Annotated in this window: 54 protein-coding genes; 1 reads left to right on the top strand and 53 read right to left on the bottom strand. The window is 61.3% G+C overall.

Annotated features, from left to right (window positions below; all coding sequences use genetic code 11):
- Positions 1-144: 144 nt before the first annotated feature.
- From DBY63_RS22015 to DBY63_RS24825, 33 genes are all read right to left on the bottom strand, one after another.
- Positions 145-777, bottom strand: a complete 633-nt coding sequence (locus DBY63_RS22015) for an SOS response-associated peptidase family protein (RefSeq protein ID WP_108576362.1) — start codon at positions 775-777, stop codon at positions 145-147.
- Positions 778-1,077: 300 nt separating this feature from the next.
- Complete coding sequence (locus DBY63_RS22010; protein ID WP_108576361.1) at positions 1,078-1,494, bottom strand: hypothetical protein; 417 nt, start codon at positions 1,492-1,494, stop codon at positions 1,078-1,080.
- A 7-nt stretch (positions 1,495-1,501) separates the two neighbouring features.
- Complete coding sequence (locus tag DBY63_RS22005; RefSeq protein ID WP_108582835.1) at positions 1,502-2,230, bottom strand: hypothetical protein; 729 nt, start codon at positions 2,228-2,230, stop codon at positions 1,502-1,504.
- Between the two features lie 112 nt (positions 2,231-2,342).
- Positions 2,343-2,585, bottom strand: coding sequence for a DUF1654 domain-containing protein (locus DBY63_RS22000; protein ID WP_256594488.1), 243 nt, complete (start codon positions 2,583-2,585; stop codon positions 2,343-2,345).
- Between the two features lie 382 nt (positions 2,586-2,967).
- Positions 2,968-4,785: an ATP-dependent helicase gene (locus DBY63_RS21995; protein ID WP_108576327.1), complete on the bottom strand. Its 1,818-nt coding sequence runs from the start codon at positions 4,783-4,785 to the stop codon at positions 2,968-2,970.
- Positions 4,772-6,562: an AAA family ATPase gene (locus DBY63_RS21990; RefSeq protein WP_256594486.1), complete on the bottom strand. Its 1,791-nt coding sequence runs from the start codon at positions 6,560-6,562 to the stop codon at positions 4,772-4,774. The genes DBY63_RS21995 and DBY63_RS21990 overlap by 14 nt, the downstream gene beginning before the upstream one ends.
- 365 nt (positions 6,563-6,927) lie before the next feature.
- Positions 6,928-7,218, bottom strand: a complete 291-nt coding sequence (locus DBY63_RS21980) for a hypothetical protein (RefSeq protein ID WP_077171990.1) — start codon at positions 7,216-7,218, stop codon at positions 6,928-6,930.
- Complete coding sequence (locus DBY63_RS21975; RefSeq protein WP_177411490.1) at positions 7,215-8,351, bottom strand: toprim domain-containing protein; 1,137 nt, start codon at positions 8,349-8,351, stop codon at positions 7,215-7,217. The genes DBY63_RS21980 and DBY63_RS21975 overlap by 4 nt, the downstream gene beginning before the upstream one ends.
- Positions 8,352-8,487: 136 nt before the next feature.
- Positions 8,488-9,285 carry a hypothetical protein gene (locus tag DBY63_RS21970; protein ID WP_108576325.1) on the bottom strand — a complete coding sequence of 266 codons (798 nt, stop codon included), beginning with the start codon at positions 9,283-9,285 and terminating at the stop codon, positions 8,488-8,490.
- Positions 9,286-9,699: 414 nt separating this feature from the next.
- On the bottom strand, positions 9,700-9,840 hold the full coding sequence (locus tag DBY63_RS24925) for a hypothetical protein (RefSeq protein WP_156522273.1): 141 nt from the start codon (positions 9,838-9,840) through the stop codon (positions 9,700-9,702).
- 211 nt (positions 9,841-10,051) lie between these two features.
- Positions 10,052-10,345: a hypothetical protein gene (locus DBY63_RS21965; RefSeq protein WP_064307005.1), complete on the bottom strand. Its 294-nt coding sequence runs from the start codon at positions 10,343-10,345 to the stop codon at positions 10,052-10,054.
- Between the two features lie 148 nt (positions 10,346-10,493).
- Complete coding sequence (locus DBY63_RS21960) at positions 10,494-11,141, bottom strand: hypothetical protein (RefSeq protein ID WP_108576324.1); 648 nt, start codon at positions 11,139-11,141, stop codon at positions 10,494-10,496.
- A gap of 62 nt (positions 11,142-11,203) precedes the next feature.
- Entirely contained in the window at positions 11,204-11,500 is a 297-nt protein-coding gene (locus DBY63_RS21955) for a hypothetical protein (protein WP_064307007.1), read from the bottom strand.
- 267 nt (positions 11,501-11,767) lie between these two features.
- Positions 11,768-11,908 carry a hypothetical protein gene (locus DBY63_RS24920; protein WP_156522274.1) on the bottom strand — a complete coding sequence of 47 codons (141 nt, stop codon included), beginning with the start codon at positions 11,906-11,908 and terminating at the stop codon, positions 11,768-11,770.
- A 499-nt stretch (positions 11,909-12,407) separates the two neighbouring features.
- A complete protein-coding gene (locus tag DBY63_RS21945; protein ID WP_108576323.1) occupies positions 12,408-13,292 on the bottom strand; it encodes a DNA adenine modification methylase in 885 nt (294 codons plus the stop codon).
- Between the two features lie 68 nt (positions 13,293-13,360).
- Positions 13,361-13,858 (bottom strand): hypothetical protein, encoded by a 498-nt coding sequence (locus DBY63_RS21940; RefSeq protein ID WP_108576322.1) that lies wholly within the window; start codon positions 13,856-13,858, stop codon positions 13,361-13,363.
- 59 nt (positions 13,859-13,917) lie between these two features.
- Positions 13,918-14,259, bottom strand: coding sequence for a hypothetical protein (locus tag DBY63_RS21935; protein ID WP_093257653.1), 342 nt, complete (start codon positions 14,257-14,259; stop codon positions 13,918-13,920).
- Positions 14,260-14,541: 282 nt separating this feature from the next.
- Positions 14,542-14,805 carry a hypothetical protein gene (locus DBY63_RS21930; RefSeq protein WP_077171999.1) on the bottom strand — a complete coding sequence of 88 codons (264 nt, stop codon included), beginning with the start codon at positions 14,803-14,805 and terminating at the stop codon, positions 14,542-14,544.
- A gap of 199 nt (positions 14,806-15,004) precedes the next feature.
- Entirely contained in the window at positions 15,005-15,460 is a 456-nt protein-coding gene (locus tag DBY63_RS21925) for a hypothetical protein (protein WP_108576321.1), read from the bottom strand.
- A 192-nt stretch (positions 15,461-15,652) separates the two neighbouring features.
- Positions 15,653-16,303, bottom strand: coding sequence for a hypothetical protein (locus DBY63_RS21920; protein ID WP_108576320.1), 651 nt, complete (start codon positions 16,301-16,303; stop codon positions 15,653-15,655).
- Positions 16,304-16,360: 57 nt separating this feature from the next.
- Positions 16,361-16,843: a hypothetical protein gene (locus DBY63_RS21915; protein WP_108576319.1), complete on the bottom strand. Its 483-nt coding sequence runs from the start codon at positions 16,841-16,843 to the stop codon at positions 16,361-16,363.
- Positions 16,844-16,923: 80 nt separating this feature from the next.
- Positions 16,924-17,334, bottom strand: a complete 411-nt coding sequence (locus DBY63_RS21910; protein ID WP_108576318.1) for a hypothetical protein — start codon at positions 17,332-17,334, stop codon at positions 16,924-16,926.
- Between the two features lie 87 nt (positions 17,335-17,421).
- On the bottom strand, positions 17,422-18,177 hold the full coding sequence (locus DBY63_RS21905; protein ID WP_108576317.1) for a hypothetical protein: 756 nt from the start codon (positions 18,175-18,177) through the stop codon (positions 17,422-17,424).
- A gap of 219 nt (positions 18,178-18,396) precedes the next feature.
- Complete coding sequence (locus tag DBY63_RS21900; RefSeq protein ID WP_108576316.1) at positions 18,397-18,819, bottom strand: hypothetical protein; 423 nt, start codon at positions 18,817-18,819, stop codon at positions 18,397-18,399.
- 99 nt (positions 18,820-18,918) lie between these two features.
- The gene (locus tag DBY63_RS21895; RefSeq protein WP_108576315.1) at positions 18,919-20,652 is read right to left on the bottom strand and encodes a VWA domain-containing protein; all 1,734 of its coding nucleotides are present in this window, start codon (positions 20,650-20,652) and stop codon (positions 18,919-18,921) included.
- Between the two features lie 66 nt (positions 20,653-20,718).
- Positions 20,719-21,915 (bottom strand): DUF3150 domain-containing protein, encoded by a 1,197-nt coding sequence (locus DBY63_RS21890; RefSeq protein WP_108582836.1) that lies wholly within the window; start codon positions 21,913-21,915, stop codon positions 20,719-20,721.
- Positions 21,916-22,111: 196 nt separating this feature from the next.
- Complete coding sequence (locus DBY63_RS21885; RefSeq protein ID WP_108576338.1) at positions 22,112-22,438, bottom strand: hypothetical protein; 327 nt, start codon at positions 22,436-22,438, stop codon at positions 22,112-22,114.
- 60 nt (positions 22,439-22,498) lie between these two features.
- Positions 22,499-22,963, bottom strand: coding sequence for a hypothetical protein (locus DBY63_RS21880; RefSeq protein WP_108576339.1), 465 nt, complete (start codon positions 22,961-22,963; stop codon positions 22,499-22,501).
- A complete protein-coding gene (locus DBY63_RS21875) occupies positions 22,960-24,009 on the bottom strand; it encodes an AAA family ATPase (RefSeq protein ID WP_108576340.1) in 1,050 nt (349 codons plus the stop codon). Before DBY63_RS21875 ends, DBY63_RS21880 begins: the two co-directional genes overlap by 4 nt.
- A gap of 210 nt (positions 24,010-24,219) precedes the next feature.
- Complete coding sequence (locus DBY63_RS21870) at positions 24,220-25,233, bottom strand: lambda-exonuclease family protein (RefSeq protein ID WP_108576341.1); 1,014 nt, start codon at positions 25,231-25,233, stop codon at positions 24,220-24,222.
- 68 nt (positions 25,234-25,301) lie between these two features.
- Complete coding sequence (locus DBY63_RS21865; RefSeq protein WP_108576342.1) at positions 25,302-26,429, bottom strand: recombinase RecT; 1,128 nt, start codon at positions 26,427-26,429, stop codon at positions 25,302-25,304.
- 70 nt (positions 26,430-26,499) lie between these two features.
- The gene (ssb, locus tag DBY63_RS21860; RefSeq protein WP_074585413.1) at positions 26,500-27,081 is read right to left on the bottom strand and encodes a single-stranded DNA-binding protein; all 582 of its coding nucleotides are present in this window, start codon (positions 27,079-27,081) and stop codon (positions 26,500-26,502) included.
- Between the two features lie 530 nt (positions 27,082-27,611).
- Positions 27,612-27,923 (bottom strand): hypothetical protein, encoded by a 312-nt coding sequence (locus DBY63_RS24825; protein WP_108576343.1) that lies wholly within the window; start codon positions 27,921-27,923, stop codon positions 27,612-27,614.
- Positions 27,924-28,360: 437 nt separating this feature from the next.
- On the opposite strand from DBY63_RS24825, the gene DBY63_RS21850 reads away from it, so the two are divergent.
- The gene (locus DBY63_RS21850; RefSeq protein ID WP_093256530.1) at positions 28,361-29,014 is read left to right on the top strand and encodes an AcaB family transcriptional regulator; all 654 of its coding nucleotides are present in this window, start codon (positions 28,361-28,363) and stop codon (positions 29,012-29,014) included.
- 45 nt (positions 29,015-29,059) lie between these two features.
- Here the strand turns inward: DBY63_RS21850 and traN are convergent, their stop codons facing one another.
- The 20 genes from traN to DBY63_RS21750 all read right to left on the bottom strand — a co-directional run bounded on the left by traN (position 29,060) and on the right by DBY63_RS21750 (position 55,225).
- Complete coding sequence (gene traN, locus DBY63_RS21845; RefSeq protein WP_108576345.1) at positions 29,060-32,425, bottom strand: conjugal transfer protein TraN; 3,366 nt, start codon at positions 32,423-32,425, stop codon at positions 29,060-29,062.
- A gap of 8 nt (positions 32,426-32,433) precedes the next feature.
- Entirely contained in the window at positions 32,434-33,480 is a 1,047-nt protein-coding gene (locus tag DBY63_RS21840) for a TraU family protein (RefSeq protein WP_093256535.1), read from the bottom strand.
- 18 nt (positions 33,481-33,498) lie between these two features.
- Complete coding sequence (locus DBY63_RS21835) at positions 33,499-34,170, bottom strand: EAL domain-containing protein (RefSeq protein WP_093256538.1); 672 nt, start codon at positions 34,168-34,170, stop codon at positions 33,499-33,501.
- The gene (locus DBY63_RS21830; protein WP_108576346.1) at positions 34,167-35,303 is read right to left on the bottom strand and encodes a TrbC family F-type conjugative pilus assembly protein; all 1,137 of its coding nucleotides are present in this window, start codon (positions 35,301-35,303) and stop codon (positions 34,167-34,169) included. The genes DBY63_RS21835 and DBY63_RS21830 overlap by 4 nt, the downstream gene beginning before the upstream one ends.
- The gene (gene lepB / locus DBY63_RS21825) at positions 35,297-35,788 is read right to left on the bottom strand and encodes a signal peptidase I (protein ID WP_108576347.1); all 492 of its coding nucleotides are present in this window, start codon (positions 35,786-35,788) and stop codon (positions 35,297-35,299) included. The genes DBY63_RS21830 and lepB overlap by 7 nt, the downstream gene beginning before the upstream one ends.
- Positions 35,785-36,105, bottom strand: coding sequence for a hypothetical protein (locus DBY63_RS21820; protein WP_074585408.1), 321 nt, complete (start codon positions 36,103-36,105; stop codon positions 35,785-35,787). The genes lepB and DBY63_RS21820 overlap by 4 nt, the downstream gene beginning before the upstream one ends.
- Entirely contained in the window at positions 36,102-38,504 is a 2,403-nt protein-coding gene (gene traC / locus DBY63_RS21815) for a type IV secretion system protein TraC (protein WP_108582837.1), read from the bottom strand. The genes DBY63_RS21820 and traC overlap by 4 nt, the downstream gene beginning before the upstream one ends.
- On the bottom strand, positions 38,501-39,190 hold the full coding sequence (locus tag DBY63_RS21810) for a DsbC family protein (RefSeq protein ID WP_108576331.1): 690 nt from the start codon (positions 39,188-39,190) through the stop codon (positions 38,501-38,503). Before DBY63_RS21810 ends, traC begins: the two co-directional genes overlap by 4 nt.
- 116 nt (positions 39,191-39,306) lie before the next feature.
- Positions 39,307-46,092, bottom strand: coding sequence for an Ig-like domain-containing protein (locus tag DBY63_RS21805; RefSeq protein ID WP_108582838.1), 6,786 nt, complete (start codon positions 46,090-46,092; stop codon positions 39,307-39,309).
- 80 nt (positions 46,093-46,172) lie between these two features.
- Positions 46,173-46,565, bottom strand: a complete 393-nt coding sequence (gene traA / locus DBY63_RS21800) for a TraA family conjugative transfer protein (protein ID WP_064306971.1) — start codon at positions 46,563-46,565, stop codon at positions 46,173-46,175.
- 29 nt (positions 46,566-46,594) lie between these two features.
- Positions 46,595-47,107 carry a type IV conjugative transfer system lipoprotein TraV gene (gene traV / locus DBY63_RS21795; protein ID WP_064306970.1) on the bottom strand — a complete coding sequence of 171 codons (513 nt, stop codon included), beginning with the start codon at positions 47,105-47,107 and terminating at the stop codon, positions 46,595-46,597.
- A gap of 94 nt (positions 47,108-47,201) precedes the next feature.
- A complete protein-coding gene (locus DBY63_RS21790; protein WP_108576333.1) occupies positions 47,202-48,563 on the bottom strand; it encodes a TraB/VirB10 family protein in 1,362 nt (453 codons plus the stop codon).
- A 10-nt stretch (positions 48,564-48,573) separates the two neighbouring features.
- A complete protein-coding gene (locus DBY63_RS21785) occupies positions 48,574-49,770 on the bottom strand; it encodes a type-F conjugative transfer system secretin TraK (protein WP_108576334.1) in 1,197 nt (398 codons plus the stop codon).
- Positions 49,760-50,398: a TraE/TraK family type IV conjugative transfer system protein gene (locus DBY63_RS21780; RefSeq protein WP_074585281.1), complete on the bottom strand. Its 639-nt coding sequence runs from the start codon at positions 50,396-50,398 to the stop codon at positions 49,760-49,762. The genes DBY63_RS21785 and DBY63_RS21780 overlap by 11 nt, the downstream gene beginning before the upstream one ends.
- A gap of 7 nt (positions 50,399-50,405) precedes the next feature.
- Positions 50,406-50,687 carry a type IV conjugative transfer system protein TraL gene (gene traL / locus DBY63_RS21775; protein ID WP_074585280.1) on the bottom strand — a complete coding sequence of 94 codons (282 nt, stop codon included), beginning with the start codon at positions 50,685-50,687 and terminating at the stop codon, positions 50,406-50,408.
- Positions 50,687-51,490, bottom strand: coding sequence for a thioredoxin domain-containing protein (locus DBY63_RS21770; RefSeq protein ID WP_108576335.1), 804 nt, complete (start codon positions 51,488-51,490; stop codon positions 50,687-50,689). The genes traL and DBY63_RS21770 overlap by 1 nt, the downstream gene beginning before the upstream one ends.
- 138 nt (positions 51,491-51,628) lie before the next feature.
- Positions 51,629-52,270, bottom strand: a complete 642-nt coding sequence (locus tag DBY63_RS21765) for a DUF4400 domain-containing protein (RefSeq protein WP_093256567.1) — start codon at positions 52,268-52,270, stop codon at positions 51,629-51,631.
- Positions 52,263-52,706, bottom strand: a complete 444-nt coding sequence (locus DBY63_RS21760) for a hypothetical protein (RefSeq protein ID WP_074585277.1) — start codon at positions 52,704-52,706, stop codon at positions 52,263-52,265. The genes DBY63_RS21765 and DBY63_RS21760 overlap by 8 nt, the downstream gene beginning before the upstream one ends.
- A gap of 3 nt (positions 52,707-52,709) precedes the next feature.
- Complete coding sequence (traD, locus tag DBY63_RS21755) at positions 52,710-54,575, bottom strand: conjugative transfer system coupling protein TraD (protein ID WP_093256573.1); 1,866 nt, start codon at positions 54,573-54,575, stop codon at positions 52,710-52,712.
- Entirely contained in the window at positions 54,572-55,225 is a 654-nt protein-coding gene (locus DBY63_RS21750) for a hypothetical protein (RefSeq protein WP_146750268.1), read from the bottom strand. Before DBY63_RS21750 ends, traD begins: the two co-directional genes overlap by 4 nt.
- Between the last annotated feature and the right edge of the window lie 1,313 nt (positions 55,226-56,538).

The following is a 56,538-nucleotide window of genomic DNA, read 5'->3' as shown; positions in this document are numbered from 1 at the left end:
CGGGACTCGAGCTCCAAGTTCTCTCTCTCGCTCATGATCAAATCTCGCTGACTCAGCTACCCACTCGAAACAATGCTACCGCTTCTCAGGCCAACCGGCACGGCGTCGTTCGCAGCGCCGGCGGACACGAGAGGCTGGAAGCGCTCAAGCCGCCCGGAGGCGGTCCGGGGGGTACTGGCGCAGGAAGCCAGTCGAGGCTTCAGCTGGCGCCTGCAGCCAGTCCCTGATGGAGCCATTCGGCAGTATCGCCAGCATGCGCTTCTCGTCTTCAGGCCGATGGTAGTTTTTCATGAAGGGGTGATCGTCAGCGTTGACGGTCAGCATGGTGAAGCTGAAGCGCCCCTTGCCATCTGGATCGCTCCATTCCTCCCACAGCCCTGCAATCGCCATCAGGCCGCCGTCGGCACGCTCGATCCGCGTGGGCACAGCCTTCCCGCTGCGCCAGTCGGGCTCATAGATCGCTGCTGCAGGGATGATGCAGTGCTGGGCCCTCTTCCAGGCGGTGCGAAAGGAGTTCTTTGTGGCAGCCGTTTCCGAGCGGCAGTTGTAGGTGCTGCGCCCGAGCTTTCTGTCCTTTGCCCAACCAGGCAGCAAGCCGAACTGGCCTACCGATATGTCGTACTCCGGTGCGCCGTCCTCCTGCGCCTCGGTTGGGTTCAGCCGAACGAAGGGCCCCATGTAGAGGGGCCAGAGCTCGCCTTGGTATTGCTCGTCGACGGAAGCGCCGAATGCGCTTTTCAACCGCGCCGGCGTCGGCGCCTCATAGTGACTGCACATGCCCTGTCGCCTCCGGGAAATCCAACCTGGTGCCGCCGGCTTGTTGGCCGCGCCACCTTGTTTGACCCGTTGGCTACGCTGCGTTCCAGATGGGCTGCTGCCACCTTATCGGTCAAGGAGCCGCAAGCACCCGCGCCTCCCAGCCGCAGGCTCAGCGCCAGGGACAGGTGAGTGGGTCCACCTAGCATGGGATTCGAGCATGATCATAAGCAGATATCTGAGTACCACCGATAGCATCGCGGTCCTCTGAAGCGGGGCAATAGCTAAGCTGCTCCCCAATTCTCCGGGCGAAATGTGGCCCTACTTCACCAGATCCAAGATCTCAGGTCCTGAAATTGGAATGCCAGCAGGGACGCTCACGAAATCGCTGATTCGGCCCAAGAATGCAGCGGCGTCGTCTGTATTCGAGAGGGGGCGGCCGAAGAGCAATACGTTCGCCGGGTAGCCATTCTGATCCCAGTCGATCGAGAGGCGCTCCAGCTGGTACAGCACACCGTTGCGGAGCCGCTGAACAATCCCGTCTTTCTCGTACCCAGCCTGCCCCAGCGCGTGCTCGCAAATAAAGCGCCTGATCGCAGAGCTCTTGAACAACGCGTCAATCTGCGCCTCAGGTGAAGCGTTGCGCACCTGCTCCCAGACTTCCGGCTCCGCCATCATGAACACGCTCATCAGCTCAGTGCGCAGCCGCGCGATGTAGCTTTTCAGCCGGTGGGACATTGGGACCTCAGATCTGTTGTCGCTGGTATACGGTGATCGCTAGCAGACCGGACCGGTCCAGCGCGGGCCTCGTCACGAGCTGCCAGCCCGCCATGCTGCCAAGGTACCGCACGCCGTCTTGGTTACCTGCGTGGCGATGCTGCTTATGCCGAAGTACCTCGGCAGGGAGCGTCACTTCGCGATTCAGGTCACGGACCACCCGCGCCAGCCGCGGGAAGACGTTCTCCGGCTTGCACTCACCCTTCGTCTCGTCCAGGTACTCGACCAGGGTGTGATGGGTCAGATAGATCTTGCCGAAGACTGGGTTCACAACCGACGGTTGCGGAGGCGGCGTTCCGTCCCACTTAACGCAGAAGGCCGGATGCTCCTCGCGGGTCCAGGGCTTGTTCTTCTCGACGCTGATATTGCTCAGGCCGAAGAACTGGGTGCGAAGCGCGTTCGACGTCTCGTAGAGCTCGCCCTTGGAGCTATCCGAGAGCAACAGGCGCTTCACCGCACCGCGCGACACCACAAGCTTCAGGTTGCCGCAGTTACGCTGGTGCCCGGCCAGCTCGAATTGCACCAGGGCGCACCACAGGCCGTAGAGCTCGATGAAGTCGAGCACGTTGTCGCCGAGGTCTCGGCTCAGGTGGACCTCGATCCGGCGGAAAAAGCGGTCGTCACCATTGAACAGGACGCTGTACACGCCTGGCACGTCCGTGGCCGCGGTGCTCACTTTGCAAACTTTATAGGTCATAGTTTTGGATCTCGGCAGGTAACTAGGGCCTAGTCTCCATGCCTTTCGAAAATTGCAAACGCCGATTCTAGCGCGGTTGTGGGTCGAACCTTCCAGCGCGTCATACGATCACTCAGAAGTCGTCGTAGGTAACCTTCCAGAACAGGTCGACGCTACCGTCATCGCGGTGGGCAATGATGACCCCCTCCATCTCGCTGATCGCCTCGAGCAGCTGGTCCCAGTCCTGATCTCTCGCGTCACGCCGTTCAACGTGGACGTGCTTTTCTCGGACGCCAGGCGCGCTCATGACTTGCTTATGAACCCTGGCGGCAAGCTGGTCATAGGGCGTCAATGCCGGCGGTGGGGTGCGGGCCATCTCCACAGGTCCCATGGGGATGTTCTTTTATACAGTATTAAACAGGCCGGCCTGCTGGCAACCGGTGCGTGCCTGACGAGACGACAGGCACCTGAGCTGATCGGTAGACGAAAAAAAGGTCAGCGTGCGCTGACCCTTTCAGCGTTTTGGGTCTGATCGATTGCCACGATCAGTTTCGTGAGGCACGACCTGCGATGTTCCAGAGCCGCGATCAGGAGGTGAACAGTTGCAGGTCGCTTGTGGCCCGGGCCCCATGTCCAACGTCAGCCTGTGCGGCGGCAGGCGGAAATGTGTTCCTACCGTTTCCGCTCCCGGCAAGGAGATCATAGAAAGGTTTTGCCAGGCCCTCGATCGCCTGAGCTTCACGGAATGACATCATGGGCTACTCGTCCTCCGCCTCCTCCATACGAGCTTCGAGCTCGTTGAGGAACGGAGAGCGCCCCCAATGCATCCTCCCGCGGCCGGTATCAATGTAGCCGGAATAAAGCATATGGATCTCGTCGCGAGCGCGCGTGAGGCCGACGTAGAAGAGCCTTCGGCTCTCGCGGCGAGCAGCAGGCCGTTCATTGCGCCATGGCAGACCACCAAGGTCGAGACCGACCATAATCACGACGTCATATTCGCACCCCTTCGCCGAGTGAAGCGTCAGGAGGTTGAGGTGCAATGGCGAGCCATCCCGCCCGCCAAGACTTGCCAAATCGAGATCGGCAAGCGCGCCTCCGACAGCGAGGGCTGCTGTCATCCGGTCCACCTGCTCGCCCTGGTCGGCGAGGCCGGACTCGCTAGCCATCAGTGCGTCAAGCATCCCCGCCCGAAGCGCCGCCACGAAATCCCGAGCGAGCCCCGGCTCGGCGCGAAGCGACCAGAGAAGCTGCGTTAGACGCTGCGCTTCATCGCGCGCCTGAGCCTCGGATATCCGTGCACGATGAAATCCCGACCAGCGATCTAACAGCCCACGCAATTGCGGCCGGGCGTCGCGCCAGCCGCCCGCACACCATGCGGCGCAATCTTCGATCCAGCCGGTGAGCGCAACCTTCCGGTAAGGAGCGGCGGTGTCGACACGAACAAAGTCGAGGCCCGCCGCGGCTACCGCTTCAGCTACCACGTCGCCAGCCCGGTAGTCGCGATAGAGGATGGCGATATCGCCGAGCGTTCGGCTCGGTTTTCCGGCAAGAGCCTCGGGGATAATTTCTCCGATTGCATGGGCAGCCTGCCCTTCGAGGCCATCAGCGCACTGTGTGAACTCGATGACGGCCTGCCGGTCCGGGTCGTTGGACCGATAGCCGCGCGCTTCGCCTAACGCCATTTCGGAGGCGCTGACAATACGGGACGCCGAACGATAGTTAAGCTGGAGCTGCACCCGCTCGACGTCCTCCCGCTCCGCAAGCTCCTGCAGGAGCGCTCCATCTGCGCCGGTGAAGCCGTAGATCGACTGGTCGGGATCGCCCACTGCAAAGAGCCGAACGCCGCCGTCAAAGGCCATGCGCTTCACAATGCGGTGCAAGGCCACACCGAGGTCCTGATATTCGTCAACGGCGAGCACGGGGAACTTCGCCTGCAGCAGCGGGAGCACCCAATCGTGCTCCGAAACGAGCCGCTGCCCGAAAACGACAAGGTCATCGAAGTCGATAAGACCCATTCTCCGCAGCTCGGCCTCGTATCCTTCCGCCCACGCGGCGAGCTCCGTCTCGCTGGTCCAGGCAACCGTGGTTCGGTCGAGCACCGATCGCCGGTGCCTTCCAAGGTCCATCGTTTTGATCGGATGACCGACACCGAACAATCTGTCGCCCACGCGCTTCATTGCCTGGTCGCTCTGTCGAGTCGTGGCGACCGTAAGCGGGAAAGGCACCGGCAAATCGGCAAGCCGGCCATACGGCATGAGGAGATGCCGTAAGCAGAAACCGTGAACGGTGCCGATGAAAAGATTGGAGGCCTCACGCAGTCCCAATCGCTCGAGCCGGCGGGTCAGCTCGCGCGCGCATTCCTGACTATAGGTGATGCACGCCGCACCACGCGGCGCACGCACGTCCTCGGCCATGATCCTTGCCAGCTTGAGCACCAGTGTTTTCGTTTTGCCGCTTCCGGGACCGGCCAGCACGACACAATTGCCAGTCGAGTCATAGGCCGCCTGCTGACCCGGGTTATCAGCAAGATCGGCCGCTTGGGAGAGATAAGAAGCGCTGACGCTACGCAACGGCATCGCGGATGTGCTCCAGCGCCTGTCGGATGTAGTCTGGACATGTATCCACGTCGACTTGGCAGGCGAGCGCCTGGGCAAAACGACCCTTGCCGACCCGTTCAATGAGCGCAATCAGTGCATGCTCGTCGAGCGTATCGGGATCATCCACCCACCCTTGCAACTCCTCGCGGGTGCCGTCGCCGATGCTCAATTCTTCTTCAATCACCTCCTGCATGGCCTCGGCAAGGCCGGCACTGAAAAGCTCTGGTTCCAGCGTGTTGCTGTTGACGAAGTAACCGAACGGCTCGGCGCGGGCGATCACAGCATCCGCGTCTAGATGCCTGTAGTTGACGCCTTCTTCCCGCAACTGCAGCACATTGATCAGGCGACGTCGTACCCGCGGATGCTTGTCGCCATTGGGGTCGAGGTCCGTCAGAATCACGTGCGGAATGTTCAACCCGTGCGGGCCAAGCAACTTCACGTAGGGCGTGAAATTCGTGCCGCTGACCGAACAGACCGTAATGCCGAGCATGTCGAGCGGGATATCTAGCGCGTCGGCAAAGGCCGGCACCAGGAACCGCTCCGCGTCGCCCTCGACCAGTATTACACCGCGGGCGAAGAAGATCTCGCCGCGGCTCACATCGATGTAGCGCTGAAGGTCCGCCTCATCGCGCTCGGTAAATGGCGCAGAGGCAGTCGAGACCGCTGTCGTCGCATTCGTCTCCGCGTCATGGCGGAGCAAGACGATCGAACGGATCGGCGTGACGCTCGCAATGTGCGGTGAATGCGTCGTGAGGATGGTCGTCAGTGGCGGCGTATCTTCCTCCTCGTCTGCGCCCGTGCCGAGGAAATAGCGATAGACAAGGCGCTGGACGTGCGGATGCAGGTGCGCCTCAGGCTCCTCGACCACGAAGAAGGTGTGGTCGCGTTCACCGTCCGTTACGAGCCGATCGAGTTCGAGACTTTTGAGCGCCATGAAAATCAGATTGGCCGTGCCAAGACTTGCGTCGGCAATGCCACGCGCTCCATTGTCGATTAGCAGGCGCAGGCTGCGTAGCAAGGCGTCGACCCGTGTCGGGGAAAGACCGAGCGTAAGCGGAACCGCATGCTGCTCTCCCGCGATGGCGATCAGCCGTTCACTGATCCGCTCTGCCGTGGCAAGCACTTCGCGATGGCTCACCAATTCGGCCTGTGCCTCGTTCACCTGCTCCTGCATTTCGGCGCGAGCATCTTCGTCCAGGGACGTTGAAAGCTCCTCGATCAATGGCCTTAGCGGCGAGTTGCGCCAGCTCGCCAGATCCTTCTCTGCATCGCGCAGCGCGACCTGTACGTCGAGCGGAAGCATCCGCCGCAGCGACGGCCCGATCGACATCTCGGGGTCATCGCCGCCAAAGATGATGTACTCATAGTCGGCCAGGCTCTCCGGATCCCGTCCGAGATTAGCTTTCGGCTGAAAGCGGTAGCTAAGTCGCGCGACCATCGGCGGTCCGGGATCGACAACGCAGTCATTCAGATGCGCCATCAATCGCGGATCGTTGGTGAAATCGGTTAGGTCGACGGCGATCTCAACTGTTTCCCCTAGCTTGTCCAAGCCTAAACCATCCCAGAAATGCTCCAGACCAAGCTGGCGATCACGCTCCGACAGGCCGGGGTCTAAAATCAGTTGCAGGGCGCGGATGAAGTTGCTCTTGCCGACTTTGTTCTCACCGACGATGACGATGTTCTCGCCCGTCTCAAGGTCGATTTCCGAGAAATTTGCGAAATTGCTTATCTTCACGCGCGAAATTCGCAAGGCCATCCTCCCGATTCTATTTTGACTGGCGCGCTAACTGTGTAGCATTTCAAATTTCTTATTCTCAACAAGGTTACTGATCTCGCTGTAGAGATCGACATCCTGACCGGGCGTAGAGATTGAGATGACCAGAGCGTACCGCGCTTTGTCAGTCTCCAGTTCTTGGTCGACGTTCGACTGCCACCATCTGCCGACCGGATATACCGCGATGGCGTCGTGACCCGCTAGTTTGATCGCCCTGGCACGCCACAAACACAGTCTCCATAGGCATGTTCTTTTACACAGTATTGAACAGGCTACTCGACTGGCAACCCGTATTGGCCTGGCGAGACGAAAGGCACCTGCGCTGATCGCCAGGCGAAAAAAAAGGGTCAGCGTGCGCTGACCCTTTCAGGGTGTTCGGTCTGACCGAACAATGTGTTGATGATGAGCTGAGCCTCGGCGGCGTAGGGTCCGAGGAAGGTCAGCGTAGCGCCCTCCTCTGCGGCCCTTACGTGAAGCAGGATCCGGTACCGGCCGTAGTGCTCCCGGTACCGCTCCCTGACCAGCGCGCGGTACTCCCCCGGGCCACCGGCAAACGTTGCCGGCGGCGCAAAGGGATCGATACCGTGGCTGCCTGGCGCCGTGGGCACGATCCGCGGATCGAAGAGGTAATTGCTCACGCAACTGCCCTCCTCGCCCACTGCGGAAAGCCCATCCGCCCCAGCTGCAACAGCACATCATTCCAGTCGACGCCCTTGGCGCCTTCCGGAATGGGGAGCGGCGGCGCGAAGACCTGCAGCTGGATGTTCCGCTCCCAAAGCCGCTTGCGCAGCACCTTGGCAGCTTCCTCTCCACGACCTGACCGGTCCTTGTCGATCCAGATGCGAACGAGCTTGGTCGACGGCCCAGGCTCAAACGCTTCCAGCAAGGTGGCGCTCACCGCCGGGTAAACCCGAACCGCAAGATCCATCCCTGTTTCGATCGCAAACGCGGTCTCCAGGCCTTCGCACAGGTCGACGACTTGGGCATCCCATTGCCCGGTGCAGATGGCGCCACCGGTGACCTGACGATCACTGGGATAGGCGCACATCTTCTTCGGGTTCTCGACCGGTGCCTTCTCGCCGCGGGCGGTGAGAAAGTGCCGGTGCAGGGTGATTGGCATCTTCGCCTTCGAGACCTTGGCGACGATCGCCGGGTACTCGCCTTCAAAGCGCCCATCTTCATTGTGGCTGGCCAGGCCCCGGTGAAACCGCACCGTGCCTTCAAGGCCGCTGCGATCCCAGATCAGGATCTTGCGGCTGGCCAGGTACAGCCGCGCGGGTTCGGCATCAGGATGAGTCAGCGGGATGGTCTCCGCCCACATCTTGTTCAGCCGGTTGCGCAGCATCGTGTCCTCCTCGGCCTGCTTCGCCGCCGCGGCCTCGCGCCGGGCTTGAAGCTGAGGCAGGCTCTGGCGATTGACACGCTCCTGTACGTTCTCGTCATCGGTAGAGCGGATATTCAGGCGGTCACCCACCAGCGATACCGCATCAGCGAAGTCGATACCCTTGAGCCACTGCAGCAGCGCGAACCCGTCCGGGAACGCACCGCAGGTGTTGCAGATCCCGCCGCCGGACTCGTGAAAGTCCTTGCGGAAGAAGCGGAAGCCATCCCCCTTGCGCCCGGTCTTGCCGTGCACAGGACAGGCGACATGGCGCCCCACCTTGCTGAATGCGCGTGCATCGATCTCAGGACACAGGTCCTCCAGAATGGAATCCCAGCCCCGCACCTTTGCCGCGTCACGCACCACACTCGCTTTCAAATTTCTCATCATGGACCTCCAGGTAAAGCCCAGCACCGGGGCTTCCCGAAACCCCCGAGACGGGAGCTTGGGGAAGCCCCGGCGCTGGGGAGTGGTCCAGAGAGACTTCGCCCCCAGAGGGGGATAAGCCCCCCTGGGGTTGGTTGGATCAGGCTGCCTGCCGCAGGCGCGGTAGGGACAGCGAGTTGAGGTACTGACGGGCAGTACCGATAGCTTCGTGAATGACCTCGCGGCCGTCGCTGCAAACGCGCTGACCCTCCGGAAGCTCCACACCGTAGACGTGCTTGCCGGCGAGAAGGATGTCGCCACCCTCCTCTTCACCAGTGACCAGGTAGACCTTGGCCTCCAGTGCGCAGAAGCGCAGCTTTTCCTCCATGACCGCCGTGATTCGCTCATCGAGCTCATCGTCGGTGGTCTGCCATTCGAACGGGTTGTAGGTCTCGTCCTCGAAGGCGTTGAGCTCCACACGAAAGCGATCCAGGCGAAAGACTCGCAGCTGGACGCTTTCGCGCAGGTAGCGCTCAGTGAGGCTGTAGCCCATGCGCGCAAGCATCGCCCCCGTAGACACGACGTCCTCTTCCAAGGCCGTCATGAAGCGGTGGAATGCGACCTTATGCGTAGGGCCGCCGTATACCTCCGCGGCGGTACCTTCAATGCTGCGAGCCGACTCGCTCAGGGACGTTGATCGCTCATGTACATAGCGACCTGGATCTCGAGACAGCGTGAGCTCCTCGTCCTGGTCAGCGTTTTCCTTAAGCTCGTTCCAGATCGCCGGAAGGATCTCCGGTACCAGGCGCGGGCCAAGCTTTTCGATATCGAGCGTACCAGTGAAGCTTGCGCCGTCGCCCTGGCAATAGCCGAGGGAGAAGCGCACGTCGTCGGACGGGTAGCCAAGCTTTTCGAGCTGGCGGGCCATCATGGTGGTAAGCGCGGTGGTGATAGACATTTCTGGATCTCCGGTGAGCACGGAATCCAGCCCCGACGGGGATGGACCCCGCGCGGGTTAAGGGTTGGCCTATCAGAACGAAAGGCCGGTGCTGAAGAGCTCAGCTGCTGCATCACGAGGGCGCACCATGGCGCCATCGAGAATCCACTGTGGGCTGCCTGAGGGGCACTCCGCAGTAGACTCAAGGCAAGCCCCGCCGCATGGGCGGGGACTCGCTTGAGTGATCGCTTCAGAGAAGCAGATCGAGAACGACAATCACCAGATTGATGATCTCGGCCATGGTGCACCTCCTGGTTGGGAGGGACCCTGCCCCCATCGGGAGCAGAAGTCCCGTGGGGAAAGGCCTTGCGGCCCGCTGATACGTCTATCGGTGAAAGCTCAGCCTCCCGGAAGAGAGGCTGGCCAGGGTTACGCTCAAGCCTTGCGAGCTTGCGCCTTTACCGCGTTGATCGCGCCCCGCAAAGGTGCGAAGTAGATCGCCGGCGCCTGCTTGGCAGCGCTGACGAACTCAGCAGCGAAGGTTTTGAAGAAACGCACCAGGTGATGTCGGAACATGGTCGGCTCCTCGCCAGTACATGTCCTGAGCATACGCCCGGGCTGGTGCCATCACAACGGCTTTGTGCCACTGTTTTGGTGGCAGTTTTGCAGCTGTCGCCACTGCAAAGTGACACCGGTTATAGCCCCGCGTAACGGAGCGAAGTAGATCCGCGGTGCCTCGCGGGCCGCCGTGATGAACTCCGCTACCGCTCTTCTTACCTTCGAGCCTTCAGTGATCATCTTTGATCTCCTTGAATGCCTTCCAGGACGTAAAGCCCAGGTAGGACAGGAACAGCAAAGCATCGACCACCAGGATGGTGTGCTCGAGGAAGAACAGCACCGTGAGCGTGAACTCAGCGACGTTGTACTCCCGCAGCTTGTGCACCAGGTATCCCAGCAGCACCGCCGGCATGGCGACGATGAGGAAGATGCCGGTACCGACCAGGCTATGGCCGGCGAAGTGCATCAATGGGTGGTACCAGGGAACGCGGACAGCAGGGTCTTTCTTGCTATGGTCTCCCATAACAGGCCTCCATCGAAAATGCAGAGACCCCTGCCCCACGGGGACAGAGATCCCCGCGGTGGGTTGAAGTGCTGAAGGAAGATGCTCAGCTACATCGTCTTCACCGATCGCATGATCGAGTGAAAGATTCTTACAGCGCGGCCTGGCTTCAGGCCGCTGCTACGAACATCTCAGCCGCCAACTGGTCGAGCAGGTTGCCCTGGTGCTCGATCCAGTTGAGCAGCGCCTCCGCGAGAACCGGAGAGAACCCCTGGGGTTTGGCACCACTCACCAACTCGATGACGAGGGCAGAGGGGAGAATGTCCAAAGCGTAGGGGCCAAACTCAATGCGCATGGGCGAGACCTCACACGGTACGCCCTCAAGCTCGTCGAGCTGGTCTTCCAGGACTTCCATGACTTGCGCCATCGCTCCCCTCGACATCTGCAATCGCATGCTTTGAGGCTGTTCAATGCTGGAAGCGAAGCGAAGCAACTCCTCCAGCATCTCTGACGGCTCCGGAATACCGGCCGCAGCATTCGACACGAAGTGCCAGCAGTGCACGAATGCACCGCGCTCGCTACGCGACACAACGGTTCTGTCGTCGAACTCGATGTCGTCGTCCGGCATTGCCTGCGCAGCGCTCACGAACGCGCTTTCCTCAGGCGTCATACCGAAAGCGTTGATGCAGTCACCGAAGGTCAGCCCTCGTTCGATGGCAGCCTGCAGCAGCTGTTTGGCGTCGAGCGCACGCAGCGACTGCACGAGCTTCAGGGCATCCGCTTCGGCACAGGGACGTACCGCGTTTTTGTGATTCATGGTCTAGCTCCTTGGTAGAGCCAGGCCGTGTCCCTACCGGGACTAGGCCCGGCTGGGTGGGGTTATGAGTAGATGATGCGTTCGATGGACACGAGCGGTATCAGGGTCTGCTTGAGCAGCTCCATTGGGGTGTCGACGATCAGCACGTGATCGCCAAGGGCCTCAGGGAACAGACACAGCAACGTGCGCCCATCCGTGAGGCGGGCGCGAAAGCTCGTGTGGACATCCACCTCTCCTTCGGCAAAGTTGATTCTGGCCCAGGGATACACCTGGCAGAGCCGTTCACGCTCAACGTCGGAAAACGTCGAGACGAAGCCTGAGTAGAGATAGTTCGCAAGGTGGGGAGCGGTGACTTCCATGGTCTCTCCGGTAGAGGGCGAGACCAGTCCCTGCGGGAGAGCTCCCGCCAGGGTTTATCGATGTGCTGATAGAGGATCAGCTGCCTTTCGACGCGGCCACCATTGGCCACGCTGAAACCGCTTTGCAAAGGCCTGCTTTGCGAAACGGTTTCCGATCCGCCGATCCAGAGCCACAAGGGCCCTAGATCGACATCGGCGTTCCCAGCAAGAGGAACGGGTGCAGCGGCGCAGGCAAGCCTGGACCGCCGCCGATGTAGAAGGAAAGCTCTATTTCTCTGCCTGGTTCGCCTTCCGGATCAGATCGTCCGTAGTGCTCGACAGCAGTCTCCACAAAGCCACGGCGGGCGCCCAGTAGCCGTACATGGTCTCTCTTGCGCCGCGCTTGAAGCCACGAATGAACTCACTCATAGCTGTTTCCTCTGGTGATGTCCTATTAAAGGGCTGCCAAGCAACCCATCAACCGATCTTAGTCTAGGTTCTTGCACGCTTTGATAGTGGATTTTATCACCCACCACAGAAAAAACGCACAGTCACCATAGAGAACCGCTTTTTCGAGCACTGTAAGGATAGGGACGAGCGGTCTTCCGTATTCCAATGTGCCGACCTGGTGGGTAAACCAAGCGAGCAGCAGAGCGGCCGAAGCCAGGATTAGAAAGAACAACACCCCTACGAGCACGTGAGCGACGAATGCGCCCAATAGACCTATTTTTTTCAACATTGTTATCTCCGGTTATGACGGGATAACAACGCCCTGACAGGGTTGTTAAACCCCGTCGGTTTAGTAAGTGCTGGTGGTACCAGCTTTTCAAAACAGACCACCATGGGTCTGCCTGAAACCGCTTGAGCAAGCTGCTCTTGCCGAAGCGGTCTCTGCCCCCCTCAGCCAGGCTGAAGGGGGGCGAGATCGTCATGCCGCGAGTCGATAGGTGCCAGGCGCGACGCGCTCGAAATAGCGCTCGTCCTGGACGACCTGCCGAATCTTGGCCTCCCAATGGTTGTTCGCCCGGGTAGCCGCGTAGGCCTCGAGTTGCGTGTTGATCTCCTTGAGGTGCAGCGTCTTGCCGCCCTGCAGCAACCGACGCACCGCGGCGCGCCAGGTGATGCCCTGCATGGCCTGAGCGCGCTGCTGGACCTTGGCCAGGAAGTGCAGTGAACCGCGCTCCTTGCGAAAGACCAGCAGCTTCTCGTGCGCGATGCGTACGACGTTGCCGCCATAGGTTCGCCGGTCCGAGACGCAGTTGTGCTGCGCCTTGATCAGCTCGTCGATCAGCTTGCCGGGCGCGACCCGCTCCACCAGCGAAGAGAGATTGAAGTACTCCCCCTGCCGGCGCAGGTTGCCCATCAAGATGCCGTAGGTACCGCCGCGCTCCATGGCGTCGTGGATGTTCATCAAGGCCAGCTCCAGCGCCTCAACAAACTCCCCCATCGCCATGCGGCTCATGTCCCACCGATTGGGTTCACCCCAGACGTTCCCGCTGTACTGGATCATGTCCAGGTACGCCGGGTGCCAGAAGCACGAATGTGCCTCCTCGCCCAGGAACGTCTGCAGATCATCCAGCAGCAGGTTGAAGCCCTGGTGCAGGTCGGTACCTTTGAAACGCAGCCCCATCTCCTGAGCCACCTCGACCGAGGTGCCCCCGCCAATGCTGGGATCGAACGCCAGGCCGTCCTTGCGCCGGTGGTAGGTCGCAAAGAAGCCCTGGATGACGTGGCCACTGCAATTGCCGCGGTAGCGGCTATTGCCCCAGGGTCCACGGTCCGGGAAAGAAAGGATCGAGTTCGGAAATTTCATGATGTGCTCCAGTTGAAGGAGGCACACCCCCTATCGGGGGTAATGCCCCGATAGGGTTGAGTTGTAGATCAGTTGCTAGCCGCTACATGCGCAAGCGCCTGTAACTGCCGCTTTATATCGCTAGGACCGCAAACAGCCCTGGCCACGAAAAACTCCTGGCGCTCGAGCATCACACAGCTCTGCGGATCCGACTCGGCGTCCCAATTGTCGTCGCCGACCTTCAGGTGATAGAGGTTCACCCGTCCGTCACTGTAGAGCAGCAGGTCACCGCTATCTGTCTGATGCACCAACACATTTACCTGGTCCTCGTCGCCTTCCAAGGTGACCGTGAGAGACCACGGCTGCTGTGTATCAACGCCACCCTTCAGGATAAAGGGATCCAAGCTGTGCGCCTCAGGAATGCGTTGAAGGCCGTCGACGATGCCGATATCGAACCGCTGCGCCGCCAACGCTCCCATGCCGTCCGTTAGGAACCGCCTGGCGGCATCTTGCATGTCGTAACCGACAGCTTGATCAACCAGTTTGAAACCGCGGGAAACGAGCGAACACGTGTAGGTGAGTTTCATGACTATCTCCGGTAGTAGGAGGTGGTCATGTCCCGAGGGGGACATGACCACCCAGGGGGTTAGGAAACGGAGACGCTGCGACGGGCAACCGCCGAAGCATCGAAGCAGAGGTCGTCGACGGCCTGAGTCGTGAGGCTCCAGGCCGAAACGAGGCACCGAGGCTTGCCGAACTGGTCGCGCGCTGCGGTGCGCCACAGCGGCAAGGCCATCACGTACCGGCTGCCATCGAAGAAACCGATGATGGCGCCGGCCGCCGTTGCCCGCGGCGCAATGTGGCGAAATAGCCGCTTGCCGAAGGGAGACACGACAAAGCGACTCGCCGCGTCGACCGTGCTCAGACCAGCTACCTGGGCGGTCACCCGGTAATCAGCCATTTCAAACGTGCAGTGGTAGAGGTTCATGCCGATCGCTCCAGAGTGAAGCGAGGCTATGACCCTGCAGGGCCAGTAGCCCCGCAGGTGGGTGAGGTGCTGACCAGGTCAGCTAAGGAATCTGCCACCGCACATGCGGGGACAGAAAAGATCGCTTTCGCAAGCCGGGCTTGGGAAAGCCATCTCGAACGGATCAGGAAGGGTGCTGGGCTGCCAGCTCAGGCGTCGAGGCGCGCTCCGACTATAGCGAAGCGGCTCGGCAGACGCCAGCAGAGCCCCCTCTGGCCGCCGGAGCGACCAGAGGGGGAACGTCTACGCGGCTGCGTAGCGATTGGGGCTGAAGACCCGGGCGCGCCCGCGCTCGTAGTACACCAGCAGGTCCTCAAAGCCATCACCGCGCTCTCGGACCAGGGTGAAGCGCGACCGCTTCCCGGGGATGACCTCGCGGTGAAGCTCCAGAACCGCACCGTCCGAAAGCTCCCAGAGCAGGATCTTCATCGTATCGGTGGTGACGCTCGCGCGTCGGCCGATCTGGCGTGGTCCCAACAGCCTCGCGGCTTGAAGAATGATGGTCATGCATGCACCTCGAAAGAGGCGGGCACGCACGCCCCTAGCGGGCATGAATGCCCGCTAGGGTTGAAGCTCAGGTCACGCCGGTGAGGACGCGCTGAGTTAGCCGATCACGCTCATCACGCGATCGGGGTATTGGGTGTAGCTGCAGCCGGCGCTACGCATGAGAGGCAAGGCCTCCTGCACGCGCATAGGCGCGCCAGACCTAGCGCGTTGCCAGATGCATCAGGTCGTCGACGCTGCCTATCTGTTCCAGCTCAGGCGTGACGTCTTTGACGTAGATGCGGTTGTGCCCGGTGGCCATCACAAGCGTGCCCAGCTCGCCAGGGCCATACAGGCTCAGATGCTCGAGGTTGACCTCGTTAAAAACCTGCACGCGCGCGCCGGCCGGCAGGCCGGTGGCTTGGATAAGGGTCGGCTTGCCATCGTCCAGGAGGACAGCGACACCAAATCCCTCCCTTTTAACGCTCAACCAGGATTCCTGGCCGGCGCCGCCTGCGTTCAGGTGGTTCTCGATGAGGTCGTCGATCTCCCTGGAGGAAAGCGGGTCGACCTCACCGTCGTTGCTGGCCACATCCACCAAAGGCGATGGATGCTGACCCTCATGCAGCTGCCAGAAACGCAGAGCGGCGATGAGGGTGTGAAGGGTACGATCGTTCATGGTCTGCTCCTTGAAGCGAGGCCATGATCCCCACGCGGGATCATGCAGCCCCGCGCTGGGTTGGTGGTGTGCTGACTAGGCGTCAGCTGGCTTTCCCGGCATCGACATCGATGACGGAGAAGTCTGCTCAGCAAGCCATCTCTTGCTCAAAAGACTCGGTAGAAGGCCCGCCCCCGGGTGGGGGCAGGTGTGTCACGCAACAGTCAGCAGGGCGGAACGCGTCCGCCACAGCGTCTCTCGGGATAGCAGCATCCCGCGATCAGTCCCGGTGCCAAAGCACAGGTCCAAACCAAACTCAGCGATCAGCTGTGAGGCGTTCCCAGGCGCTGCAACCGCGGCGCCGGCGAGGCAGCTGCTCAGCAGCTGAGCGACGTCCTCCCCGGGCAGCGTGCTGGTGACCACGTCGTCACCGGTGTTGCGGTCCCGCACGATCAGCTGATCGGCTGCGGGCGCCGTTGTCAGGAGCTTGCGCAGCGTCGGCGACAGCCGTGGGATCACCTCGGGCGAGCCCAGATGATACTCCTTGAGCAGCGTAGGCTGTCCGAAACGGACGACCACCTGGCCGATGTCACCGTAGTGCGCCAGCTGGCGGCATCCGGTGAGCGCCTGGCCAAGACCGCTCCAACGAGCGTTGCGGCCCGTCTGATCGAGGATTCCCAGGATCCGATAGCCTTGGAAGCTATGGACGAACGGGACCACGATGCGGTTGCCGAGGCGACCACGGCCGACGACGGTGAAGGACCAGAAATCGGTCCCGCAATGCGAGGGCTGCCGTAGACGCACGCGAGAACCTGCACGCTTGAGTAGCAGCTGACAGACCAGCAGGGCTTGATGGGTATTCATGGTTTTGCTCCTGGGTGGGAGCGGGACCATCCCAGTGCGGGGTGATCCCGCAGTGGGTTATGGGTGTTGCGTACCGTCTACCGCTTCACTAGGCGGGATACCGCTGAGCGCTAGCACCTCATCGAACGTGTGGAGGCGAGACCAGCCGGCCTCCTTACTCCACACCCCGCCGAGGTAAATCCGAAAAGGCTCCGGCGTGTAGTCGCCATACTTCTCCGGCTGGGCCAGGATCAGATCGATCTGCGCCTTGTATTCGTCGTAGCGTGACCGGTTGAGCCCGGCAACGGCTTCGAGCGACAGCGGCAAGCCGCAATGCACCAGGCCGACTGACCCGTTGACGTCCCGCTCGAACTCCTCTGGCGAGAGGTTCGAGTAGGTATCGCGGATCCTGCGCTCGGTCTGAACCTCAAACCGGCACGATGCGCCGTCCAAAACACAGTCGAACGAATGGCGGCCTTGGTAGCTCGAGCGCCACCGCACCCGAAGGTTGAGCATGGTTCGCTTGAGCTCAGCAGAAGGCACGGTTTGGGTAGTCGTCATGGGGAAGCTCCTATGAAGAGAGCGGCCCCTCCCCCCGCGGGAGAAAGGCCGCAGAGGGTTGAAGGTCTATCGAGGATTGATCAGGTACGCACCCAACCGACCCCTGGTTCGTATCGGGCCGCATGCACTATGGGATAGGGCTTGCGAACCGGATCGTCTTGCTCGATCACACCATAGCGCTCGGGCTGACTGCATAGCCGGTTGAGGCGCTCGGTATGCAGATCCTGTCGCCAGGCGTTGAAGGCATCCACCAGCGCCGCGCTAGGCGCAGACTGGTTGACGCAGCTGATGAGGTTCTCGCGACCAACCACATCGCGCAGGTACTCCTCATCGGTGAGGCCGCTCATCAAGTCCCGCAGGTGCCGGTGGGAGCTGTCCCCCACAATCACCAGGTAGTGCCGGCCGTTTTCCCACACATCGTGTTCCCACTGGCCAGCGAAGCTTAGGCGCTGCTTGAAGCGAAAAGTGGGTACCGAATCGGCTTGTGTCATGGTCGTCTCTCCAGTTGAAGAGCGGGCCACCCCCTACGCGGGAGTGGCCCGCTCAGGGTAGGTTGATGCCGGAAATGCCGGCGGCGATCAGGCGCGCTTCTGCAGGATGCGGCCACGCCAGATGGTGCGCGTGACGCGCTTTTTGCGTGTGCCGGTCGGGTTGCCATCGGGGTCGAGGATTTTCTCGTCGACTTCGACAGTTTCCTTTCCCATGCGCTTGAGCTGCACCCGATCACCAACCTCGATGTTCAGCTCATTGACGACCTGCTGCAGCTCGATTCCCCACACGTCCCCACCAGTGTCCAAGCGAACCAGGTAGGAGAATGAGGAATTCCTTTCGAAGCGATAGCGATAGCGGCCATGTTGCTTGACTACCCCTTCCTTTGCGTCGGACCAGTCGATGACGTCCGAGGACGCCGCCGATGCGGGCGCCCGCCGCTCCGCCTTGGACGGGACAGCAGGTGTCTCATTGGGTACCGGCAGATCCTCGCCGACGTCGAAGCCCTCGTAGTCAGCAAGGCTCGCCGGCGGCGTCGTGAAATAGTCCTGCCCGGCAGCCGGGGTCGACCTTTCAAACGGGATGAACTGCGCAGCGTGATGGAACCGCGGCAAGTCCTGCCAGGCGGTGTCTACTGCATGCGAAGGGAAACTTCGCAGCGAGCAGGGACCGTCTTGCATGGCCTCGTGTAGCCGCTGCGCGAATTCGCGCTGCCGGTCCTGCCGTGCTTCACGCTGAAGCCGATCAAGCTGCTCGTAATCCGCCCGGGTGCGATAAGCCGCCGGAGCTTGATAGGGAAAGAGCAGGGCATCGACCACAGGTGACTGGGTGAGTTGATAACGCATGGTGAGCTCCTCGTAGAGAGGAGACACGTCACCCCGAGGGGGAACGTGCCCCCAAGGGTGTGATGCTCCGGACGGACCGGAACGATAGGTGCTGGAAACCTCCAGCTGGGTATCTCTCGACCAACAGAGGTCGAGGAGAATCTGATCGGCGCAGCCTGGCGCTCTGCCCATGAGACTCGAGAAAAAGCCTCCCCCGGTGAGGGGGGAGGTGTCAAGCAATCACACCGTCAGTTGCTCGAGGACCTGGTGCTTGGTGAGGGTTCGAACCAACCCCTCGCGCAGCAACTCACTGTCGACGCCGGCGAAGTAGGCCAAGGTCTTGAACGAGAAGGGACCGAAGTCCTCCTCGTCCATTACCCAGGCCCAATGCTCCTGGCGAGACGCCAGCGAATTGCGCCGGTCCAGCAGAACGCCCAGCGCGTGATGCAGCATGTATTCGCGAACGCGATCGATGTCTGCGTCAGTCCAGACGTAGGTGTCGACCTCGCTGTCCGGAATGGCCAGCAGGTCGAAATACAGCTGCTCGATATCAACCACGGTGTTCGTCTTGCGAGGCGCCCGTTTGACCCGCGGCCTGGGCAAGCGCTGCGGTAAGGGAAATTCGCAAAACGAGCTTTCGGTGAAAGAAAGCGCAAGTTGCATGGTATGCCTCCGGTAAGGAGGAGACACCCCCCCCACCAGGGAGGTATGTCCCCTGGTGGGTTGTCCGCCGTGAGGCGGTTGGTAGATCTGCGGCCGCGGTTAGGCGGCCTGGGTCAACACACGCTGCACGAGCGCCTGGAGGGCGCTGCGCAACTGCCCGAGGTCATCCAGCAGCTGCCAGTGACCGGTGCCAAACATCAGCTGCAGGTTCGTGGCCTTCGCCTCGCCATAGGCGATCGCGAACACCTCGATCCCTGAAGCGCGACACCGGGCGACCATATCGATCACGTCGGTCACGTTCCGCGGGTCGCCGTCGGTGCTGATGATCAGCACCTTCCGCTGTCCCTTGGCGCGCAGCAGGTCGCCGGCGGCCGGCCATATGGCGCTGGCCAACGGTGTTCCGCCGGAAGCGGTCAGGCCGAAGCGCTGTTCTGCTACGGCGCTGGCCAGGTTCTGGCCGTGCCGTTTCAAAACACCGACCTGCTCCCGATCCCCCCGAGGGAAGACCATCGCACCACTGGTAACGCCGGCAATGCCTTCCAATGCCGTAAGCATCGCAAAGCACGCCTCCTCCGCAACCTGGATAGGCTTGCGCCCGCCGGTCTTCACACCCATAGAGCCGGAGCCATCGAGCAACAGCTGGATAGCAGCATTGGTGCGCTGCACGGGTTCCTGTTTCCGGAAGATCCGGTTTTCCCCAACCCTTACCCGTGCAAGGCTCGCTGTATCCAGGCGACTACCCGTTTTGCGCACGGTGACCCGTGCGTTCTGGCTGCCCTGAATGAGGCCGTTGAGCACCTGCCGCAGACCCATGGAGGCGGCGCGTCCGTTGGTGACAACGTCCTGCTGCAGAGCCTGTGAACCGACAGCGTGCGCCAGCACCGAACTCGGCGTGGAGCTTGTGCCGCCGGCGTTGGCGCTGATCAGGGTAGCGGCTTGGGATGAGACATCCCCAAGCGCGTCCTGCATGGCCTGTGAGTCAGCGTTTACCACCCGCTGCTTCAGGCTTGGCTGAGCGCCCTGCTGATCGGCGCCAGGCTGGCCGGACGCCGCTTGCGCGTCGCCTTGACCTGCTTGATCGCCCTTTTTGGAGTTGCCCTGTTCACCCTGACCAGGTTGATCCTGGCCTTGCTGAGCGCCTTGATCCTGGCCCTGTTGCGGGCCCTGGTCCTGACCTTGCGGCGCAGGATCTGGATCCGCGCCAGCGTCGGGCTGCTGAGGCTCCTCTTCATCCAAGACATCGAGTATCCGATGCGCCAGCTGGTACACCCCCGCGGTATCCGGCAAGCCGGTGACCGTGGACAGTAGACCAAGGATTTTCGCGCGTCGGCCGGCACCAAAGGTGTTGGCCAACGCCGCGTCCAGGACAACGGCGACCTCTTCGATCGGCTGATTGAGCAAGCGCGCCCGGCCGATGATCAGGCAGGCGTCGTGCAAAACCACCGCTTCGGATTTGCCGTCGGCGCTCCAAGGCTTCTGGAACACCTCCTGGGCAGTCACCCGCAGTGGCTCGATGGCGCAGTAATGGTCTTCCATCATGCGCTTCTCGATCCGCAGGTCTTCGAGCAGGTTCAGAAAGCGACCCATGAAGGGGCTTACTGCATAGGCCAGCTCATAGGGCTCATCGTCCGTGTACTTGATGTGCGCCGACTCATGGGCCGTCCACCCGAGGGAGACGTTGACCATGCGTGGCGACTCATCTTTGAGCACCGGCTGGTAGATCACCTTGTCCTTTGTCGCCGGCTGGTTTCCACCAAACTCGATGCGCACCCCCAGGTCGTCGCAGAAGTAGCGCGCGATGATCGGGAAGGCGTTGCTCAGAGAACGTTGCATAGCTGTCACTCCAGTAGTGGAGGACACACCACCCCCAAAGGGGGCAGGTGCCCCCGGGGGGTTGGTTTACATGCAGAAGTCCAAGGCGTCCTGGGTAGTCGGCATTGGGATGTAGGCAATAGACGCAGCAACGCCCAACGCCGACATCTGGGTATCGATCACCTGCCCGTCAATAGCCCGGGCCTGCAGCTCTGCAGCTACCGAGCTCAGATCCTGAAGACCAGGTGCTGCCTGCTGACCGGCGATCTCATCGAGCAGCTCGCCAACGGACATGCCGCCGTCGTCCGCAGGGGACGGCGACTGCTCGATCACGGCAGCAGAAGCTACAACGGCACCAGCAGCTGCCGGGGCCTGTTCGATCACGACACTCGCCGCCGGCACGCCACCGGTGGCGGCAGTCTGCGCAGCAGATGCCGCGAAGGACGTGGCCAGCTTCGAGATGTTGCGCTCGTCACTCAAGGACAGCATGAGCGTCTGCAGCGTTTGGAAATGCCCACCCTCGTACGGCCCCCTTTTGGGGAGCTGCTCGATGACGGACATCATGTGCTCGGCGACCAGATGAATCCCAGGATTCAAGAACGCAAGCGAGGTGAGCTTGCGGTGAATCTTCAGGATTGCGCTGACCGCCTTGCGGCTGACAGAGGACTTGTTGGCGAAACTGCCATCCACCAGGTCCTCGGCCGCGTCCGCGATCTCCCGGAACAGCTGTCCGGAAAGACCCTCCACTTCCTGCTCCAGCCCCTTGCTCAGGGCCGGATCGGACTTGTCGGGCACCACGCGCACCAGGGTGTAGCGGAAGCCCAAACGTTGGGCCACGACCTCTTTCGGGGTCTTGGCCTTCTCGATCGCAGCTTGCCACTTCGGATCCTGATCCCACTTCTGCGCCCACGCGTCGAAGTTCGAGTCGTAGTTGTCGAGGAAGGATTTGATCTCAAGGCCGAACTCGCGCTGGATGTCGTCGAGCTCCTTCGCGATGGCCGGAGCCGCGTCGTTCGGGATGCCGTAGCCGCCCAGGAAGCGCACGCCTTCGCTCTCGAGGAGGCGATGGGCGCGGCGCTTGAGGTTGTCGAACCGCTTGATCTGCTCGGGATCCATGATCCGCTTGCTTCCCAGCGATGCGAGCTCCGCCGGCGGCAGATCCACACCAGGACCGAGGTCCTCGATACGGAGCTTTTTGCGGCCGGACCAGATGTTGACGTCGAGACCTACCAGCAAGAGCTTGCTGAGGGTTTCGATTTCCTTGATGGGTTGAGCAGTTTGCATGGTGAAGACTCCGGTTTGGGCGGGAGTCTTCCCCGATGGGGAGAGACCCCCATTGGGTTTGAGATGAGCTGCTGGTGTTTTGAGTGCCCAGCTGGCACTTCGCAGCTGCCTCCACATGGAGGCGGCCGAGAACCGGATTTGCTATAGCCGACTATAGCAAATCGGGCTCAGAGAACGGGGGCCCGAAGGCCCCTATTCACCAGTCAAACGTGGGCAGATCGTCCTCGACTTCAGCGTCGCGGTCGAACGCCAGGTACATGATCGCGCCGTCATGAGCATTCTGGCAGTAGTCCAGGATGTCCTTGAAGGCTTTCGATGCGCCGGCCTCGATGAGGCCTGCGATCGTCCTGCTGCCGATACAGATGACATAGCCATGGCGAGTTTCAAGCACCGCTGGCACGAACGTGTCGTCGGTCTTGAGAACGTCGCGATAGTCGGCGGCCATCCGGTCCAGCAGCAGGAAGTCTTCCTGCGTGACGTGGGCATTGGACAGCTCGATCGACTTGGTGAGGTTCAGTTGCATTGCATCGCTCCATCGTAAGGGACGGAGGCCACCCCAGCGGGATGGCCCCGCCAGGGTGGTTTAAAAGCAGAAGGACGTCTCGCCTGAAGCAGCCGTATCCGCGACCACAAGGCTCGAAAGATCCATCGGCCGCGGCATAACGCCCAGGGTAACCAGGGCATCACGCCATTTCGGCATCGACGCATCGGTGAGGTTGCAGACGCGCTGCAGCACCAGGTCCCAGCCATCCGGCCGAGCGGGCTCCAATGTGGCGCCGGTATCGTCTGACAGGGTCAGATTCGACGGCTCCTCCAGAGCTACCTTGAGTGCAATGAGCATCACAACCTTTTCGACCTCGTACTCCGGATCCACCGAGCCCGCGGCAAGCTTCCCGAAGGAAGCCTGCAAAGCCTCGAAGGCGCCGGAGATTCCGAGAGATGCCGCAGCAGCGCTCAAGCCAGACAATGCCTGGCCAGCCCACCACTGCGTATTCGCCTGCTCGAACTCGTTCTGGTCCGCGGGGGCCAGCGCAAAGTAGAGCGTCACGGTTTAACTACCGATGGAACGACAGGATCATTTGCCCAGGCCGCGCCGAACTTGTCCTTCGCGATGGTATGGATCACCAGTCGCATGGGCTTGTCCGTCCGGTTGGTCAGTGCCTCGCGCAGCGCCTGCGCCAGAGGGCAGGCGAACGGGAAGTTCGCTTGCTTGCTGGCAGCGGTGCTGTAGGTCGTCGCGATACGGGCCCAGCGCAGCAGGGTCCGCGTCGAGAAGGTGACCGTCAGCCCCGATTGGCCAGCCTTAAGCGCCTGGTCGGGATTGCCGATGAACTGCTGACGCACTCCATTGGCAACATCGATCATGGTGCTCAGGATCGTCGCATCGACCTGGGGCAGCGTCGCCTGCAGAACCGCGAGCTCCTCCTCCTTGGTCAGGTAGGAGACTTCCAGCATGCGGTACCGATCCCAGGACGCAAGGTTCTGGGACAAGGTACCCGTGTAGAGGCCCGTCTCATCACCTTGACCCCGCGTGTTGCAGGTGATGATGAAGCGGAAGTTGGGATGCGGCACGATGACCTCACCACGGTTTTCGGCCAGCACCAGGGCGCCGCCTTCCAATACCGCGTTGAGGCCGGCCATGACAGCCGGATCCAGGAAGTCAGCTTCATCCAGGAGGAAGATGCTGCCCTCTTTCATCGCCAGCGCCAGCGGCCCGTGCGCGAACACGGTCTGCTGATCACCGGTGACAGGATCACACTGCAACGACATCTGACCAATGAGCTCAGGCATTTCCATGCGGGAGTGGGCATTGACCTTGCGCAGTGGGTACCGCATCCGCGCTGCGATCTGCTCGACGACGGACGTTTTGCCGGCGCCGGTAGGGCCTACGAGTGCCAGCGAGTCACCGCCCGACGCTGTCAGGAAGTTCATCACGGGCATACGCAGTTCAGTGCGGAACAGGAATTGCGCGTTGTGCTTGGGTACCAGGTCGAATAGCGGGTGATTCTCGGCGGCGAACGCAGGCGACATAGTGTCAGCGTTCGTACCAGTAACACCGTAGGCGGACATCGGGACGCAAGGGGTAAGGTTCATGGTGAGTCTCCAGTGAGTTGGAGGCGCACCACTCCCCTACGGGGCGTGGTGGCCCCTGTAGGGTTTCAATGATTGCTGTGAGTACGCACAGCTGCGTTATCGCTCTCGGGCCGCATAGCCAGAGAACAGATCCGGGAAAGCTCTGGTAAACCGGAGGTTTACCGCAACGTTCCAGGCAAGAGACAGGGGCGCTTTCGCGCCCCCTCATCCTCACAGGCAAAATGCCTGAGATTCCGTCTCCTGGTCAACCGATGGAAGCCTCATGGCCTCCAGCGCGGCAGTCGTGATTGGGTGATCCGAATCGAGGGTGATCCGGACCCGCTCAGAGGGTGCCTGCCGGAAGCGCTGACGCTCCTCCTCAGTCGCCTGCAGCTTTCGGCTCTCGAAGAGATCCTTCCACCGCATGTTGCCGGCCTGCTGGTAGCGGACGACGCGAACGCCCTCCGCTTCTGCCAGCATGTACCCGCCCATCTGCTCGACCAGATCCGCCTGCAGGGCTTCGCGTTGGCCCTTCAGGGCTTTCAGCTGTTCCTGCAGCGTGCTCGCCAAGGCATCGACGTCGCGTACCTGCTGCGCCGTCGCTGCCCAGCGCGCCAGGGCACCGTCGACCGGGGTGAAATAGTCGCGCTGAGGATCCTTCTCAGGTTCCTTCTCGCTGACCACCAACTCCCAGAACAACTGCGCCTGCTGCTTGATGAGCTCGATGGTGTCCGGATCGCGACGGATCTCGAACACCAGGGGCTGTCGGGTCGTGCTGTAAAACACGAGATAGCCCCTGGCCGAGCCAGCCACCGCAATCTGGTGCTGTACCTGCCACCAATAGAGCCGGTAGGGCTCGCTCTTCTCGCCCTGCTCCAGCACCAGGTCGAAGTTCTTGTCCGAGGGGACCTTCACCTCGACCGGGCAACCGTCGTCGTCGACGCCATCGAAGCTGGCGCGAAGAAGCGGAAACGTCGCGCACTCGCCGCATAGCGGCAGGAGCGTGGTCTGGTACCGCTCCTCGAACCAGGCGACCGCATACGGCTCATGCAAGATGCCCAGGCGGACCTGAGGAATCATGGACAGATCCAGCGGCGCGACACGGCCAGTGAGCTCCGCCCACAACCGCCAGCGCGTCTTTTCCACATGCTGGCCCAGGATGACCGCTGTCGCGGTCGCCGTGATGCCCTGCCGGCGCCAGGCGTGCCATTCCGGCGTGCGCTGGCGCAAGTCGACAATCTTCATCATCACCTCCAGGTTAGGAGGGACCCCAGCCCCAACGGGGATGAAGCCCCGTTAGGGTTGGGTTTGGGCTATGCCGCCTGTGCTTGCGCGGCCTGCCTCTGCTTGAAAAGACCCAGTGCATAGGTCAGAGCCTCACCCGTGAGGTTTTGCTCTGCCCAGGAACAGGCCCCTTCCCAGCTGCGGGTTCGTGCCGCGCGGTCGCAGACGCTATGGATTCGCTCGCGCGTCACCTCACGTCCTTGGCCAGAAGCAGCTTGGGCGGCCGGCTGCACTTGGGTGCGACCGGGCTGCTCACGTGGAACCTGCTCATTGACCGTCTCCTGCTGGCGACGATCATGCGGCTGGTCGCCGACGTGGTCATAGACGTTACCGCCCTGCGCCTGCGATACCGGCGCGGACGCCTGCACCATCGACGCGTTGGCCAAACCGTCCAGAGCGCTCAGCGGTGTGCCAGCGATCCCCTCCTCACCTTCGGTGTTGAGGTAATCGATGACCTGGTCGAGCACCGGGTTGGTCGTTGGCCAGTACTTCCGCGCTGACTTGATACCGGTCTTGATCGCCATCGCCTCGAAGTGCGTCTCCCAGGGACCGCGTTTACCAGGACCTTGAGAGGTCCAGGCCGCCGACATGTCCCGTGCTTTGAACACATCCGCCGCCCGCATCGCCTTCACCATGACCCGTCCTGTTGCCAGGTAGGCGGTGGTGTAGACGCCGCGAAACGTCCCGCGCTCGCTCACGTCGAGGAACGGGTCGAAGACATGCTCAGGCTCGGCAGTCGCACCTCGGTAGATGAAGCGATCGCCACTGTAGACGACCTCCGCCACCACCATATCGACAGCGCGGCTGTCGGTGGCCACCTTGATCAAACCGCGGAACGAAACGTCAGCGATCACCTTGCCCTGGCGGGGAACCAGAAAGGCCATCTTTTCGGTGGGGTTGAGCGTCAGCCCTGTCGCTGCGATCTGCTGCATCGCAAGCTTGAAGCTGAGCTTGTTGTTGATTGCGCACTTCATCAGCGTTTCGTTGGACAGCATGGCGTGGTAGGCAAACAGCGCCTCCTGCGCCCAGTTCACCCCGCTCTGCGAACGGGTGACGATCTGGATGCATTCCGCCTCGATATCGCTGAGCAGATCCTGCGCCTGTTGATCGCGCTGGGTTACCTGCTGAGTGTTCTGGGATTGGATAGAACGGGACATGAGAACCTCCGGATTGGATGCGGAGGCCCCCCGAGCGGGGGACGCCCGCAAGGGTTATTGGATTGAAGCGTTACAGCATGCAGAGATACGGCACTTTCGCGAACGGGATGTCGTCGTCAAACGAGTCGTAATCTCCTGGGGTGGGTTGCTGCTGAGGACGAGGCTGCTGTTGCGGCCGCGGTGCCTGCTGCGGCCGATCTTTCGCCGGCGCCGACGAAGCCGGTGCCTGCTGTGACCGCGGCGATCGTTGGGGCGCTGGTGCGCTCTGCTGATCGTCGTAGTCACCGCCCTGGGCAGCGCCATTGCCGCGGCCGCCGAGCAACTGCATATTGCCGTTGATGTCGACGACTACCTCGGTGGTATAGCGATCCTGGCCGTCCTGCCCTTGCCATTTGCGCGTGCGAAGCGTGCCTTCGACATAGACCTGGGAGCCTTTACGGATGTACTCGCCGGCGATCTCGGCCAAGCGGCCGAAGAACACGACGCGGTGCCATTCCGTTCGGTCTTGCTGCTGCCCGGTCTGCTTGTCCTTCCAGCTTTCGCTGGTGGCCAAGGTGACGTTGGTTACGGCATTGCCGTTGGGCATGTAACGGGTTTCGGGATCCGCACCGGCGTTGCCGACGAGGATGACTTTGTTGACGCCACGAGCCATGAGAAATCTCCGGTAACCGAGGCGCCTTGCCCCTATGGGGAAGAAGCCCCGCAGGGTGGAAGGGAGGTGCTGACGGAAACAGTTCAGCTGCTGCAATCAAGCGCCCTGCAGAGGGTGCTCGAAAGTCATGGTCTGGGCAGGAGAAGCTCCTTCCGGCTGGGCTCGATACAAGGCCAGGCGGGAAAAGCTTCCGAGGGGAGTGACTCCCCTCGGCTATTGCGGGATCAAGGACAAACCGCCACATGCGCGGTCGCGGCGATCAGTCCTATCGACTTGGCCCAGCGCGCTAGTCGGCGCAGGTCCAAGGCGTCCGGGTCTACAGTCTCGGCGATATGGTCAGGTACAGGTACCGACTTCTCGCCGAGGTGTAGCTCCCGACTATCCACTTCATAGATGGCTTGTACATTCAGTCGCATGGTGGAAATCCTCGTCGGGTGGTCCACCGAAACGCCCGTTCTACGGGGGCGCTTGGGTGGACCACCCGCAAGGGAGGTCCATGCAGCACTGCCCCCGGAGGGGCAGTCCACGGCTCAGAAACTGAGCGGCTTGCCGCTACGCTGCCAGGCCGGCGACTCGTATTCCGAGTAGTCGACTGCTGGCGGCAGAGAACTGACACGCGTAGCTCCGCGCAGCCGAGGCTGTTCAGAAACAGGCGGGTCAATCACAAGGGCAGGTGCTGCTTTTGCTGGAGCGGCCGAGAGCGGCGACTCAAGCTTGACGTCGATGTCTTCTCGCAAGGCGATCGTAGGCTCCTGACGTTCAGGTGCTTTCGAGCGATTTTTGAAAAGACGATACAGACCCCAGATGAAAGCCAGAACCAGAAGGTATGGAATCAGTTTCATTTGCCAGCCTCCTCGAGCGCTTGATGGTGCGCGCGGATCTGATTGGCAGCAGGGGACGACTGTATAGACGGGACTACAACGTATTGCACGAAGGCAAACGCGATAGCGATGCAAAGGATCAACTTTCTCATGAATGGAGGCCTCCAAGAAAAAAAGGGCCTCCATCCCAAAAGGGATAGAAACCCTTTTGGGATTAGTCACGACCGCGAATCGTGACCAGATAGTGCTAGTAGAGTGACCAGCTACACATAGACCCGCCTGATGGAATCAGGGGGTACGACACACAAGCGACATGCTTGGGCGAAGTAGACTCCAGAATATCGCTGTGCCACTACACCTGTAAACCCCTTAATCCGCTCCCTCCGCCGGGGTGAATTAGCCGTGGCCTGGGCGATAGCCACCTTATGGTGGAAGCTCCCCAACCCAAGGAGCCGACCATGGCCAACGGAAGCGATTTCAAACCCCAAGGAAGCTATTCCGCCCCGACGCTGCAGTCCCAATACGTACTCAAAACCGAACAAGCGCAGCAGGTCCATCGCCGCTGTTTCGAAGGGGCCGCGCGCGCGCTCTACACCGTAGACGTTATCGCCCGTGCCCTCGCACACCGGAACAACGCGTTCAGCCATGCCGACGTGATGAAGGCCGTGGAAAGCCTGATCCTCAAGCTCGAAAAAGAGATCAGTGACGAGCGCGATCGCTTCGTGGCCATCCTGAAGGCCGCTGGCCAAGAAGGGATGGTTGCTCGGTACGACAACGCGGCTACGTTCACCTTCACGATCTCGACCCCTCTCATCATGCGCCTGGCCCACATCATCCAGAGCTTCGATGAGATGCTGGTGCAGGCCCAGACGGCCTGGCTGCTCGGCGTCCTGCCCTCTGATCGCAACGACATGACGGGCAACGAGCGTAAGCGCCAGCTCATGCGCGTAGTGCGCAAGCTGCAGGCCATGGCGACCGACGCTCGAGCCAAAGCGCGGAAAAGTCCCGATGCCGCAGAGATCGCTCGCACCGTGGGCGAAGTCGGCGAAGAGAACGCCCTCGACCAGCAAACCGCAGCCGCTGTCAGCGAACTGGATGCCGCAGCGGCGTGATCTACCTCACCAAAAAAAGGCGCCTTAACGGCGCCTTTTTTATAGCTACTTGTCTGTGAACGTCCCTCTCAAACTATTTTCAGATGCGTTGCGCACATCCGGGAATGTTTCTTCCAAGTTATCTACGATCTCATTATTACGCTGAAGGGTGTTCTTCCTACCCATTCCGCCCATGTTCAATGCAGAGCCATTACCGGTGAGGTTATCGAGATTAATCTTGTCCGCAGTCGGATAGTTGTTCGTGATCTGCAGGATGTCGATCCACTCAGAAATATCTATCTTGCTCCAATCCAACTTAGACAGATCGTTTACAGATATCCCTTCGCAGGTTGGATTTTCCGCGTCACCCCAAGTGCGCCCCAGCTGGGGCCGTGCCTGCTCCTGAATGATGCGACCGAGCGGGGAGTTGAAGCAGCAGTAGGACTCTCGCTTCTCGATGCAGCCCATTGGGGACTTAGAGGCACAATAGCTTCCGATGAAATGGCATACCTTGGTCTCTTTCTTGGCCGCGAGAGCGAACTCAGCCTGCTCACACTCCCAAATGATCTGGACCATTATGTTTGCGATGGTGTAGATCGTGTACGCGATCATAATGACGGATAGAGCGGAGGCAACTCCAGCGGCAAACGTAGCATTCGGCGCGGTACTCACCGCGCCGGTAGCAGCGTTAGTTGATGCATATTGGCCCGTGCCTGCTGTTCCTGCGGTACCGCTAGCAAAGATAGTATTGGCCGCGGCCGTACCGAAGGTATTGGCTGTCCACTCCGCCGCGTAGTTCATCATTTTCTGCTTGATGAAATCGAGACCGATCATTTGGCTGATCGTTGTAGCGCCCGTCGTAGAACTCGAGGCGGTTTGCCACGCTGTCCCAAAGCCATTGCCACTGAGTAGCTCTTTGCCGAAGGTCCAAGCTGCAGAGGAGGCGGCCGAGGTATCGATGATGCCCATCTTCTCGGTGAGGCTGATGGTACTCATGGTCAGCGACACGTAATCCATGAGCGAGATGCCATCCGGCGCCTCACAGCAATCGACCCAACCGCCGACCGCCTTTTTGCACTCCATAGGCTCGCCCTTCCAGACCTTGCAGTTGTGGTCGGTGGAGGTGTCGGTCGGGTTCTCACCGCAGTCCAGGTCATGCTCCGCGAACTGGGCAATCTGCAGCGCCGCTGCGGCGTAACCGAAGTCGGTGGATTTTTCGTCCGTCGGGCTGAAGCATTCGGTGCCCAGGCAACGAACAGGTCCATCGCACTGATAGCTGGTGTTTAAGGTCGACGTCGGGACCTCAACTTCATGGCCACAGTCCCAGGTTTCCTCCGTGACGTAGCATTTGCCCGACTCGCCCTCGGCGCCGTCCACGCACTGGCGAGAGATAAAGCCGCACTGCTTGTCAGCCTCGAACTTGGTACAGGTGTCCAGGTTGAGACCGCCGGTCACGCACCCCTGCACCTTGACGTTCTGAAAGAGCTTATCGACGCCCTTGATCGGGGAAGGCTTCATGGCGTTGTACATGTCATCGCCCGGGCAAATCGTCACCCCCTTCAGGTTCAAGCACCCGCTGGCCACGCCCCGGGTAACTGTGACACTGCCGCCCTCTGAGCATTGGCCGTTCTGGATTTTGTTCGCCGAATCGATGCAGTACTGGGGACCGAATGACTCACCATCGATGCGCACGTTCTTCAGCTTGAGCTCATGAGCATAGAACGCGCCAGGCGTGCCTTTGCCGGTGTCTTTCACGTCGACGACCATCTTCAGGCCGTTGTCGCACGTCGGCATCTGAACGATATTCAGCGAGTCCTCGGTCAAGGTGTTGGGGGCAAACTTGTGCCCCGTCCAGATCGCGGTGCTCGAAACGGCGAAGCGTTGTGGAAGCCGCTTGCCGTCCGTGCCTTTCTTGCACATCACGTCCAGTGAGGCCTGGTCCACGTAGCCGTCGCTGCGTAGGTTGCTGGAGGTATTCCGGTAGGTACCGGCCAGGAAGTCGACCTCAACCCGATTGGTCTCACCGGCGCCCGGGGCATCCTCTACCGCAAACCGAGCTGACACGGGTACCTCAACCACGCGCATGTCGTGAGAGACGGCGCAGGTCTTATCGCTATTGGTGGGACACTGCTCGTTGCCCTGGGCGTCGGTGTAGCACTGCATGTCGCCCTTGTAGAAGTTGCACTGCGCGTCGACCGATACCTCTTGGCACAGCGGCGATATTCCGGATGCCGGGGCCTTGTTCTTGAAGCTGCTTTCACATACCCGCGTGCCGTTGATGACCGCGCAACCGTTCTCGTCCACGTCAGGCATTTTGTTGCAAACGAACTTGCCCTGGCATGCGCCGTCGTTCACCGCAGTCACGGCCTCGGCGGCCTCCGGCGGGTACCAGTTGTCGTTGCTGATGACCTCCTGCGGGTCATAGAGAATGCGCAGCTTGGCGTAGGCCTCACCGCGGCCGGTGACAGATGCGCGGATCTTGAAGGGGATGACACCTCCCTTTTTGACAATCGAGGTCATGTTGACGTCGGGGTTGGTCTCCCAAGACGTATTGAGCTCGCATGCCCCGGCGGTCTCCGGCGGGAAGTTCTCGTTCGGCCCGGACCACACCTTAGTGCCGCCGACCAGCACCTGCATGTAGTCGTCCCATTTCGCGTAGACGAGCTGAGCGCTCTGGATCGCTTCGGGCTTGATGACCTCGAACTTCATCTCGTTTTCGAAGATGGTGCAGCTGCCGCGCCAATAGTCGTTGCCGACTTGGCCCAGCCAGATATCGACGCAGCCCTCACCGCAAGACTGGACGTTCGCTGGACCGTCGTAGTATCGGACGACCCCTGCCAGGTACTCATGCTTGAGCGTGTAGCTGCCGGACTTATCGGTCACCCGTTCGCACTGCTTGAGCTCGCTCACATGCTTTGTGGTCGTGCCCTTGGTGTACTCCGTATTCTGCTTGCAGTCCGAGAACTCCTTGTTGAAGAGCGCCTGGTTGTCGATGATCTTGTCGGTGTTGTTCCACAACGGATCATTGGTCAGATCGGGGCGCGTCTGGGAGACGTTACCGCGCAGCAGGCGATAGGCCTCACCGCTAGAGGACTCCTCCGAGGTCAGCCGCAGGTTGGCATCGCTGCCAGCCGCCATCGTCGCCTTGTCATCGCCGTAGATGTTGCTGAGCGCGCTGGTGTTGGAAGAGTCGGTCACCCCGGGGAACAGCTCCGAGATACTGACCGACTGCTTCGCCGCGTCCGAGCCAAAGGTGATCTCCGTTGAGCTGGCGGACGGTGGCGACCAGGCGTTCAGCGCCTCCTTTGCCGTCGCAGTGCCGGTCGCGGCTGAGGCAGTCACGCTGTCGGCCCAGGCCATGACAGGGCACGCATAGGCGTAAAAGAACAGGGTGATAGCGGCGACCACCCGGGCAAAGATTGGATTGCGCATCGGGTGCCTCACAGGGTGTTACAGCAGTCGTTCCAACGGAACATCATGTAGAGCGCGTCTTCGCCGACCTGGGGAATGGCGCGCCCTTCGCCGCCTTGCCACGTCAGGGGGCTTGCGCCGATGTAGTGCCCCTTCTTGGTCTCTGCGCGCGGGAAGAACATCGACATCTTGTATTGCGACTTGGGAATGGTCGGGAAGATGGATCCCCGGCAAAGGGTGTCATCGCCCATCGTCAGGTGTGCCAGGCCGCGCCGGTGCTGGGTGGCCAGCGTCCGGGCAGCGAGTAGCGAAGTGGTCCGGCCGAAATCGTTCGGCAGCGTGGTGCCGGCCATGGGGTAGATCTCACCCCAGGTCCCGGCGCACCACCACAGGGAGGTCAGCGGCTCCTTACCGACCACACCCAGCGCGGCATCTGCCGTGCACGCCGCCTGGGCTATCGGGTTAGCGACAGCAGCGGCTTCGGGATTGACGAAGAAGGCCAACTCGTCGTTCGTCCAGGTGGGATCTATCTCGGAAAGCTGGATGATGTCGAAGTCCGCATAGCCATCCGGTGAGCAACGCTTGGGCATGTACATCTCGAGGATCGAGAGCAGCGGAAAAGCGTAGTAGTGGACGTTGTAGAACGACATCCGCTCGTGGCTCACCTGGTTGCCGGTCGTGGCGTCGGCGTGGGTTCCCCACAGTCGCTTATCGCCGATAGCGAGCGTCACGCCGCCAAGCGCAGGCAGGCAGCCCGGCTTGCGCACCACCTCGATCAAACGCGCCGGCTCCCACATGGAGTTCACGATTCCCGGCTTCCAGATCCCGAGGTTGTCCTCGCACATGCAGAGACTTTTCTTCGAGGCCCCCCGCGGCGCATCGCCTGGCGTGATGGAAATGCCGGCGATACGAATCGGGAAGAGGCACGCCCAGCAGATGTCGGTGAACAGCTTGCCGCTGAACAGCTCGGCGTTCGGGCAGGACGCTGTTGGCGTGGACGCTTCGGCTGCCCGCGCGCCGTTGGAGCCGAAAACGGCCAGTAACAGGATCAGAGCCGCTGCATAGCGAATCAACATGGGTTCAAAGGCCTTGAGTCAGGAGGCGGCGAGCGCAGCAGCAGGAAGGAGGAAGGGCATCGACAACCCGAAGCCCTGGCGGGCGGCGCCGGTGAGCGGTAGCAGCACCTCGCACAGGAGGTGCTCCTGCTCGACCTTCTCGAGGATCAAACCGGTACCGCAGCGGGTGCAGTGATCACGCGCATCAATGACCCAGTCCAGGTTGATACTGCGGGCCAGTGCCGGCAGATCGATCTTGCAGAAGTCCCAGGCGTGCCGTTTGAGACGGGCCGAATCCGCGCTGTCCTGGCCATAGTCGTCGATGGCCACGGCGATACCGTGCCGACGGATCATCACCAGCCGCTCCTCCAGGTCGACGCCCTGGAGGGGAGAAAGCTCGGGAATCTCGAAGCACACGGAAAGCGAAAGGCCGCTGACCAGCTGACAGAGCCGGTTCAGGTGCAGCAGGTTGAGCAGGGATGCCGGGCTCAGATTGATGAACAGGATGCCCCTGGCAGGTAACTCATGCGCCCGCGCTACGACCAGGCCGATCACATCCGCGTCCAGGCGTTCCCAGTCCTCATCGGTCGCGCCGGACATGAAGACGCCGGGCCCCAGGACGCCCTGGACGGTGGTCTTGCGGGCCAGGACCTCGTGCCCAAGAACCGCGCCGTTCTGATGATGGATTTTCTGCAAGGCAAGCTCGATCACGGCGCAAACTCCTCGATGTAGAAGCTATGGCGATCGGCCGTCACAACAGACGGCACGAAGTCGATGGCGAAGCGGCTGCGCACGTCATCGCGCAGGACATAGGCGGCGTGGTCGATCTCGTTCTGCAGGGCGGCGAAGCCATCCCAGCCTTGCTCCCGCGCCACGCGCGAAACGATCACCACGACGTTTTGCTTGGCGCCGTAATCCGCAACCTGCTTCTTGGCCAGGGCGACCTGCTGCGGGTCGAGCGGGTCGATGATCACCAGGCGTTGGGTGAAGGGACGCATGTCGAGCGGATTGATCCGATCGCCCGCCTTGTGGATCACAGTGCCATCTGCCGCGGTCATGTCCGCCGGCACCAGAACCGTGGGATCAAGGGCGCGCACTCGATGCCGGGTGGCGCGTGGCAGCTCGGCGAACGTCTGCTTGTCCCAGAAGGTGTTCAGGGCGCGCGCTTTCATCTTTTCCATGTCGACTTTGGCCAGCCGCTCTTTCATCACCTCGATGAGGTCACGTTCGGCGATCTCGACCAGAGGACCCAGCGACAGAACTGGCTCTTTGCGACGGGCAAAGGCCTCGTCCGCGCTCGCGGTGGAGGTGGTGCCCTTCGCCAGGTAAACCGACTTCTGATCAACCAACTTGCGAATCGCCGGCACCTGGTCGACGCCGGCCTCTTCGAACACCACCGGATTGATCAGCACCGATGTTTTGGTCTTGGTCTCGAGCGACAGGCGCTGCAGCTTGGCGAGCGCCAGGGCAAACGGCATGTCTTCGGGCACACCGCGGAATACGAGCTCTACCGACTCGTCACCGTCATAGTTCTGCAGCAGCTGCTTGATCTCTGCCTCGCCCAGGGACCACGACACCAGGATCTGGTAGACAACCTTCCGGGTGTCTACCGGCGGCTTGGGCGCTTCGAGAGGGCTTGCCAGCGGTTGGCTTTGCTTCAGGTAGCTGAAGTCTTCGTTACGCAGCGTGAAGTCGACCTGCTGCTTAGTGCTGACCTGCATCTCCTTGAGATCAGCGGCGAAATGCTCCAGCGCCGCCTGCTCTTGCTCAACGGCGCTGTCGGCGGCCGAGAGCGTGGCGAACAACAGCGCAACGACACCGATTACCGCGCGCAGGCTCACCATATCGGGTACGCCCGGCCGAGCACGTCGACCTTTCTGACGTAGCCCCAGTAGCGAGAGTCAAAGCTGTCCAGGGAGGTGCCCATGAACCAGAGCTGGTCCGCTGGCACAATCTCGTCACGACGGTAACGACTTGCAGGCTTTCCGAGCCGTTTGGCCAGTAGCACGCCTTGGCCCTGGGCCTCACCGTTGATGGTTACCCGCTCGGGGGTCACGATGACTCGGTCACCCGGCACGCCACGGACGTACTTGATGACCTTGGTGCCGTTGCGGAAGAACGGTTCCATCTGGGTCGAGCGAAACGCATAGATGGCATCACGCTCGACGGTCTGGTCATAACGGTCGATCAAGAACACCCGCCAGTCCAGGCACGTGTTCTTCTGCGGATCGATCCCTATCTCGTAGCGCGACGTCGCGTACCAGGCCGCGCCGGCGGCCAGTAAGCTGAATGGGAGGGCCTTCAGCAGAAACCTGAGGTGGCGGTTCACTCGGCATCCTCGGCTTGCTTCGCAGCTCCCGGCGCGCTCGCTGGCACCTCAAGCTCTGCGGGATAGCTGACCACCGCGCGCTTATCGATGGTGACGAAGCCGTTGGCAGCGAGCTTGTTCGCCGAGGCGCGTAGCGCTGCCATGGCCGCATCTACCGCTTGCGGGTCACGCACATCGACGTTTCGGGTGGCAGCGTCGTAATCGACGATTGCGATCTGGGTGCCGAATTCGTCCGTTTTGAACAGCCAGGCGTAGCCAGTGACCACCGCCATGGAGACGAGCGCGGAGATCAGGACCGTCGAGAGGGTCTGGTTCATGCCGCCAGCCCCCGATCAGCCATCACCCGTGTGATGGCTTCTGCCGTCGGGATACCCTGGTCGGTATAACGCCCAATATCCTCAACGTCTTTCGCGAAGGTGCTGTAAAGCAGGTTGGAATACTTGTCGACCGTCAACCGCCCGATTCCGGAACCATGTTCGGTCGAGAAGAAGATTTCGGAGTACTGGCCTCGTACTGTGTGCACCGACTTGAGTAGTTTGAAGCCACCCTCCGTGAGCGAGAGGCGCTTTTCCTTTTGGATCAGATCGATCGCGGAGGCCTTCTGGCCGAGCAGGAACTGATGCGCGGAGTTTTCTACGATCGCCCGGCCGGTAGAGTTCGCGTACAGGTCGTTCACGGACTGGGTGATCGTGATCGCCGAGCCGTTGTACTTACGGAACCGGCGGTAACCGTGTTCGATGAACTTGGCGACGTCGCCCTCGGTGAGCAACGACCAGGCTTCATCGATAATCACGATCTTCTTCTGGTCACGACTACCCAGATACATCGCTTGCTGGATTTGATAGATTAGTTGTAGCAATACCACTTGCTGCAGATGCTTGCGCCCTTTCAGTTCTTCAAGTTCGAGAACGGTAAAAGGGTTTTTAAAGTCAACGTTGTTCTTTCCATTGAAGAACTTGCCATACATGCCTGCTCGAGTGAACGGATACAGCTGCTTCCCGATGTCCTGAACACGCGGATCCTCATCACTTAGCAGCGACTTCTCCACATCGTCTACGACCATTTCGCCGCCCAACTTTTCAAACACGTCATGGGTGTGTTTGCGAAGCCCTGCAATTTGCAAGTCCAAGAGCGGAGCGGTGGGCGCGGCCATTGCGCTCAAAAGCCCAATCAGTACATCTTCTTCTTCAGAGTAATCTTGAACGAGCTCGAAAGGATTCAGGCAAATTTGAGACTCCTGGGTGAATTCCACGAAGTCGCCGTCGAATGCTTTCGCCAACTTCAAGTAGGAGCGACCAACGTCGATCACCCACACCTGAGCGCCGATCGAGCGATACGAAGTGATCAGATAGTTGGTCAGGAACGACTTACCACTACCAGATTGCGCCGCGATTGTAGCGTTATAGTTGGTATCCGAATCGAATAGACAATAGGACATCAGCTGTCCGTTTCGCGATACGAACTGCATCGTTGGCGTGCCGGTCCCCTTCCAGTCTGCATAGATAGGAACCAGGGGAAGGGCCTGGGTGATAGCCATAGACTTATAACGGTAAAGCTCCTCAACAGCTTTAGGATCAGCTCCGAAGGGAAGCGCATTGAGGAATATTGGGAGGACAAAGAATCGATCCTCCATGAAGGTAAATTGGCGGATACTCATGTAGTTGCGCGCTTCAGCCGCAGCGCGGATCAGGCGATCACGGTTTGGAGCGAAGACCACCATGGTCATATTGCAGCGGACAGCAGACTCGCCCTCGTCAAGCTCTTTGAACAGCGCATCCATACCATGCTTCTTTGCGCCCAGCTTTGGCACGAACTTCAGCAAAGGACCGTATGCTTGGTTATTTACCCACTGGCGTTTCGCGCCCAGTTTGTCCTTAAACCCCTGCTGCTCCGGGAAATAGATCGTGAAGCTGATCAGGCAGTTTTCGCGAATACCCGTTGCACCGGTGAGCAGATCTCCGAGATACCATCCGGCCGCTCCCTGCAACGTGCGCCGCGGAAACTTCTTCACGGAAAGACATTTGACCAGGGTATCTCCAATCTGGAGATGATCCTTGTGCGGAATCAACGTGCGATCGTAATCCAGGAGCTGAACTTTTAGCGGCTTGTCGTCATCCGCTTCAATTTCGTTTCGGTCACGCCAAGATGCTTCTGCGCCCTGATTCAAGATAGAGGACATTACCTCTAGATAGAGATTACGCCCCATACCAATCGGCGCCAATCCGACCGACTTGAAGACGGAATCGAATTGGGAGCGGATCTCACTCGCCATTTGCGTTTCACGGTCAGTCGGTTCGACATTCGCGATAGGCATCATGACAGTAATTACAAGGTGAATATCACGGACCTTGATTCCAGAATAATCGTCAATAGGGTCCAGAGTTCCCTTGAACAGGTATTCCGAGCGATTTTTCAATGCAGTCTTGATCACCCCTTCCGGAGTATCATTTCTCAAGCGAAGCATCGCATTGATAGGATTATTGATATTTTGCGAGGCGAACAGGCAGAAGTTGACACTTGCGTTGGCGGGCCACGCTTGTTTAAGGACGGATTTCAACTGCTCGCCTTCCTTCCCATCACTGCCGGGGAGCGGCTGGCAAAGGAAAGAGAATCCAATCTGGTTGTCGTCGAGGAGAAAGACCATGTTGGCCTCGTCGAACGCCGTAACGCTCAGCAGATCCCCGATCGGAAAGTTACCCTTCACATAGCTGGTCATTGGCTGGCACCCGCAAGCCAAGGCTCCAGGCTGCCCTTCTCGTACCCATGGCGGACCAGGCCGTCATTACGGATCATGAAGGGAACGCCCTTCACCCCGAACATCTGCGCGCTGATGATTCGCTTGCCGATAGCGGAGGTATCGCAGTCGTCTCCGACCTGATCGACCACACGCGGCTTCTTCTCGCCCAGGGCCACAGCAAGCGCCTCGGACTTGTCCTTGGCACAGTGCAGGCTTCGAACGATCTTGCCGCTATCGGGGCCCATTGCGGACAGTTCCAGGATCTTGAAGGTGTAGCCCTTCACCTGCTTCAGGTCCTGCACCAGCTGGTGACAGGATGGGCAGAGCGGATCTGTGAAGATGACCACTTCTTTCGAGCCGGTGCCGAAGGTGAAAGGCGCTAGGTCGTCCACCCGGAAGCGCAGCTTGGCCAGATCGATGTAGTTCGATGCGCGCTCGGCCTCAGCGAGGGTGGTGATTTCCTTCTGGCTCCAGGTGTCGTACAGCGAGCCGCGGAACACAAAGCGGCCGTTGTCGCTGACAAAGGCCAACTTTTCGTTTTTCACGGCGGCGATCATTCCGTTGATCGGTAGCGGTGCCGTGTCTGTTGCGCTCTGGGCGAAAGCCAGTTGGAAGGATAAGGCGCTGGCAGCGAGCACAGCGCTTGTAAGAATCTTACACAGCATGACGGCACCTCTATTTGAGTTACCGTCAGGCTACCGATGCGTTGAATCCGAGAGTCTTGAGTTCACCCCGATTGAAGGTTGGAACCCGCGGACGCCATAGCGGCGCCCGCGGGAAATCACCACTCCACAGGCTCGGAATCGGCGCCGGCATCGTCCGTGGCGGTCAGCACGATGTGCGGCGCCTGCGGATAGGTGCGCTTCGAGATGGTGATCACCGACCCGCTCAGCCCCTGCTTCTCATCATTCACGAACCAGTGATGGCGAGAGATCCGGCCATCCGGATCCTTGCAGTTGGCATTGGCGCGCCAGGACGACGAGCTTTCCTTCACGTCGAGCTCGCATTTGGGCGGTTGGTTTTCCTTCACATCGATGACGACTTCGCTCTCCGCGGTCTTCTGCATCTGGGTCTCGATCTGCAGAGCGATCTGGTACTCGCCCTCGCTCTCCAACGTTGCTCGCGCATACCGGGAGCCATTGGTATCGAGCTGCTTGCCGCCCAGGGTGTAGCGCATGGACAGCACCTTGTCCTTGGGATGGCCACCCGAGATCGAGGGCATGACCAGGACCTTCAGGGGCGCCCGGGTCGCGTTGTTATCGCCTGTCCACCGGAGCGACACCGTCCACGGGGGCGGATCCAGCAAGGTCACGGTACGCTCGACCGTCGAGTAGTTTCCGCGGCCATCAGAGACGTGCACCTTGAACGGATAGGCCGCGGCCTTGCTCATCTCCAGGATGCGCAGCGTCTCGTTCGTCTCGTTGGCCACGGTGTAGCCGTCAACCTTCGGCAGCTCCCAGTCATATTTGACGTTCTCCAGCGCCTTGAACTGGCCGAGGTTTCTCATCCGCAGGGTAAGCGTCGCCGGGACATAGGCGGCGCTCAGGCTCGGCTGCAGCTCCCATTTCGGCCACTCGTACTCCCAGTAGGTCAGTCGCTGCTGCGTCAGCCCCTCGCCACCTTTGTCGCGATAGCCCTCGATCCAGGCTCGGTAGGTGATGTAGGTCGGCTTGTCAGTCACGTCCTCTTCCGTAGGTGTGAACGCTGCGGTGGTACCGGGAACGATCGATGTTCCATCCGGCATGATGAATTCGCCGGAGGCCTTCAGATCCATGTTGGTGTACGGCATGACGAGCCGGGCAACCCAGGTCGACTCCTTGCCCACTTCTGGCCGGCGGTTACCCACCAGCTGCACGCGCGGGGGCTTCACCTTCCGGAACGCAACGCCACCGCGCAACAGCTTCCACGCCAGCGGATCGTCTGCAGGCGCGTCCTTGAACCGGACGCGCGAGAAGACGTAGACGCGCTCCTCGGCGCTACGGGTGACCGAGTAGCTGTCATTGCCGGCGAACCAGGTAGCCCCCTTGTCCAAGCTCCACTGCGCCTCGATGTTGGACAGATCCATGACGTCGCCCTTTTCCGACTGCTTGAGCTGGAAGGTGGCCTGAGCGTCGACGAAGGTGTTGCCTGGGCCGGCGAGGTATCCCTTGGGGATGTTGAAGGCGTTGATCTCGATGGCCTGGGTCATCGACTTGGCGCCGCTGTTCTTGTTGGTGAGCTCGGCCCTGATCATGTAGCTGCCCTTCTGCAGGGTCGTCGCCAGCCGTTGCGGGGCATTGCTTGGATTGCTCACGGTCTGCCACTCGCCACCGTTGGTGGACATCTCCCAACGCACGTTGCCCAGGTCCCGCGCCCAAGACCGGTTGTTCACCTCCGCGAAGAGAGTGACGCGCATGGGGGCCTCGCCGGTGAGGCGTAGCGCCCGGACACTGCCGTCGAGCGCCGCACCGTTGAGGATGACGATGCTCAAGGGGCGCGGCGAGGTGCGCGTCTCCTGGTAGGCGGGCTCCGGCGACACCACCCGTGCTTCGGCGTACACGCGCAGGTTCTTGCCGGCGAGCTTCTCCACCGGCACCTCGAAGGCCGCGTGGCCAGCACCGTCGGCGCGGACCCATCCGGCGATCTCCTCAACGGTGTTCCAATCCGGGCGCTGCACCAGGCGAATCTCCCACTCGCCCATGGTCGCGCTGTCGTACGGTACCTGGCTGTTGTAGGCATCGCCCATCGTGACGCCAACTTCCAACGCATCGGTCGAGAGGATCTTGCCGTTCTCGTTGTCGATCACCGGCATGATGTTCGCGTCCGGAACGGACAGCACCGTGAGATCGGAGTGGGTGGCGATGTTGGGCAGAGCGGTATAGGCCACATCCACGGCGAGGGGCCGGCGCTGCCACAGCGTCGAAAACGGCGCGGCGTAGATCCTGCGCAACTGGGTGCTGACGTCGCCATTGACCGGGTTGATGTCCTCGGTGATCGAATCACCCTGGTTCAGGTTGTGCGTAAGCGTCAGCCGCGCGCTGACCGCGGTCACGGTTGCATCGCCGGCGTATCCACCGCTGATAGGCGCCGCCAGGAGGGTATCGCCGAGCTGCTGCGCACCCTTGTACGTCACCACCGGAGCCGTCGGCTGCTTCGCGGTGAAGACGAACTGGTCGGTACCGAGATCGATCTTCTTGCCGCTGGGCGTGAACGAGGAAAGCTTCCAGGCGATCCGGTTGCTGCCGAGCATCGTCACCGCGCCGCGCAGGACCGGCTTTTCCCAGTTCTCCCGTATGGCAAGGCCTGGCGGGATTTCGGTCCATTCGACCAGGCAAGTCGGCCGGGTCGAATAGGAGGCCGCCGCCGTGATTGCCCGGCGCTCGATTACCGTCAGATCACAGGTTGGTCCTGCGCTCTGGACGAACTCGATGTCCAGGTCCTGGACCTGGGCATAGACGGTATCCATCGGGTACTTCGACGTCATCTTCACGGCGCCCGCCATGGGCACCACGTTCACCTGGGTGGGATAGGTCGCCAGCAGGCTCTTCTCCCCCTTGTCGTCAACGATGTAGGCAGCTGCTTCGACGGGATAGGTGCCCGCCTCCGCGGCGAAGCCCTGCTGCAGCAGCAGACCGTCGCTGGACAGATCCTTGGCCTCAGGCATCGGTTTGGTGAACTGCAACAGGCACACCGGCTTGTCATAGGGATTGCTGTCGCGCGCCGAGACTTCTCTGACGGTGTTGGTGCACACCGAGTTGGAGGCTGAGAACTGGATCCGGGCCGACTCTAGCCCCAGGCCGATCGTCGCCGGGGTCGCCTTGAGCTCACCGGTGAGCTTCCATACTTCGAACGGGACGGCATAGACGGTACCGGTCAAATCGGCACGCGCCAGAAGGATGCGGCCATGGCCGGCGGCTCCGCTTTGCAGCGCAGCGACGGCCGCACCAAGCGAGCCATTCATGACCCGGTCCATGGCCAGGCGCGCACCCTGGCCGCGCTCCAGCGGCCGACGGCCGACGCGCAGGCCAACCTCCGACTTGCGCTCGACCATGGCGATGATGTCGGTACCCAGCTCAGCGAGCGCCTGCTGATCGGTGATCACAAGCCCAGGGCGCCCATCCAGGTGAGTGAACTCCTTGGTGATCGCCGGCGTGCTGAATGCGCTAGGGGACAGCTCCTTGACCGGCAACTTGTCGAATGGATCATCGAGGGATCTTGGCGCCAGCCGCACAGGGAAGGTCGCCGCGGCGCCGTCCTGATCGGTTACCGTGACAGAGACGGTGGTTGCGGTGCGGCCGTCGGTGCTGAAGTGGAGTTCATCGCCGGTGAACCACACGTAGCCGTGCTCCGGCTGAGTGGCCACGGAGAAGGTGTGAGAGCCCCAGGTGTTGTCGTCGATCGCGGCAAGTCGCTGGCTTCCACCGACGCCCTCATAGAAATAGACGACGGAGGGAGTGAGGCCGGTCGGCGCGGTGTTGAGCTGCGCAACGGCCACAGTGGCCATCGCTTGGACGTACTCGCCGCCCTTATCCACCACCCGGAAGCGGAACAGGTCGTTACCGACGAAATGCGGGTTGGGCGTATACACGTAGCCGCCGGCCGTGGCCACCACGGCTCCCGACTTTGGCTGTTCCACCACCTCATAGGTGAAGGAATCCCAGGCATTGCCATCGGTGACCTTTGGCAGGGTCGCGGCAGATGCGGTGTTCTCGACCGTCCTAATGCGCAGGGTTGCCGCGACCGGCGCCAGATTGAAGCGATCGACCTGCAGAGCAATGGTGCCCTGCACAGTCAGGCCGCCAGGATCGGTCGCCTCGATGATGGCGGAATCAGTACCCACGAAGCTGGCCGCCGGCGTGTAGACGAGCCGGTTCTCGACGATGGCCAGGCCCCCATTGGCAGCCTGCTGCACGAGCCGGAGCGTATGCCGCCCGGCATCAGCCACGTTGCGGTCGACGATGCGTGGGTAGTAAGGCGCGCTTGCCGTACCCTCGCGCACCACGATGCTCCCCGACAGGCTTTCAGGCGCCAGGTTGCGTGGCTTGACGACCACGGTCACGGTGCCTTTGCCAGACTCCCCACCGGCGTCCGTCGCGGTGATGGGGAAGCTCTCGGTCCCGGTCCAACCGGGCTTGGGCATGTAGACGACCTGGCCATTCAGCACTTTCACCGTGCCGCCCGCGGAAGTGGCCGGCACGGCGAAGGTGAAGGTATCGCCTGGATTGGGATCGACCACCGTGGGGGTACCGGATACCTCGACGCCCTCGTCTGTTACCAGGCTCAGGCCAACTCGCGTCGGGCCGACGTTACGACCGCGGACGGTAACCGTTGCGGTCCCCACGACCTCGGCACCGGCAGGATCTCGGGCGATGAATTTGAAGCTGGTGGTGCCCTTCGAGCCAAAGGGGGCATGGTAGACGAGCTGGTTGTTCACCACCTCGGCGGTACCCCGCATCTCCTGGATGGGCACCGCGAAGGTGTGTTTGCCGGCGTCATAGAGGTTTTTATCAATCACCTCGGGTGTGACGGGCGCGGAGGCCTGGCCCTCGTTGGCAATTAGCGCTGCGTTCGCCGCGCTGGGGGCGTAGTTGGTCTTGTCGACCTGGATCGCGCCGTCCTTGATAGCCGACTCGGCGCCGGCGGCATCGCGCAGCTTGTACTTGAAGGTGGCGGTACCGACATAGCCGTCGACCGGCACGAAGCGAACGCGCAGGCCTTCGGTGGTGATTTTCCCGACGCTCGGATCCGGTTGCTGGACGATCACCACGGTGTGGCTGTCCGGATTGTCTGGATCGGTCCCGATGACCTGGTCACCGACGACCTCGAAGGCGATGGTCTGTGCAGCGGACACCAGGCCACCTGGATCCGCCGCCGTGACCTTGGCGCTGGCGGTGCCCAAGTAGCCGGTCGCTGGCTTGAACGTCAGCAGGTTGCCGGCAAGGCTGACGGTTCCTGCTGCCGCAGCGACAGGCTGCTGAATTGCAAAGGTCAGCGGCGCGTCGTGGTTCGGGTCGGTAGCGGTCAACTCGACAGTGACCGGCGTCTCCATGGCCGTCTTGGCAGATGCGGCATCGACCACAGGCGCCTGGGCGACGGGTAATACCCGCACGAGGATCACGCCTTCATCCGAGTCCAGGCCAAAGGAGTCCTTGGCCACGTAGCGAAGCTCGCGGGTACCGACGAAGGTGGCGTTAAGCGAGACCTTCGCCGTCGTTCCCGTGAAGCTGACGCTGCCGAAGGCGGGATCTGCCGCAGATACTGCGCGCAGCGTCGCCGTGTCGTTGGCGTCGACGTCGGAAACCTGGAGGGTGAAGCTGCTGGTAGCGCCCTGGTTGAGGGTGACCGTCTTGCTCTCGACCACTGGCTTGTCTGCTACCGGCGTGACGGTGATGCTCACCGGTACGGGCGCTGAGGCCGCACTGCCAGCGTCGATGACGGCCACCTGACACGTGGTCTTGCCGTTCCAGTCAGGCGCAGGCGTGAAGACCACGGAGTCGCCGTCCAGGCCGCAGCCACCGATCGACGCGCCCGGCTGGCCGCTCACGACAAATTGGTAGGGACCGTCGCCATCCGGATCGGTGAAGACGATCTTGGCGCGCCCCGGTGTGTCCTCGTCCGTCACGATGCTGATGGGCTGGGCAACGGGGGCATCGTTGACGCCCTGGACAGTGATTGGGATATCGACCACGGCGCTCTTGGCGCCTGCGGCGTCCACAGCGCTGATGCGCAAGACGTCCTGGCCGTAGAAGTCTGGCTTGGGGGTCAGCTTGATGCGGTGCCCGTCAGCGAGCACCTCGCCGGCAACGCCCTTGCCTTGTGCTTCGATCACCAGGCGGTAGATGTCCACCGCGTCGGGATCCTGCACCGTTGGCTCAAACGTCATTTGCGCGTCTTCCGTCATGATGACGGGCTGCGCGATAACCACCGGCGGATCGTTTCGCCCCGTGGTGATGATGCGGATGGTCGCCGTATTGGAGTAGGTGCCGTGCTGATCGCGGCCGCGGTACTGCAAGGCAACGATGCCGCTCCACCCGGGCACCTGGGTGAAGGTCAGGGTGCTGCCCTCAACCTTGACCTGGCCAATGGCGCTATCGGGCGTATCGAGCACTTCGAACTGCTCTGCAGTGACGCCCTCCCCGCCCAACGTGAGCGGCACGATCGCAGGCTGATCTTCGGCCACGGAGATTTCGATGTCGCGAGCAGTCGGCTGCGCGATCGCGGCCTGAACGATCACCTCGGTGAGCGTATCGCCAACGGTAAGCACCAACGGGCCGGTGAAGCCGGCTGGAGCCGTAACGGTACCACTGCAGCTGGCGGCCTCTTTGGTACGGACGCCGCCGCACTTGCCTGCTTCCTGGCCCGTGCCGGCGCCGATCAGGATCGGGACGCTGTAGCTTCCAGCCGAGGTGCAGCTGTTGCGCGTGGCGCTGTAGGTGAGCTTGATCTGCGCACCGGCAAAAACCGCCCGGGAATCAGGCGTCAGCACCGCATTGGACTCGGTGCATTCAGCAGCTTGGACCTGGTTGGTGTAGTGCGCGAGGCCTGCGAACAGCAGCGCGACGAGTCCCTTCGAAATCTTCCAGTTCACAGGCCGGTTCCCGAGCAAGTTTCAGATACCTGAAAGCCGGCATGCGCCGGCTATCAGAGGGGTGAGCCCTGGGCGGCTCCCTAGTTGATCTGCAGCAGCGGCGCTGCGCTGGTCACCATGTCATTGGCGGCCGGCAGGGTTGCCGACATGATCGATTCGATGATCTTCGGGGTGTTGTACAGGCCGACCCCGCCGCCGATACCGGTGGCGAACGCCATGATCGACTGGCGCACGACGCCGCCAACGATGCCCACCAGCACCATGGCGCCGGCGACCACGCGGCCGAGGGTGCCCTGCATCCAGTCACTGATCGTGGTCCAGACGGCGTCGAAGTCGGTACCGCCGGTGCCTGCCATGGCGCTGGATGCGCCCACGACGAGCAGCAGGGCGACGCCGAACTTCACCAGGTCGCGTTGACGACGCGCGCGGTGGGCCGGGTTGCTCAAGGGTTTAGCCGGATTGCTCAGGCGCATGTTGTGTCTCCTTACGAGGGCTGGGGGGGTTACGAGGCGGGGATCGCCTTTTTGTGGGATTCAAGCGGACGCAGCGACGGCGTCGGCCGCAGGGATGGCGTACCGACTTCCCAACGGCGCGGTTCGATCTCGGTGTAAATGAAGCCAGGTACGTTCAGGTCGCCGGCTTGCGACTCCCAGGGCGCGACCCAGACCCGCATGACGGTGGCCTGACTGCGGATCGGCACCGGATCACGCGCCGGGCGAGGCACGACGTAGCGCTCGCCGGCCGCTACTTCCGGCTGCACCGCCGGCGCCGGGGCGTGGCCGCCGTGCTTTTCGGCCTCGGCCTTCTGGGCATTCTTTTCGTCGACGATCTGCCGGAAGTTTTCGTTCTCGGTCAGTTGGTACACGTCACGCGCCGACATACAGGTCACGCCGTCGGGCATGCCCTTACAGCCGTAATCGGACGAGCCGATCTGCAACATGGAGCAGCCGCTGATCATCGAGGTGAGCGCCGCCGCAGCGGCAAGGCCCAGGGCCTTACGCAGGTTCGTTTTCATGAGGTTGAGTATCCGTAGCGAGGGATGTTGGAAGGGGGCAATTCACCCCCTTCCAGGGCGTTCAATAGAAGGGAGCTGGGTGCTCCCGCCGGCTTCAGGTTTTGTTCTTGCTCAGCGTTTTCAGCTTGAGCTGCACACCCTTCTTGACGACGAAGTCGATCTCCCGGGCAGCGTCCACTTCGATGACCGGGTAGAGGTTCTCGGCCATCTCCAGGTAGAAGTCCGCGATGCGCTCGAGGGCTTTGCCGGTACCGCCGATCATGGCGCCCTGCATGGCCTGGGAGTTGAAGGCCTGCTCATAGACGGGCGATACCGTCCGGCCATTCGTACCGCTGCCACTGCTGGCGATGCTGATGCTCGGCACCTGGCGCACGCTGAATGCGTCCGAGACGCCCTGCATGAAGCCGGCCATCAGCGAGCGAGCCAAGATGGCGCCCTGCTTGGAGACCAGGCGCCCACGCACCCCGGCCTTGCCGTCCTCGCCAGAGGCATAGGCGTCCATGCCGCTTTCGATGATCCCGCCGTCGTCACGTACGCAGGAGATCGTCTCGGCCCGCATGTAGGCGCGTTCCGAAGAGAGGTCGCCGAACGCACTGGCAATGAGGAAGCACTCGCGAACGTCTGCGCGGAAGCGGTTCGGCAGTACGGCCTCCTTCTTCACCCGCAGCAGGACAGGGAAAGGATCTTTCCGTGCTCCGTTACCGGTGGGTGCGTCGATACCAGTGATGATCGCGCCGGAAAGGATGGCGCCGGCCGGCAGGTAGACGTCCTCTTCCTTGGCGTCGGCATCGGGATCTTCAGCAGGTGCCTCATCCCCGTAGGACATGATCTTCGGCGGCTCTTCCTTCTTGGGCGCTGCGCCCGGCTTCTCAGGCTCCTTTTCCGGCGCCGGAGCGTTGGCGAAGAAATTGCCCTGGTTGCGGTTCGGGTCCATCAGCGTACGGTCATACCGCTGGCGCTCCTGCGCCTGCGTCTGCTGCTGCGCAGCCTTGCGCTCCAGCTCGGCGGCCTTGTCGGGAGTCGGTGCCTTGGACTGCGCTTCCTGCAGCTGCTTGCTGAGGTCGCGGTTGTCCTGCTCGGCCTTCTGCTGAGCAGCCTGCGTTGCCTCAAGCTGGGCCGTCAGCTCCCCTATTTGCCCCTGAATCTCTTTGAGGCCCGCGGCGGTCGCTTGCTGGGCCTGGGTGCCATTCATGAGGTTCTTTAGCGTCAGCTTGAGGTCGTTGAGCTCCTTGCTCTGCGCACGCTGCTCGGCGTTGAGCGAATCCAACCCGACACCACGCGGATCCGCGTCGGTCAGGACGTTGGTGATCGTCGGCTTGGCGTTGGTCTTGCGCTGTACCTCGCCACCCAGGCTACTCAAGCCCCAGACGAACAACAGCACGCCTCCGAAGGCCACGCCGATGACGGTCCACTTCTTCTTCCCCGGGCTCAGGTTGGCCCATGTTTGCTTGATCATGGTGCCTTCCTCAGTTCAACAGGCTCGGGCGGGACGAATCTTCCGCCGGCGCCTCGCCCACACGGGTGACGATGTAAACCTCGGTCTTCTCACCGGCCTCGAGCATGTTGCGCGGCCAGGCGGCGGCAGCCGCCAGCGAGGGATGGGTGCAGCTGGTCTCATCGAACATGACCGGCGCGCGGCCGTTGTTCTGAGCGACGCCCACCAGAACGCGGAAGTTGTGGCCCATGATCACCTGGGCCCGGCTGAAGTCGAAGTTCAGGCCCTGCTGATAGCAAGCGGGAAGCTTCTCGCCGCTCTGCAGCTTGGCCATCGAATAGCCTTTAGGAATACCGCCCAGGGCGAGGGCGCGCATGATGCCCTTGATGGTCTCCATGTAGGGCTGGCCTTCCTCCCACTTCTTGGCCTGCCCGCTGTAGCGCGATCCATAACCGAAGCCACCGGCGCTGGACGGGCTGGTGCTCCCGGGCACCTGGCCGATGATCAGGTTGGCCTCGATCGGCGGCACCTTGCGAGGCGCCAACGTCAGGCTGATGGCCACCGACTCGTCGTCCTTGGGAGTGATGTACATCGTCACCGGGCTTTCGCTGTTGGTCGACACGTAGATCACGTTGCCCTTCGTCTCGACCGTAGCTTGGGAGGTGGTCAGCACCACTGGCTTTTCAAATGGGGTGACGATGCGGTTCAGGTGAAACAGCGCCGCAGGGATGATCGTGTTGACGCCTGGCTGAACCACCACGTCCTGGCGCGAACTCACCGGCGGCGGCGCGGCCTCGGGCGCACCAGAGGTCTTGGCGACCGAAGCCGGAACCGCGGGAAGATCACGGCCACCACCGGCGACATGAACCAGATCGGTAGACGCCTTTGCGGGCGCTGCCTTGACCAGGTCCTGCTTCTGCACGGTACTGGAGGCCACCGTTGGAGTGGATGCCGGTGCAGCGGGCGCAACAGCAGGCTGCGCGGCCGCGCCGCTCGGTAGCGTCTTCTGCTGCTGCTCGGCCAGAGCCTGGCGCGCCACCTGCTCGTCTGCTTCCTGCAGGCCGTACTCGGCCGGGTCGACGTCACGGCCAGGCACCGCGGCGATTTCCTGAGTGCGTGACTCGGCCACTGAGGTCTGTGGAATGTTGAGCTCACGAGCGTTGGCGATCGATGCTGAAGAAAACAGCGCGACGCCGATCAGCGTGAGAGTTTGGATATTAGTTTTCATTGCGCTGCTGCTCCAAACGCTTGCGAGTATCTGCGGCCTTGGCTTCGCGATTTCTTACTTCTTCAGTGCGCGGCGCACCTTCGTATACAGAGAGGAAGGCAATGACCGGCTTATAGTTTTTGATCTTCAACTCAATTTCATAGGTCATATCGAGTTGTTTCGGCTGGCCACTCGGGCCCGTCATCTTGGATTTGCCCACGATGAAGTACTTGGACGCATTTTCCTTATCTTGCAGGACTTGGCGTGGCTCGAATTCCAGTGTCACCCGATCTTGGCGAATCTGATGAACTTGGCTATCAATCTTATTGAGCACGTCCTGATAGATATCGTTGGCGAGCAATGGCTCGAGCGTCGCCTTAATGATCTCGGCAGACTTCGGATTAACATTGCCTAGTCGATCAGCGATGTAGAGCGCCCAGGCGCTGACGTAGCTATCCGAAGCGCGGTCCTGATCGACCCAAGCACGCTCAGCGAGCGTCGGCGGCTGCATGTCTACAACAGTGCTTTTGCGCAGCCAGCCGATGACGGTCAGAACCTCCAGCAGGATAAGCGCAACGATGATCTTGCGAAGAAAGGCGTTCTCCGACATGGTCCCGCGATAGGTGTTTTTGAATTTGCCAGACAGCATGGCGACCTCAGTTAAATTCGCGGATAAAGGGGTTCGGTATGGTTCTGGCTTTCGCACCGGCATATCCGGTCGCCCAATAGAGCATATGAACCATAAAGCCATCCGGATGATCATCGCGGTATTTCCGATACCAACGAGTCAACAAATACCCGGCAATAGTGCAGACCGCGGCATACCCAGTGAACATACCAAATACGAGACCGATCCCAATGGGCGCAACTTCATCTGCCTGCCAAAACAACAGGTGAGGCGGATCATCGACGTATTGGGGAATATCAATTGGCTGCATTATTGCGCGGCTCCATTGCCTTGAACGAGTTTCGCCATGGCGCGAAGAATGTCTTCGGGTCCCTTGGCACCAGAAAGAACTACTTGTCTATTGCTCGGGTTATGGCGAACGATGGTGGTCGGTGTTTCCTTGATGCCCAGCTCTACCGCCTCACGGAAGTCCGCTTTTACTTTCTGCAGCGGCTCCTGGTTGTCGATGCAGCGTGAAAGGGCCGCGCCGTCCAGGCCAATGCTGGAGGCGATCACTGCGAGCGGCTTTTCGGTCCCGGTACCGTTACCTGCGGTCGAGCTGAAGATGGCCCCGGCCATGCGGTAGAACGCATCGTTGCCGCCCTGGGCCGCTGCGCACTCCGCGGCGAAGGCCTCCCGGCGCGACGCTTCGCCATGGATCGGAACATGCTTGAACACAACCGACGCGTTGCCGCGCGAGCTATCGACCACGGCCTTGGGTACCGCGAAATACTGCTTGCAGTAGGGGCACTCGAAGTCCGAGTACTCAATCAGGCTGAACTGGGCGGTGGCATCGCCATAGCGACGCTCGCCGGAGATAGGTGCGCTATCACGCTTCATCGGCGCTGGTGGTGCCTCTGGCGCCACCGGGGGTGCCACGGATAGGCTTTGCCTGGAGAGGAGCGCGTCGAGATCGGAGCGCGAAAACGCGTACGGCTGGATCTTCGCAACCTGACCATTCAGGTGGTCGACGAGCTGTTGCTGCTCGCGTAGGGCGTGAGCGCTATATAGCGCTGACGCGGTACTCAAGACGATCGCAAGGCCGGCGAGTGTGATAGGGATTCTAGAGCTCATGATGCACCTCAGCTGTTGAAGCTATGGTGCTCAGGCGCAAGCGCGTTTTGCGGTCAATCCACCCCGACCGAGGGTTCAAACCTGGCCGGGGGAGCAGAAACGTCGCTGGGCGTTGCGCCCAACTCGCCTGCGGATACGCTAGAGCCGTTTCGGCAGGTTACCGATGAGGAGGCTTGCTGCTATGGGGATCAGGAAAATCACCACGAGCGGAACGATCATCGGGGGTATGGGTAACGGCGCGATGAACGACAGCGCGAGTGCCATCACCACCCAGGAGATGATTTTTGAGCTGTAGGTGTTCAAGAATGGCGAGGAGTGATCGAAGTTGTAGCGCTTGATGTTCCAAGCCATGTAGCCCCCCAGCACGGCCGGCGCCAGAATGACCAACATGTAGGGCATCCACATCAGCAGGAGCAGGCTTCGGTAGTAGATGTGGTAGCAAACCTTGAGCACCGCCTCTCCTCGCCCCGCGATGAATGTTCCCCACTGCCGTTCGAGTGACTCCCACCCCGGGGTTTGCTTCCCTCCCAGGAAAAAGTCACGGACGGTCTCGTTGAGCCCACTTTCGAGATGGATGGTGCTGTAGAGCCGGGCCGTATCGTCGATCAGTTGGTCACTGGCGGCCTTGCCCATCATCGCCTCCCCCCAGTCCTGCTCTTTCAAGATCGCCCGGTCGATGAATGCGTTCGGCACGATGCACACGATCAACAGGATTTCGACGCAGACGAAGGCCAGGGTTAGCCAGATTCCGGCGGGCATCTTTTCTTCGATATCAGCCATTGCGGTGCTCCTGGATGCTACGCCAGACGACGCCGATCGACGTGTCGGGCGGCAGCAGCAGCGCTTCCAGGCGATCCCGCACTGCCGCACCCTTGGTTTTCTCGACTTCGCTGAGCAAGCGCTTATGCATCTCGAGGAGCGCCGCCGTGGGCGCAGGCGATTGCTCGAGCAGTTCTGCCAGCCCATCCAGGAAGGTGCCCATGAAGGCCACAAGCCGGTCCCGATCTGGTTTGCCGAGCGCAGCCTGATACGAGCGCAGCGATCGGGTAAGAACGTCCCGACAGTCGGGGTCGCTGGTCATCTCCTGCTCGACGCGAAACGCGGCTGGGACGACTTGCAGCGCGGTGGGCCAATCGCACTCGAGAACTCCTAACAGGGTCTTGGCTTTCGCATCGCCGTTAAGCAGGCGAGATAAAGATTCAAAACGGGTACGCATGGATCAAGCCGCCTCTTCAGCCAGCAGGCGGGCCCGAGCCACAGCCTTGTCGAATTTTTTGGGTTTGGTCAGTACTGGGATCCGGCCCTTCTCGACCTGGCCGCCGGCCAGGATGGCCAGGAACTCAAGGTCAGGCAGCTGCCCGAATAGTTGGGCTGGGAACAGCTCCCCCTCCTCGTCCATCAGGCGCTCGCCAACGTTCAGCGAGTGCATGTGCGGATCGTCTTTGGTCGAGTTGCCCTGGGTGCGCATGACGTACTTGTAATACGTCGGCGGAATCTTCTCGGCGATGTACTTTTGCGTGTCCTGATCGGTAATCCGGAGCGCGATGACGTGGTTGGTGTTGCCCAGCACCTGGCGCGCCTTCGCCGGCGACCCCATGCGAGCCTCGAAGTCGGCGATGGTCTGGGTTGCGACGTAAATGCGCATTCCGGCGCCCCGCCCCTTGTTGAGGAGCTGAACGAGCTGGTCGTTGACGATTTCTGCGGCCTCATCGCAGAAAATGTTCACCGGCCGACGCTTTAGATTCTCGCTGCTTTCAAGGTTGTAGCGCTGGCCCGCGACCGCCGCCAGGTCGGCGAGGAAGATCGAGCCGATCGCGGAGCCCACCATCGAGTCGGACAGCGAATCAAGGCCAAGATAGAGCACCTGGTTGTTCTCGATGATCGTTTTCGAATCGGTGATTTCGCGGGTATCGCCACTATCGTTTTCGATTGGCGAAAGAATGGGCCCCATGTGACCTGCGGTCAGCATGTTCAATATCGGAAGCAGCGTCGCGATCATCTTTCCGAAGTGATCGCGATCGTGCTCGAACATGGACAGGATGCCCTCGAGGTCGGAGTTTGGCTTCAGCGGCACGATCTCAGTGCGGTAGACAGAGATCATGGCCTTTGCCTTGAGCTCCTCGGTCCTCGCCTGCCTCGTGGCCGCGGTTGCTAGCGCGTCGAAGGCTGGGTGAACGGACTTGCCGTATGCCGTAATCGCCTCAATGACCAGAGGAGCAAGGCCACCCTCGAGCGCGCGGCGAATCTGCACCAGCGTCGGGAAGATGTCGCAGAACAGCATGGCCTGGATGACGTTGTTCACGGCCATCTGGGCGAATGCCTGGAACGGTCCTTCGCCATCAGTCAGTGCGGCGATGCGCGAGGCCAGCTCTGTGGCGCGGCCGAAATTCTGCGTTGGAGAAATTCGCACGCAGCTGTCGGGGAATGCAGGATGGAAGTGCTTATAGCGGCTGACATCGCCGGCTAGTTCGCACGCCCGGCGCGCGTTTTCCGACATTTCCTTATCGCCCTTCGGATCGAGTATGACCACCGATTCGCCACGCAAAATGGCCTGGCTGATCAGCAGGTCGAACAGTCGGGTCTTCCCGCTACCCGTGGTACCTACGATCAGCGTATGGAGAGAGGCGAGCGTGTGCTTATACCCAATCGGCTTGTCCGGTTGCAGCGAGATCCCGTGGATCCAGGGTGAGCCCATGAAGCCCTCGGGAACCGGGGGCATGAGCTTCGTGATATCCCGCTTGAGCAGCTCGAATACCTGCTGACCTTCACGCTGCGTCCACTTGAAGCCCACGCCGATGTACATCTTTTCGCGATCGGCGAGCATCTGCTCGATGAGCTCATCTTGGCCCATCAGCGTAGCGGTCTTCGCACGCAGCCCCTGCCTTACCCGGTACAGGTGCAGCGCAGCAGGCACGCGCCGAAGCGCAAAACCACCCATCACACCCAAGGACAGGTAGAACGGCTGCGCAGGTAGGTTCGTGCTGAAATGGACAGCGCAGGTCCCAGCCATACCCAAGACCCAGCCCGCAATTTCGATCGCCTCGAAATTCGGCCGCCAGGGCATTTCATAAGTCCATTCGCTCATGCGGGAAACTCAGTCAGGTCAATGACGTGATTGTTTCCGACCTTGAGGTACGGGTAGTGCGCAATTAGCGCCCTCCTCAGGGTAAGTTCGCTGGTTTTCAGCTCGTACGCGAGCTGGAGCATCCTTCGGTCCGAGATGGAGACCACGGTCCGCCCGTCCGTCTTTTTCGGCGGACACCTCGAGATGACAGCGTCGGCGGTCGCCTGCAGTTGATTCGCCTCGTGAGCGTCGCGTGCCACGGTAGAAGAGTGGTCATAGGCGCCACTCGTAACCTGCTCGAGAAGCGCCCCCAGATACCGCGATAGCAGGAAGCCTTTGCGATGTAGGCCGGTATAGGTGCCGGTGAAGTCGTCGAATAGCCAGTTCGCGGCCATGAGCGCATCGCGGTCATCCAGCGTAAACCCTGGCTCGCTATGAAGGCAGTACGGCTTCCCGTCTCGCTGCAGCAACAGGTCTTTGTTTTCCGGCCGGGTGTACCAGAGGAGCTTCGCTGCAAGGTCTGGCCAGAGGGCGAGATAGGCAGTGACCTCTGAAGCGGCAACCTCGGCTACAGCCTTTCGCTCCGTCGGCTTCAAAGGTGATTTGGGCGGAGGCGGGCTTACGGCGTCCTGGGCAGCAGGACGAGGCTTTCGCGGCTGCCCGATGATCATCGGCGCCGGTCCAGGAGCCGCGCCACTGATCAAGAGCCCAGGTGGCGGCTGCTCGCGCGAAGTGCTCGGTCGCGTGGCCTTTGACGGTCCTGGTCTTGAACCGGCTGGATTTTGGCTTCCGGCGGCGGGACGCTTCCCATCCCCTGGGTTACCGGCCGATCGTGCAGTAGGGGCATGCTCAGCCCTACCACCGACCTTTCCCGCGGGTAGTGGCTGGCTGGCGAATGCGCTATTACCCCTGCCGTCAATGCCTTCGCCCGTAATCGGCGCTGCCGCGCGGGTATCCACCCCATTGCGGGAATCACCCGCACGAGCCTTCGGCCGTGGTGACGCTGGTTCACGTCCAGCGTCCTCACCTCTGTAAGATTCTTTCAGCGTCCTTCCAGGTGCTGCTGTCGCGTCCGGTTCGATGATCACGGCCTGGTTGGGAGCAGGAACTCTCTGCGTTTGACGAGAGGCTGGGGAGGCAGTGTAAGAATCTTTCACGACGTCAATTTCGCCGCCCGCTGCTTCCATCGGCGGCCTGGTAGCCTTCGGTAGGTCAGGCGATTGTCCATCCAGAACCGGGTAGCGTTTCCGCTCCATTTCGGCGGGCAGCTCGACCGCTAGGGGCGAGTCCCCCGGTAGCGCAATGCCCTCGGCGCTGCCGACAGCACGCAATTGACCGAAGCTAAATTCGCCCGAGCCAATGAGCGCCGCGGGTATGACCATCGACGAAACAGGGCTGTCCGCACTGCCCTGTTTCGGCGGTAAATTCTCTGTCGGCGGCGTGGATAGCATCACGGCCGGCATGGCTGGATCAGCTGGTGTGGCCGCCGGCGCTATCAGGGCCCGATCCGGAAGATCCATGCCAACGAGTTCCAGCACCTCGTCATCGATATCGAAGTGATCGTGGGCGTAGACCGCATCAGCGTGCCGAACGGTTGGACCAGGTGAAATCGGTATGACTGCATCTAAACGTTCGGTCACCTGTTCTGCGGATGACTGCGGATGCTGGGGATCCGCCGGCGACCCTGTGGAGGCCGGTTGGGGGACATCAGGCTGCTCGGCGACGGCCGCGCCGCCGTCGCGGCTTCCTTGGTTTTCTTTCGAAGACCCGGTAGACCTGCCCTTCGATGACGAACGCTTGTCGAGCGTGGACGACAGCGACACAACGTGGGGCTCTTTCGTAACAGATCCAGACGCTAGGTCGTCGCCAGGCGCCGCACCTTGTATCAGTAGCCCACCGCCGCTATGCGTCGCCGTACGGGGTACAAGGCCAACCTTTTCTACCGTTTGCGGCCTACCAGGCGCTTTGGGTGCTTTGGGTCCAC

This window comes from Pseudomonas sp. RIT411 (assembly GCF_003057735.2).
Taxonomy (GTDB): Bacteria; Pseudomonadota; Gammaproteobacteria; order Pseudomonadales; family Pseudomonadaceae; genus Chryseomonas; species Chryseomonas oryzihabitans.
This window is presented reverse-complemented; position numbering and strand designations above follow the sequence as displayed.

Excerpts from the sequence above, each read along its gene's own strand:
- DBY63_RS21990 (WP_256594486.1), bottom strand. The coding sequence starts at position 6,562 with ATGGCCTTGCGAATTTCGCGCGTGAAGATAAGCAATTTCGCAAATTTC.
- DBY63_RS24825 (WP_108576343.1), bottom strand. The coding sequence starts at position 27,923 with ATGAAACTGATTCCATACCTTCTGGTTCTGGCTTTCATCTGGGGTCTG.
- DBY63_RS21785 (WP_108576334.1), bottom strand. The coding sequence starts at position 49,770 with ATGAAAACTAATATCCAAACTCTCACGCTGATCGGCGTCGCGCTGTTT.
- DBY63_RS21890 (WP_108582836.1), bottom strand. The coding sequence starts at position 21,915 with ATGCAAACTGCTCAACCCATCAAGGAAATCGAAACCCTCAGCAAGCTC.
- DBY63_RS21920 (WP_108576320.1), bottom strand. The coding sequence starts at position 16,303 with ATGAATACCCATCAAGCCCTGCTGGTCTGTCAGCTGCTACTCAAGCGT.
- DBY63_RS21865 (WP_108576342.1), bottom strand. The coding sequence starts at position 26,429 with ATGTCCCGTTCTATCCAATCCCAGAACACTCAGCAGGTAACCCAGCGC.
- DBY63_RS21760 (WP_074585277.1), bottom strand. The coding sequence starts at position 52,706 with ATGCGTACCCGTTTTGAATCTTTATCTCGCCTGCTTAACGGCGATGCG.
- DBY63_RS21915 (WP_108576319.1), bottom strand. The coding sequence starts at position 16,843 with ATGACGACTACCCAAACCGTGCCTTCTGCTGAGCTCAAGCGAACCATG.
- DBY63_RS21955 (WP_064307007.1), bottom strand. The coding sequence starts at position 11,500 with ATGGAAGTCACCGCTCCCCACCTTGCGAACTATCTCTACTCAGGCTTC.
- ssb (WP_074585413.1), bottom strand. The coding sequence starts at position 27,081 with ATGGCTCGTGGCGTCAACAAAGTCATCCTCGTCGGCAACGCCGGTGCG.
- DBY63_RS21765 (WP_093256567.1), bottom strand. The coding sequence starts at position 52,270 with ATGGCTGATATCGAAGAAAAGATGCCCGCCGGAATCTGGCTAACCCTG.
- DBY63_RS21960 (WP_108576324.1), bottom strand. The coding sequence starts at position 11,141 with ATGAATCACAAAAACGCGGTACGTCCCTGTGCCGAAGCGGATGCCCTG.
- DBY63_RS21875 (WP_108576340.1), bottom strand. The coding sequence starts at position 24,009 with ATGAACCTTACCCCTTGCGTCCCGATGTCCGCCTACGGTGTTACTGGT.
- DBY63_RS21790 (WP_108576333.1), bottom strand. The coding sequence starts at position 48,563 with ATGATCAAGCAAACATGGGCCAACCTGAGCCCGGGGAAGAAGAAGTGG.
- DBY63_RS22015 (WP_108576362.1), bottom strand. The coding sequence starts at position 777 with ATGTGCAGTCACTATGAGGCGCCGACGCCGGCGCGGTTGAAAAGCGCA.
- traN (WP_108576345.1), bottom strand. The coding sequence starts at position 32,425 with ATGCGCAATCCAATCTTTGCCCGGGTGGTCGCCGCTATCACCCTGTTC.
- traD (WP_093256573.1), bottom strand. The coding sequence starts at position 54,575 with ATGAGCGAATGGACTTATGAAATGCCCTGGCGGCCGAATTTCGAGGCG.
- DBY63_RS22000 (WP_256594488.1), bottom strand. The coding sequence starts at position 2,585 with ATGGCCCGCACCCCACCGCCGGCATTGACGCCCTATGACCAGCTTGCC.
- DBY63_RS21930 (WP_077171999.1), bottom strand. The coding sequence starts at position 14,805 with ATGACCATCATTCTTCAAGCCGCGAGGCTGTTGGGACCACGCCAGATC.
- DBY63_RS21995 (WP_108576327.1), bottom strand. The coding sequence starts at position 4,785 with ATGCCGTTGCGTAGCGTCAGCGCTTCTTATCTCTCCCAAGCGGCCGAT.
- DBY63_RS22010 (WP_108576361.1), bottom strand. The coding sequence starts at position 1,494 with ATGTCCCACCGGCTGAAAAGCTACATCGCGCGGCTGCGCACTGAGCTG.
- DBY63_RS21770 (WP_108576335.1), bottom strand. The coding sequence starts at position 51,490 with ATGAGCTCTAGAATCCCTATCACACTCGCCGGCCTTGCGATCGTCTTG.
- traL (WP_074585280.1), bottom strand. The coding sequence starts at position 50,687 with ATGCAGCCAATTGATATTCCCCAATACGTCGATGATCCGCCTCACCTG.
- DBY63_RS21780 (WP_074585281.1), bottom strand. The coding sequence starts at position 50,398 with ATGCTGTCTGGCAAATTCAAAAACACCTATCGCGGGACCATGTCGGAG.
- DBY63_RS21905 (WP_108576317.1), bottom strand. The coding sequence starts at position 18,177 with ATGCGTTATCAACTCACCCAGTCACCTGTGGTCGATGCCCTGCTCTTT.
- DBY63_RS21810 (WP_108576331.1), bottom strand. The coding sequence starts at position 39,190 with ATGCTGTGTAAGATTCTTACAAGCGCTGTGCTCGCTGCCAGCGCCTTA.
- DBY63_RS21820 (WP_074585408.1), bottom strand. The coding sequence starts at position 36,105 with ATGAACCAGACCCTCTCGACGGTCCTGATCTCCGCGCTCGTCTCCATG.
- DBY63_RS24925 (WP_156522273.1), bottom strand. The coding sequence starts at position 9,840 with ATGTTCCGACATCACCTGGTGCGTTTCTTCAAAACCTTCGCTGCTGAG.
- DBY63_RS21900 (WP_108576316.1), bottom strand. The coding sequence starts at position 18,819 with ATGCAACTTGCGCTTTCTTTCACCGAAAGCTCGTTTTGCGAATTTCCC.
- DBY63_RS21925 (WP_108576321.1), bottom strand. The coding sequence starts at position 15,460 with ATGAACGATCGTACCCTTCACACCCTCATCGCCGCTCTGCGTTTCTGG.
- DBY63_RS22005 (WP_108582835.1), bottom strand. The coding sequence starts at position 2,230 with ATGACCTATAAAGTTTGCAAAGTGAGCACCGCGGCCACGGACGTGCCA.
- traC (WP_108582837.1), bottom strand. The coding sequence starts at position 38,504 with ATGACCAGCTATGTGAAGGGTAACTTTCCGATCGGGGATCTGCTGAGC.
- DBY63_RS21965 (WP_064307005.1), bottom strand. The coding sequence starts at position 10,345 with ATGGGAGACCATAGCAAGAAAGACCCTGCTGTCCGCGTTCCCTGGTAC.
- DBY63_RS21830 (WP_108576346.1), bottom strand. The coding sequence starts at position 35,303 with ATGGTGAGCCTGCGCGCGGTAATCGGTGTCGTTGCGCTGTTGTTCGCC.
- traV (WP_064306970.1), bottom strand. The coding sequence starts at position 47,107 with ATGAAAACGAACCTGCGTAAGGCCCTGGGCCTTGCCGCTGCGGCGGCG.
- DBY63_RS21935 (WP_093257653.1), bottom strand. The coding sequence starts at position 14,259 with ATGAACCTCTACCACTGCACGTTTGAAATGGCTGATTACCGGGTGACC.
- DBY63_RS21885 (WP_108576338.1), bottom strand. The coding sequence starts at position 22,438 with ATGCAACTGAACCTCACCAAGTCGATCGAGCTGTCCAATGCCCACGTC.
- DBY63_RS21970 (WP_108576325.1), bottom strand. The coding sequence starts at position 9,285 with ATGTCTATCACCACCGCGCTTACCACCATGATGGCCCGCCAGCTCGAA.
- DBY63_RS21910 (WP_108576318.1), bottom strand. The coding sequence starts at position 17,334 with ATGACACAAGCCGATTCGGTACCCACTTTTCGCTTCAAGCAGCGCCTA.
- DBY63_RS21975 (WP_177411490.1), bottom strand. The coding sequence starts at position 8,351 with ATGATGAGAAATTTGAAAGCGAGTGTGGTGCGTGACGCGGCAAAGGTG.
- DBY63_RS21940 (WP_108576322.1), bottom strand. The coding sequence starts at position 13,858 with ATGAAACTCACCTACACGTGTTCGCTCGTTTCCCGCGGTTTCAAACTG.
- traA (WP_064306971.1), bottom strand. The coding sequence starts at position 46,565 with ATGCGCCTGAGCAATCCGGCTAAACCCTTGAGCAACCCGGCCCACCGC.
- DBY63_RS21945 (WP_108576323.1), bottom strand. The coding sequence starts at position 13,292 with ATGAAATTTCCGAACTCGATCCTTTCTTTCCCGGACCGTGGACCCTGG.
- DBY63_RS21895 (WP_108576315.1), bottom strand. The coding sequence starts at position 20,652 with ATGCAACGTTCTCTGAGCAACGCCTTCCCGATCATCGCGCGCTACTTC.
- DBY63_RS21750 (WP_146750268.1), bottom strand. The coding sequence starts at position 55,225 with ATGATCATCGGGCAGCCGCGAAAGCCTCGTCCTGCTGCCCAGGACGCC.
- DBY63_RS21870 (WP_108576341.1), bottom strand. The coding sequence starts at position 25,233 with ATGAAGATTGTCGACTTGCGCCAGCGCACGCCGGAATGGCACGCCTGG.
- DBY63_RS21850 (WP_093256530.1), top strand. The coding sequence starts at position 28,361 with ATGGCCAACGGAAGCGATTTCAAACCCCAAGGAAGCTATTCCGCCCCG.
- DBY63_RS24920 (WP_156522274.1), bottom strand. The coding sequence starts at position 11,908 with ATGAGTGAGTTCATTCGTGGCTTCAAGCGCGGCGCAAGAGAGACCATG.
- DBY63_RS21840 (WP_093256535.1), bottom strand. The coding sequence starts at position 33,480 with ATGTTGATTCGCTATGCAGCGGCTCTGATCCTGTTACTGGCCGTTTTC.